The following is a 44,971-nucleotide window of genomic DNA, read 5'->3' on the forward strand; positions in this document are numbered from 1 at the left end:
AATTATGGACAGAATTATCGAAGCTGGACCAGCGCATCGACCCTTCATTCCGCTTACCGCGTGTGGGAAGCGGAAGCCTATCCCCGAGACCAGACAAGCCTGGGGGCGTTCGGGCGAGTGCTGACAAACATCCCCGTGGCAGCTCCCGACCTGAATGTGGAGAAGAAATCTGACCGAAACGGCGCACAGTATCGCATCCTGTGAGCCGGGCGACATAACGGGCGGTATGCCGTCTAAATCGACTACAGCCTGCCGAGACATTTTTCCGAAGGCGGAAAGGCGTCTTGGCAGGCTTGCTCTTCCCTCCAAAAGACACAATCGCAGCAGGGTTTTAAACCGCCCTAAGGAGGAGCAATGCTTGTCGGCTATGCCCGCGTGTCCACAACCCACCAATCACTCGACGTTCAGATCGAGCAGCTTGCAGCCCATGGTGTCGAGAAAATGTTTCAGGAACAAATCAGCGGTAAATCGGCATCGAACCGACCTCAGTTGAAAGCTGCGCTCGATTTTTGCCGCGAGGGCGATACGTTTCTTGTGACCCGGCTCGACCGATTTGCCCGGTCGGCTCAGGATTTGCATAATATCGTAGCCGCCCTGACAGTGAAGGGCGTTGGATTCCGGTGCCTTCAACAGGGCGGCCTCGACACGACGACCAGCCACGGGAAGCTGATGTTGGGCATATTGGCCGCTGTAGCCGAATTCGAACTCGACATCCGGCAGGAGCGCCAACGCGAAGGGATCGAGAAGGCCAAGGTACGCGGTGTATATCGTGGCGGCAAACAGCGGTTCGACCCGGCGGAGGCTCGGAAGCTGCGCGATGATGGCATGAAACCCCGTGCAATCGCGCGTGAACTGAAGTGCAGCCCGGCGACAGTTTATCGCTTGCTCGGCTGACCTATATCCCGCCAACTTGACCCGCCGCTCATCGCGGCTCGTGCCGCATTTTTGCCCTGAGCCGACCAACGGCTATTCGAACGGATTGAACTCACCCTTCTTGATCCGCTTTGCCCACCGCTCAAAAAAGGCATCCTGTACGAAGTTGATATTTTTCACGAGGCGCAAAAACAGAAGCGAACCCCCATACATGAGCAACATGCCGGTCCAGTTCCCCGGCGATTGGGAAATGAACGCAACTCCACTTGCGGTGCCGTGCTTAAAGAGTTCTCGCAGTTGCAGCCATTCAGGGGGGCTATTGTGAACAATCACGCCATCGTCAACGAATACGTCCGCATCGCTGCGGAGCGAGTTCAGCCATTCATACGCTTCCTCAACATCCGGCCGATCGCCAACCATGACGCCTTCAAGCTGACGGCCGACGAGAACCTTCACTAGGTGGCGAAGAGAGTCGAAATGATAGTCGTCCCGGCCATAGTCGCCGATTGCGAAGCCCGAGGCGGCAACTTCGGAAAGGCTGTTATTAGTGCCCACAGGAATGAAGGTAACATGCACGCTCCAACCGAAGTTCCGCTGGGGAAAGAGCGTTGTTTCCACGATTGTTTCGCGATGCCGGTCTTCATGTTGTGGAATCTTCCGGGTTTCGGAGCCATCATATTCGGCGGTAGTCTCAAGCCCTCCGATGATGCGGCTGTCGTTTACTGACCATTCCACGACCCCACTGGCTTCAAGGCGCTCGACGGCGGCTTTGATTGCTTTCTCCGAGGCGTCGGGGAACGCTGAGGTCAGCTCTTCGATAGCATCATAAGGACCGCCCCAAATCCATTGGTAGCCGCCCGAACCGCTTTCATACGGCAACTGATTTGCTGGATCTTCAAAGTTCTCGTAGAACCAAGCAACCATCTGTTCAGCATGGTCAAATTCCGAGGAGCGAGGATCGAGTTCCGGCGGTTCACTGACTGGTACAACGTGGGCAGCGCTCGGCATAACTTCCTCGTATTCCTATCGGGCGTTAGGCTTCCTATTACTGAATTATGGGGACAAGCCAACCGTTCGCTTTCTATACATTTTCGCCGAGAATGGCCGATTTGAGGACAATGAACAGCCGCTCGGACCGGTAGCTGGGCTTAGCAGTCGATCCGGCCGCAGCGACGAATGACATCGGCAAAGGCGTGCTTGCCCAAGTTAGATGCGCGGCGGTTTTCATCAGGCGTCAGATTGCTGTCCATTGCCATGTCCAACAGCGTCAGTGCCAGGCGAAAGACAGCCCGAACATTGGGCTGGGCGCGAGAACAGCGCAGATAATCATAATAACGCCGACTGTAGCCCATGTGCTCGACCGAAAAATGGGCGTGGGACTGGGTGATACCTGCTGCCCGGAAAAATGCATAAATGTCGTCCACTATCATGACCATAATCCTCAAAATACGATCCTACTCGTATTTATGGCTACACAGCAGCCTGATCCTTGATCGCGGCGCATGAATTATTTTCATTTATTTTCTAGTCGTTAAGGCCAATCTTCGGTCGCTCTCACGAACAACGACGTTACGGCTTGCCTTGTCCGAAACAAACAAGGAGATGCCCATGTCGATCCTCAAGTCCCTGAAGCTTACCGCTGCCAGCCCGGTCAACGTCGGCGCATCCGAGCATGGTTTTCGTGCGAAGCTGCTGCGATATTTGGAAGAGCAGAAGGCGTTGGCGGAAGCTGAGATTGCCGGAACGACCTTCACCGCGACAAAGAAGGTCACGCGCAAAAATGCTGAGGGCGAGAAAATCCGGGTCGATGCACCCCGTGCCGTCCGCAAGGGTTGGTTCACCGACGCCAGCGGCAAGCTGTTTTTTCAGCTTCGCTATGGCAGCAAGCCGCTGGAGTTTGCCAAGGGCATGAACGCGGTTGCGGTCGAAAGCCTGACGGAAATGCCTAGCATCATCGCGTCGATCATCGAAGCGATCAACGCGGGCGAACTCGATCCGCAACTGACGAGCGCCATTGCCGAACGCAAGGCAAATTTCAAGCCTAAGGCCAAGAAAGCGGGCGCGTGAACAACGATACTGAGAGGCGGGCGACCACAGCCCGCCTCAACGACCATTTCCGTTTTACCGGCGAAAACGGGTGGGTATTCCTCTCCGCTGGTGTTGCGGCACAACCTGTTCCGGTGAAGGACGCCATCGTTCATACCGTCCGGCATTTTGATGCCTTTACGCCGGACAATGATCCCCATGGCGAACATGATTTTGGCACGCTGACGGTCAACGAGCTCCGGATCATCTGGGAGATTACCTACTATAAACGCGATCTAGGCGATGCCGACAGCGATCCGGCTGATCCCGTCAGGACCAAGCGCGTAATGGCCATCATGCTATCGGAGGAATATTGATGCGGCGGTACAATGTCAGCGACATCACGGAACAGCATTATCGGACGCTGCGCTTGCTGCTCCACCTCAATCTGGCTGAAGCCCATATAGTGGTAAGAAGCCAGCGACCCTGGCCCACTCCTATTTCATTTTCATTCCGTCAGCGCGATATTAAAATTGCAGGAGATGCAATCAACTAGCGGCTGCATTTTGGCCATTGCCACTGCATGGAGTCGAGAATGATCCCGCCGTCGCCGAAAGACGAACAAAGATACATGCTGCCATGTTCGGCACAGAACATCCGCCAAAGACCCAGTGGCTGTTGACGTCCCTGCAGAAATGATTCATGGTTTGTTCACAGGTTGTCCCCAGAATATGGGGAGGTAGACGATGAAACGAAGAACACCCAATCTCGCGGCGAGCCTTCCGAAATGCAGGTGTTGCGGCAACTATTGGCGTCCGGCCCCCGGCGTGAACGCCAATACTGCCTATTGTAAGCGGTGCGCTAAGGCACGTCACGAGCAGGCCGCAACTGCGTTGGGCCTCAAACGCCTCGGCCCAACCGACTTCAAGGGAGGCTTCCTCCTCCCGAGACGATGGCGCTCAAGCTAGGCGCCGAAAAAGGTCCGTAGCCCGGCTAAGGCTTGCGCCTGCCCAATGACTCCGCTGGAACCGTCCAACGACCGAGAACGCCCGCCGCCGATCGGATCGCTCCACGCGCGCCATTGTTGCTTGCGCGTCGAGATGCGTTCCCACTCGACCTGTATCCGCCGTTGCCCCTTGGTCTGCTGCCATTTGACCAAGTCTGATGCGACTTCGACGGTCCACAGCGGATCAACCGGCAGAGCCGCTAGGCCCGAGAGGGTTTGATTGGTGTTCTGGAAACGCCCCGTCGTGTTGTCATTGAGTGTTCGACGGATGAATGTGCGCCACGGCTTCGGGATGTGTGGAAGCCACTTGAGAGTATCAACGAAGCCGCCGTGTTCAATGAGCGATTGCGGGTTGGGTGCTTCTTCGTACCAAATCTTGCCGTGCAGAAGCCGGAAGAGCGTCATACCAAGAGCCCATATATCACTTTTTGCGCTAGTTGGCCCATTATGCCAACACTCGTAGGCGATATGGTCGCAGTAGCCCGCTTGCGAGCCGTAACCGAGTAACAGGTCGTCCGTGACCAAACCGAAGTCGGCGAGCTTAGCCACACCCTGTCCGTCGAGGAGGATGTTCGCTGGCTTAATATCGCGATGGAGCATCCCTCTCGAATGGAGCACACCGAGGCCCTGTAGCACCTCGGTCGCCGCCTTCTTTACTGCCCGCAGCGTCATGGGGCCGGTGTCGAATTTCTTCTGGAGCGAGCCCCCCGCACAATATTCCATACAGATAATGACACTATCCCCGCTGTCACCCTCGACCACATGGTGGACTTGGACGACGTTGCGGTGTGTGGCTTTCGATAGGTTTTGAGCCTCATTCAACGATCCGCCCTTGTATAGTTGCCACCGGGCGTCATCGTGGTGGGCTTTGCGGTTCAGGACCTTGACTGCGACGTTGCCATGCGCCGGGTCCACGCCATGGAACACCTCGCCGAAGTGTCCATTGCCAATCTTCGCGCCGACTGTAAGACCGGAAACGTAGTCCGCCATCAGTCGTTCCTCGCGGCGATCAGGAGCATTGTGACTTCACGGCTTCCCTTGCGAAGCTTGCCACCGGTCGTGTGCTCATCCCAGAATGAATCGTCAGCCACATACTCATCAACCTTCCGCTCGCCATAGGTGCGGCTAACCACGCCCTTCTTCAATTGCGAGACCGACGAAGCGGACGCCGCAGCAGCGATCACCACCCCCCGGACCTCCGCACTTTCCAGCATGCCTAGCTTTGCCGCGCCCTTGCCAGCGACGGCACTCGCCTTTACGTAAACGGCCTCGATACCGTTCTCGCGGATGTAGTCAGCACATTGCTGGTGCAAGACGTTGTAGGCGGCAGCTCTGTCGCCCTTCTGCACCTTCCATGTATCGTCGGCGAGAACCACGATCGGGCCATCGTCATGAGGGACTTCAACGTCCACGTAAGTCACGCCTTCTTTGGAGGCGCTAAGCCCCAACCACCGCTTCGTCATTCATAACCCTCTGTTTGCCGTAACTGACTGATACAACGAGGATGACGAATGGTGAAGAGAGAAGAACAGAACGTGGCAATCTCAAATAGTCGCTACAACCCCGGCTGCTCCTTGGCGACTACGGTGTCGTAAAGCCCATAGTGTGTCAGCCCTTCATGGCTCTCTATTCCAGTATAGCGGAGGGAGGCATCCTCATAGCGGCGGAACGCGAAAACGGCTTCATTCATTCGTTCGGTGTTAAAAACCTTTAGGCGCACCAGAAGATGAAAGTCGGCTACTGTCAGGCCAGTGACCGCAAGGAACAATTCCGGTTCCAGCTTGGTGATGACATCCTGTAGCGTATTTTCGCGAAAATCCGTCAGGTACATGAACGCTGGAATGCGTGTGGCAAACTTAATCAGCTTTTCCTGTACGAGCTTGCGCTTCGATTTGTACTCCTTTTCTTCATCGGTTAGCTCTTTCTTTTCCTGCGAAGTAAGCTCGCTGCCTTTCGCCTTGTTCTTGAGGTCTTTGACCTTTTCGCTCTTGTTGATGATGGTTTCGATGATGTTAACACCAAGCGCGCGCCAGCCTTCTATGCGTTCCACGGCTGCCATCGCCTCGGGATTGTTGAGAACGCGGCGCAACGTGTCATTATCCACGTTGACGAGCATCGCGGATTCCCATTTTCGTGCCAGCAGCGTTGCCGAAGTTCCGGCCATTGCAATGTCAAGAATGCCGCCTGCGTCAATCTGCGTCATGTTGGCGCCGTCATAGGCCAGCACTGGCAGGAAGGAGACAAGCTCCCGCACCGCATTTTCTGGGTTGGCTTCGCCCGGCGAAAGGCCAACGCCATATGATGACAACTGTCGAAGCGCACGGGTCGGCGCGAAATCGAACACAAAGCAGATGGGTTTGAAGACTTCTTCTTCGTTGGGATCGTCGCCATGGGGATTCTTGATCGACCAAGGCGATTGCACCCGGAATGCTGCCTGAAAATAGGTTTCCGGCGAATTTAGGTTGCGTAGCATCAGGATCGACGACCATTGCGCCACCGTCACGCCGGTTGTCAGCTTACCGCACGACAGTGTGATGGTCTTGGTGCCGAAACCACTGCCGACAGCCTGTCGGACGGGCGGCAACGCGTCCAGTCCGATGCCTGCCGTGGCCCCCGCCGCCACGATCAGCCTGTAATCATGCCAGAAGACGTTATGTTTCTCTTCCAACAAATTTCTCATCGCATGACAGGCGGCGACGTTGGGCAGAAACCAGAAACTGTGCTGCAAATGGGGTAGCAATCTTGTGTCCGAATAGGGCCAAGGCGGCACGACGCCAGACTTAAGGCTATCGAGCGATCGCGGCGCATCGGGTGCATTACGAATGACATTCAGCCATTTCTGCACCTCATCCTTGTGCTTGAATTGCGCCAGCACGCCGGTCCCGCTAGCGGCGAAAAATTCGTTAAGATCAAACTCGTCGAACTCCCCGCCGCTGGCAATGTGAGTAATTTCCGGCGGCATCTGATAGGTTAGCAGCCGCATTTGCGGCAGCGCGCCATAGGGATTGCGCGCATCTGGATTTTGCTCAGCAAATTCGACCTTGGCGCGTTGTTCGTCGGTATAGGTCCAGTTGAAAATCTGTTCCTCGATGAACTCGCCGGTGGCCAGCGCCTTGAAGGGGGTGCCGGAGAGATAGAGATAGGCCCGCGTGGTGATGGGCAGGAACTCGGCCTCGCTTTCTGAAAGGACCCCCAAATCCTCGTTCACCTCCTCAAGGTCAGTGGCATATTCGAGACTGGTTTCCTTTTTGGCGACGGCCGCTTCCTCGCCCTCGAACAGCTCCTTTGCCGTCTCGCGCCAAGCGCCGAAATGGTATTCATCGAACACGACCAGGTCCCAGTTGATTGTGTGGAGCCATTCGTTCCGGGCCTTGATGTTGCCCGCCTTGTCGCGCCCCAACAAGTCTTGGAATGAGCCGAAATAGACCACGGGCTTATTGCCATCGATCTGGCTAGGGTCGCGCCCAGAGTTGCGGGAAAGATATTGCCAGGCGTCGAAATCGACATGGGATTCAAGGTCAGTCTGCCATGCATCCTCGACGGCAGGCTTGAAGGTCAGGACGAGAACTCGCTTCGCGCCCAGCTTCTTCGCAAGCTGGTAGGTGGTGAACGTCTTGCCGAAACGCATTTTCGCGTTCCAGAGGAAACGTGGAACGGCGGCGGCATTCTCCTTCCAGCGGGATTGATAATAGGTGTAGGTCTGTTCAACGGCCCGCGCTTGCTCTTCTCGTGGCGGGAAATCCTCGTGGTGCGTGCCCGTTAATTGTTGGCCAGTGCGCAGCTCGGACAGGACGGTTTTCACGTCCGCGACCGTGCATTGCATCCATTCGAGCTGCGGGTTGGCGAAGCCTTTGCGCTTCAAGGCATAGCGCACGGCATGATCCGTGATAATGCCCCCATCATCCCGTTCAGCGCTTTCGTCCAGCTCGATGGTGTAGTTGGTTATGGCGGCGGTTTTGAGCTGTTCAGCCACTCGCTGCTTCACGTCGCGTGTGGTCTGCCCGACTTTTAGAAGGCCGTCATGCGTATCGGCGGCGATGGCATAGGCGTAGATGCGCGGACGCGCTTTCGGTTTGGGGGTCAGGATTTCGTCAACAGTGGGCTTATTCATCGGTAGCTGCCGCGCCAAGATCCATGGGCCGCACAAACGTCTCAATGAATGCGATTTCCTCCTCAGTTATACCGTACTTCTTGTAGAGATCTTCATCGGTCCAAATTTTTGTCCAGTCTTGCGTTGGCACGAAAGTGTAGACCCTTCGCGTCGTGTCCTGAGAAGGCTTATGCAATAGAACAAGGAGACGAGTTAGGCGGCATGTGAGATATGATAGAGCACTCTCGGCCTCTAATTTTGTGTCGAAAGGGCCGATATACATATAGGTCCAAGAAGATATGCTTCCTGGTTCGCCTATAAATGGGGTACTTAGAATGCGATGCGGATAGGTATCTTTATTGCCGGTGCCGGGAGCAGCGCGGCCGATGAATATCTTCCACTTATCAAAAGTATCTTGCTCTTTTGTGATCTCTGCCCTCGCGACATACCCGACGCCGCCATTTCTGTAGACCTTCAGATCGTCGCTTGATCGCGCTTCTTTCCCTCTGAATGTGCTGCCGAGGCCATATGCACCAATCGAACTAACGAGATTCATGAACCGCTTTTCGTTGGGAAGTTCCAGAGATTTATCGCTGCCCGTTTCAGCGGCGACGACCTTCTTTAGGATCGATAATCCAGCGTTGAAGCGGATGAAGACATCTGCACCCTTTTCGAGCAAAGGGCGTGTCGCAGTTGAAGGAGGATGATCCTTGTAGTGTGTAGTTACACGACAGGGACCATGATAGTCACGATCCCATAAAAAGTAGCAAACGCCACCTTTGAGCCCAACGCCGGGGAACACATCTGATGCCGTTAGGTAATCCTCAATTGAAACCAATTGGTCATTGTTGAGCATTGCTTCCCGAAACTCATCTAACCCCATGCCTCCCGAAAACCATCGCGCAGGTATGATCATGCTAAGAAATCTGGGAGAAAGCTCTTTGGCCTGCTGAACAAATTGCTGGTAGATAGGGCGTGCCTGCACCCCATGCCCGTCCGTATTCAACTGGTAAGGTGGGTTTCCGATAATCACATCGAACTGCATGTCATCTCCGAACAACTCGCGGATGCGAGTTCGAATGTCATTGGTGTGGATGAAGGCGTAGGCGTGGTTTTCCAGCTGTTCGTCTCGATCAAAGGTGTTTTGCGGTACGCCGCAGAACTCGCACTTGCCATCTGAGGCATCGCCACGTTTCTTGAGCGTGTTGCCTGCCTCGTCCGTAACTTCGATCCATTTGCTGCCACCGACCCAGTTATGTTCGGTGCGCTCGAACCAGATGTTGCCGCCATCACTGGCAAAACTCTTCGCCACCGAATGTTCGCCGTTGGCGTGCTTCGAGCAATAGAGGCTTCGACGAGCCAGCAGGCTGGTCAACGTCGTTATACTGATGCCGAACACCTGCCGGGTCAGGATATGGTCGACCCGCGTTTGCAGGTCGGGAATTTCTGTCGCCAACCCGGCGATCAGCCGCGAGGTGATTTCCCGAAGAAACACCCCCGATTTGGTGCAAGGATCAAGGAACGTAACAGTGCGGTCGGCCCAAATATTCGCGCCGCCATTTCGGGAGGCCCAAGCCTCCGCCAGCGTGTCCAATACTCGGTTAGCAAACTCCGGCGGTGTGAACACCTCATCGTTCGAGAGGTTGGCGATGCAAGTCAGAACATCGGGATTGCGTCCCCGCAGCGTAAACCCCGCCTGTTTGTTCATACGGCTCCCCCCATTTCGCCGCTAGCAAATCTCGCCAAATCGCTAACCGTGATCGGTGGATAGACGCAAGTGGGTGTGAAAATTTCGTGCTTGCCGAGCCCCGCGAACAGCGAGCCTTCCGCACTGAAACTCGCCATGCCGGTCAGCACATCGAGCCTGAAGTCCCGGCGCTGAAACTTGCCCCTACCGAGATAGCCCCATTCCACTACGCTGATCGGTGCGCCTTCGGTGTCGCGCATCGTCATCGCATCGCCATGCACGAGATTAAGCGACAGCACATAGAAGGCAGCGAGATATAGCTCATCCGTTTCGCCCAGACCGAGATAGCCGGCAAAGACCTCGAGCATGTTCGCGCGGCACTCGGCAATGTTGTCAGGCAGCAGTTCGATCCCGTAGGCGCACATTACGGCCAGCAGGGCATAGTGCCGCTTTTCGAAATCGGACTTGCCAAATTTCAGCTCCACGGCAGCTAGCTTGCGTTGCAAGATCGGCACGAGGAAATTGCCGCTTCCGCAAGCAGGCTCCAGAAAGCGCGCGTCGATCCGTTCCGTCTCGCCCTTCACCAGATCAAGCATCTTTTCGACGAGCCATGGGGGAGTAAAAACCTCCCCGTGATCGGCGACACGTTTTTTCGATTTTATCAGGCTCATAGATGGTCCCAGCTTTACAGACCCTGCATCCGCCTGTCCACGCAAGCACCGTTAATTGGACACCGGTGCAAGGCATCATCGGCATGACGCGCCTGCCGGTGGTGATGGCAATATGTTCAGATTGAAGTTTAGGCGCTAAACTTCTTTGCCCGTGCAAGGGGCCACAAACTCCCGCCATTCTGGAGGCATACCTGCGAGCCCATGACGGCTTTCCCCAGCGCGTGGCCCCTTGCAGGGCAAATGTGAGCTATGCGATCCAGTCGGGGCGCAGCGCGTCCTTGAATTGTTCGACGCTGACCTGTCCGTAGAACTTGTCGATCATGTCAGGGCTGGTGCCCGTGTTGCGCGCCAGCACGAACACATCCACTCCGGCGCGTAGCTGCTGAGAAATATAGAAATGCCGGAAGCTGTAGGCATCACGCTTCTTGCCGCGATGATCCTCCTTCAATCCGGCAGCTTCCAGTAATGCGTTGAGGCTTTTGTTGATCGAGGTCAGCCGCCGACCATCCGGCGCAGCAAAAATCGGATCGCCGTCGGTCGGCTCATTATCGTCGTGATGAGATTTCCACATGCGCCAGAGCCGGTCGAACTCGGTCAGTCCATATTCCAGTGGAATGAACTCGCGGGATTTGCCTTTACCGCGCGCCCTGATCCGAATGTCGCGATCACCCAGACGCTTGGTCAAACCGTCGCGATAGCCCAGCAAGTCGCCCCAGTTCAGGTTCCGCAATTCGGTCGGCCGCATCCCGGTGCAACAAGCGATGGTGATGTAAGCATGGAGTATCGTCCGGTCGCGTCGGACCTCTTCATTAACCTGCTTGTCCTGCATTCGCTTTTGGGCAAGCCTTTGCAGCTTGGTCATCTCGCTGATCGAATAACTGGGCCTCGGTGATGGCGGCACGCGCGGCGTATCGACATCGGGTATCTGGCTCTGATTGATATAGCCCCATTTCGCGGCTTGCCGGAAAAGTTGCCGTAGCACGACTGCTTCCCCGCGTTGACTGCTCAGGCTGGGGACACGGCGCATATCGGTGGCGGGTCGCCTGATGCGCTTTCCAGCCCGGATATATTCGATATGCGTCTGATCCTTACCTGGGCCGGTCGTCCAGTATGATTTGCGCCATTCGAGATAGCGGTAGGCATCAGCGTCGGTGATCGCATCGATTGGCTTCTTATCGAAGAACGGCACGAAATAACGTTCGACCAACGGCCTGATCCGATCGCCGCGATCATGCCGGACCTCACCGCGCTCTGAGAGCCGGTCCATGTGATCGCAGAATTCCTCGGCCACCACCCGAAAGGACCGCTGTACAGCCCGCAGACCATTCTCTTTCCGGTACTGTGCCTCGTGCCAGAGCTTTGCGGCCTGACGCCGTGCATCGGCCTCGTCTGACGTGCCCAGCGATTTCCTGATCTGACCTTCACCCCGGATGCTGAACCGCACCCACCAGACTGCGCTGCCTGGCCGTTGAAATATTGCGTAAGGCTCTTTCCCGGCTACCCGGCCCATTTCCATGCGTAACATGCCCCAAAATAATAGCGCAGGCCGGTTTGCGGACTGCGCTGGCTGTGCTTGAAATGTGCTAGATCAGCCCCTCCCGACATAAGCCGCAGAAGGTTAACGTCTTGATATCTCTGAAGGCGTGGGAAACTGCGTGCTAGCACTGTGCTAGCTTAGCTCCAACCCAATCAAAGAGCGAGACTTCAGGTAAGTTACTGTTTTTACTAGGGAATAATGGTGCCCGGGGACGGAGTCGAACCGCCGACACTGCGATTTTCAGTCGCATGCTCTACCAACTGAGCTACCCGGGCACGGGCGCCGGGGAGAACCACCGGCGACGTTGAGAGGCGTGCCTATAGGCATCAATCCAGGGGGTTGTCCACCCCATCATCGTCGCTTTTTTTCATCTCGTCGGCGGCGGGGGTTCCGGGGACCCGATAGCCTTCGCCCAGCCATTGCAAAAGGTCACGATCGCGACATGGCTTTCCGCAGAAAGGCCGCGTGTCCGGATGTGAAGCTTGGCCGCAGATCGGGCAGGAGGATGATTTAGGCGACATGGCCGGCCGATATGGCAAGCGCGGGGTCCGCCTTCAAGCTGACGGCCCCGCCACGGCGGCGAGCGAGTTGCTCCAGCCAGTCGGTGGCTTTGTAAAGGCGGTCGATGATGGCGGGCGCGGCGGTGATCGTCACCGGTCCGCCATTGCCCTCTCGCTCGGCACGGCGGAGCAATGCGAGGGAGGCGGTTTCGATCGGATCAGCCCGCAGCAACTCCATGAGGTTCATCCGCTCCCGGCGTCGGATGATCTGGACGAACCCGAAGCCGTTCACCGCAGTGCGTTCGAAAGGAAGGGGCAGATATTTGTCGATCTGCGCTGAGGCGACAGCGCGCTCATCCTTGTTGTTCATGGTGGGCAAATCGATGCCGATCGATCCGGTCAGGCCCATGCGGCGGATCGCCTGTGCGGCGAGCTTCGCACCTTTTGGACCGAGCTTGGCGGGCGGCAGCGATCCGTCCACGTCGATCAGGATCATGGCAGGCGTAGGGAAGATGCGGAGCGCCGCTTCCTCGGTGCCGATCTCGCCGGACATCGCCTCTTCCATGAGCTCGCTCCAGCCATGGGCTTCCAAGCGATCCTCCTCATGCGCGGGGCACGGGATGACCGGAATGCCGGTTGCCCGCAGACGCTGCAGCAGGCTGGGGGCGGGATGCACCTTGGAGCCCGGCTGCGCGATGCGCGCCTTGGCGAGCTTGGAGCGGCCTTCCTCGGGAATGGCTTCGCGCAGAATTTCGAGGAGGACGGTCGCTCCCTCCGCAGTTTTTGGCGGGATGGGCTCGACCAGCACTTCCTCGCCCGAGATCAGGCGGGCGATGCCGCGCTTCTTGGGAATGATCGTCCGGACGAGCTTGCCCTGCATCACCGCGCCGGCGCGGGCGCCATCGCCCTCACGCTCGATCTCCGCTTCGACCAGACGGCCCTTTTCGATCAGCGCGGCGCGGGCCTCGCCAATCCCTTCTTCATAGAGCCATTCGGCCATCACTATATTCCTGCTGGTCGGGATTGCTGAGCCGGGACATGTGCCATTTCCCTCGCCATCCCTCTAGTCCAATGGATAGCCCGCAGCTTTCAGCAGCGCGCGGGTTTCGTAAAGGGGCAGACCCATGATCGCGCTATGGCTGCCATGTATCGCGCGGATCAGCCCGGCGGCACGACCCTGGATCGCATAGCCCCCTGCCTTGCCATGCCATTCTTCGCTGGCGATGTAGGCGTCGATTTCGGCCTGCTCCAGACGCTTGAACGTCACGATGTTGGCCGAGAGGCGATGCCTTGCCCTCCCCTCGCCATCGATGAGCGTGATGGCGCTCAGCACGCGGTGGCGGCGGCCCGAGAGGAACGAAAGACAGGCGCGCGCCTCATCCTCCGCCTCTGCCTTGGGCAAAATGCGGCGGCCCGCTGCGACCACCGTATCGCCCGAAAGCACGAGCGCGCCGGGATGGCGGGCAGCGACAAGCGCCGCCTTTTCAGCCGCCACGCGCGTAGCGTACGGGCCGGGAAGTTCGCCTTTCAACGGGGTTTCATCGACGTCGGCGGGGTCCACCATATCAGGACGCACGCCGATCTGACCCAGAAGTTCACACCGTCTAGGCGAAGCCGAAGCAAGGATGAGCCGCATCGAAAAAGCGGCTTATTTGAAGCGGTAAGTGATCCGACCCTTGGTCAGGTCGTAGGGGGTCAGTTCGACCAGCACTTCGTCGCCCACCAGCACACGGATGCGGTTTTTCCGCATCTTGCCAGCCGTGTGGCCAAGGATCTCGTGATCATTTTCAAGCCGGACGCGAAACATGGCGTTGGGGAGAAGCTCCACAACCTGTCCGCGCATTTCAAGCAGTTCTTCTTTTGCCATAATATCCTGGGGAAACCGAAAATCGCGCCGCCATAACGACAAAATGCGGAAAATGGAAGTCAGGCTGACGCGCCGAACGCATCACCCGCTGCGGAGAGGGCCGCAAAGATGTGATCCAGCTGATCCACATCAGTGCAATAGGGCGGCATCAGATAGATGCTGTTGCCCAATGGACGCAGCAAAATGCCCCGATCAAGGAAGAAGGTGCGCAGGCGTGGGGCAAGGTCGGACAGATAGCCTGCATCCTGCGCGATCAGGTCGATCGCGACGATCGTGCCAAGCTGCCGGGCGTTCGTGAAGGCAGGATGAAGCGCCAGCCTTCCGAGTCGCTGCGACATATTCTTTTCGAGCGCAGCAATGCGGCCGAGCACATCCTCCTCCCGCCAGATGGCGAGGTTGGCGGCCGCGGCGGCGCAGGAGATGGCGTTGGCCGTATAGCTGGACGAATGGTAGAAGAGCCGCGCCCGATCCTGCGACTTGTGCGCGTCAAAAATGCGCGCCGTGGCGAGCGTCGCCGCGAGCGGAACGGAGCCACCAGTGATTCCCTTTGCGACGGCCATGATGTCGGGCACGACGCCCGCCTGTTCGCAAGCAAAGATTGTTCCAGTGCGGCCCCATCCGGTCATCACTTCGTCAGCGATGAAAAGGACATCGTGCCGTGCGCAGATTTCCGCCATCTGCCGCAATATCTCCGGCGAGTAGATCAGCATCCCGCCCGCGCCCAACACCAGCGGTTCGACGATGAACGCCGCCGGATGCTCCTTGCAGGCGGCCTCCAGCGCGTCGAGCGTCTGCTGCTCGGCCCCTGGTGCCGGAAACGCTATGGTGCCGACATCGAACAGCAAAGGCGTCCATGCCGCATTATACACGCCGCGCTCGCCGACCGACATCGTGCCGATCGTGTCGCCATGATAGCCATGTTCGAGGACGAGGATGCGATGCCGGGGCGCGGACAGTCCGTCCAGCGCGCGATTGTGCCAGTAGCCGAGCGCCATCTTCAACGCGACCTCAACGGAGGTCGACCCGCTGTCGGAAAAGAAGACATGGGCGAGCGGATCGCGCCCTTCCGCGCGCGGCGCCAGTTCGATCAGGCCGCGTGCTACCTCTTCAGCGGGTTCATGCGTGTAACTGGCAAAGATGAGCTGGTCGAGCTGCCCGGCCTGCTGCGCAATCGCCTGAGCGATGCGGGGATGACAGTGGCCGTGCGTCGTCACCCACCAACTGGAAATGGCGTCGATCAACGTGCCTCCATCTACCAGATGTAATGACGCGCCGTCGGCACGCACGACATGCGGGATGGTTTCGTTGAGGCCGTGCTGGGTGAAGGGGTGCCATATAGGGGAGGTCATGGCGAGACGCTTAGAATAGCCAAAGCGTCAGGCCAAGCTCCCTCCCCCGAAACATGCCGTTACCGATTACTTGGCTGGATTAGCCGGAGTAGCGGGCGAAGCTGGCGTAGCGGGGCTGGCCGGAGCAGCCGGTGCTGCTGGAGCGGCCGCCTGGATACGCTGCTGCAATGCCGGGTCGGCAGCTGCGGCCTGGCCGATTTCATTGAACTTTTCAGGCGCAATGCCCGATGCCTGCAGCGCGGCGAGCATCTTGGGCTGCTTTTCCGCGTCGGCAATGCTGGTGTCGGACTGAATCTTGGTCACTTCGACCGCTGCTGCAGCAAACAGCTTGATGTCGGCATCGCTATATTTGCCTGCTGCAGCCGAAGGTGCTGCCGGAGTGGCTGGGGTCGCGGGCGTCGCCGGAGCGGCCGCGCCCTGAGCCAGAACGGGTGCCGCTGCCAACAGAGCCACCGATGCCATAGCCGTCTTCAAAACCAGTGATGAACGAAAACCCGTCAACATGCTTCTCCTTGCAATTTGATGGCTTAAAGCTGTGGAAGAGCGCACAAGGTTTAAAGAGTGTTCCGGCGAAACGTGAGATTTGAGGGGTGACGGCCTGGGGCCGTTCAACTCATCCCCCGCATCGTCACGGCTCGCCGTAGCCGGAACGTTAGCCGTCCTCATTTTTACCAGATTCTCACGCGCTCCTGTGGAGCAAGATAGAGCTTGCTGCCGGGCGCAGGCTTGAAGGCGGCGTACCATTGATCGAAGTTCCGCACCGTGTCCGCCCGATATTGCGAGGGCGAATGCGGGTCGGTGACGAGCCGCTGGCGCAAGTTCGGTTCGCGATAATTGCGCCGCCATACCTGTGCCCAACCCAGGAAGAAGCGTTGATCCCCGGTGGTGCCATCGATCACCGGCGCAGGCTTGCCGCCGAGCGAGGCATGATAGGCGTCGAGCGCCACAGCGACGCCTGCGAGATCACCGATATTCTCACCCAGCGTGAAATCGCCCTTCACATGCGCTCCGGGAAAGGGTTCATAGGCGTCATATTGCTTCACCAGCTTGCCCGTCAGCTGTTTGAAGGCCGCGACATCGGCATCGCTCCACCACTGGTTGAGCTTGCCGCTTTCATCATATTTGGCGCCTTGGTCGTCGAAATGATGGCTGAGTTCATGGCCGATCACCGCGCCGATGCCGCCATAATTCACTGCCGGATCGGCATGAGGATCGAAGAAGGGCGGCTGGAGGATCGCGGCCGGGAAGACGATCTCAACCATGGAGAAGTCCGCATAAGCGTTGATCTCCATTGGCGTCATCTGCCATTCCCAACGGTAAATAGGCTTCCCTAGCTTGCCCATCTGATAATCGAATTCATATTGGTTCGACCGCAGCGCATTGCCGAACAGATCGCCCGCCGCCATGTCGAGCCCACCATAATCCCGCCATTTGTCGGGGTAGCCGATCTTTGGCGTGAAGGCCGCCAGCTTCTTGTGCGCCCTAGCCTTCGCGCCATCGCTCATCCAGCTGAGGCCGTCGATGCGGCGGCCCATGGCGGCGATCACATTTTTGACGAGTTGATCCATCGCCGCCTTGGTTTCCGGCGGAAAATAGCGGGCGACATAGATTTTGCCGACTTCCTCGCCCATCGCATCCTTGACGAAGCCGACCGCGCGCTTCCACCGTTCTTCGCGCTGAGGCGTGCCCGACAAGGTGGTGCCGTAGAAAGCGAAGTCCGCGTCGGCAATGCGATCGGGCAGATAAGTGGCATAGCTATGGAGGCTACGCAGCAGAAGGGCGTCCTTGAGCACTTCGACCGGGGTTCGCGCGATCAGTGCTGCTTCGCCGGTGATCGCCGTGGGCTGCGCGACGATCAGCGCCTCTGGTTTCAGTCCGTTGGCGGCGAAATAGGCGGCGAAGTCGAAACCGGGCGCGGCCTCCTGCAATTCGGCAAGGGTCATCCGGTTATAGGTCTTGTCCGCGTCCCTGCTGTCGACCTGGGTCCAGTGCAGCTTGGCGACTTCCGTTTCGAACGACATCAGGGCGGCAGCGCGGGCCTTTGCGTTGCTCGCGCCCGCCAGCGTCAGCATCTGTTCCAGATGCGCGGCATAGGCGGTCCGGATGGCCGCCATCTTCTGGTCGGGCTGGAGATAAAAGTCACGGTTGGGTAGACCCAGACCCGACTGGCGCAGGTTCAGGATATAAGTGTCAGGTGCCTTGTCATCCTGCCCCACATAGAAGGTGAAGGGCCCTGCTATGCCGGCCCGGGCAGCCTCCGCCGCCAAGCGGGCGTAACCCGCTTTGTCTTTTACCGCCTCGATCTTCGCGAGCCAGGGCTTGATAGGCGTCAGCCCCTTCGCTTCCACGGTGGGCGCGTCGAGATAACTGGCATAGGCGATGCCGATGCTGCTGGCGGGGTCTTTCCTCGCCTCCTCCAATATGCCCCGGGTGCGCTCTCGCGACAGGTCATCAAGCACGTTGAACGCGCCATAATTGGATTTGTCTGCGGGGATCGGCGTGGCCTTGGCCCAGCCGCCATTGGCGTGAAGGTAGAAATCATCGCCCGGCTTGACGGTCGGGTCCATGCCCTTGCTGTCGAAGCCGTAGCTGCCATAGGTCGGCTTGGCCGGTGGCGCCTGATCCGCCTGCGCGGCGTTGGCGGCGAGCAGCAGAGCGCCAACAGCGGCGCTCATCAGAAGATTTTTCATCGAAGCATCCCTTGCTTGATCCGATCATGGCAATTGACCCGGCGCAGCGTGACAAGTCCATGTCAATTATCGAAAATCACGCAAAAGCGGCTGCCGCCCGGTTCAGGGCAGGCGGATATTCTCGGCAAAAGCAGCCTTCAGGCTGATAGCATCCAGCGGGTCCAGGCGGGGGAGACGGCCGAGGCTGGGCACCTTGGCAAGCTGCGGGATGATCCGCTCATTCTCCTCATGTGGATCGCCGATGAAAGCAATGCCTGCCAGCGGCACGCCCCGGCTGCGCAGCGCCTCGATGCTGAGCAGGCTGTGATTGATGGTGCCAAGCGCGGTGCGCGCGCAAAGAATCACCGGCAGCTGCCAATATGCAAAGAGATCGGCCATCAGCAGCGTTTCGCTGACCGGCACTAGCACGCCGCCTGCACCTTCCACAACCAGCGGCCCGTCCACTTGTGGCAGGGTGAGCTTGTCGAGACACACCTCCACCCCGTCGATACGCGCCGCCAGATGAGGCGAAGCAGGCGTCCTGAGGCGGTAGGCCTCGGGAAGGATATGGGTCTTGGGAATGCCGCCAAGCCGGGCGACCGTTTCCTTGTCGCCTTCTGGATCGACGCCGGCCTGAACCGGCTTCCAATAATATGCGCCAAGTGCGCCCGCCAAGCCTGCGGCGAAGACCGTCTTGCCGATATCCGTGTCCGTTCCGGTGACCAGGAAGCGCGTCATCCCAAGACCCTCTGCAATTCTTCCCCAAGCGCCGCCACATCGGCTCGGCCGACATTCAATGTCAGGGAAATGCGCAGGCGGCTGGTGCCCGGCGGGACGGTAGGTGGCCGAATGCCGCGCACGTCGAAGCCTGCCTCCTGAAGCGCGGCGGCGGCGGCCATGGCGCGCCGGTCCTCGCCGAGCAGGATCGGCACGATCTGGCTACGCGGCGCAGGCAGGCCCAAGGGTGCGCAGATCACTTCGGCGGCATCGACGCACAGCGTCTTCAGCCGCGCGCGCAGGTCGTCCGCCTGCTCGATCCGATCGAGTGCGGCCGAAGCCGCCACCGCCATCAGAGGCGAGGGCGCGGTGGAGAAAATGAAGGCTCGTGCGCGGTTGATCAAATAGTCAATGATGATCTGCGGCCCGCAAATCAGTGCGCCTTCCACGCCCATGGCTTTGCCGCAGGTATGGAGCGTCACGACATTGTGCAGCCCGTCGAACCCGGCGGACAAGCCCCGGCCGCTCGGGCCGGACACGCCCGTGCCATGCGCTTCGTCGAGGATCAGCATCGCATCATGCTGCGCCGCCAGTTTGGCAAGATCAGCGAGCGGAGCCGTATCGCCGTCCATCGAATAAAGCGTTTCGACCGCGATCCAGATGCGGCCCTTGCCGCCTTCCCCCCGCCAGGCGGTGATCAGGTCGGCAAAACTCTGCACATCATTATGCCGGGCAAAGACAGTGGCGGCCTTGGACAGGCGAATGCCGTCATGAACGCTGGCATGGATCAGTTCATCCGCAACGATCAGGTCGCCACGCTGTGGCAATGTTGAAAACAGCGCGCTATTGGCTGCGAAGCCATTGGCGAGGAACAAGGCTGCCTGCGTGCGGAAGAAGGCCGCAGCCTTCGCCTCCAGCCCCTCATGCTCGGGCGCGTTGCCGCGCAGCAGGCGGGAGCCACCCGATCCCACGGGCACGCCCCGCGCCACAGCATCCGCCACCGCCTGGCCGATCATCGGATCGGACGCCAAGCCCAAATAGTCGTTGGAGGCGAAATCGCGCCCGGCGCGCGGCACCAGGCGGCGCAGGCGGCCGCGACTTTCAAGAGCCGCCAGTTGCGAGCGGAAGGGTTCGCTTGTCATGGCGGGCCCTATAGGCCCGCGACAGGCACAGGGGCAAGCTGGAGGGCCTCGCGTTCATCCGTCGAGCAAGGGAGGCACCCTCCTCCCCCGCCTAAGTTCGAATAATCAGAAGGAGAAGCTCAGCGCGAAGGACGCCACATTGTCATTGGCATCTTCCGCATTGGGCCGGAAGCCATGCTGATGCAGATAGCCGATTTCCGCATTCACATTCTTCGCGATTGGGGTGGTGATAGCGATCAGGTTGCGCATCCGCTCCTCCCCCTCGACCCGCTGGAAATTGGTGGTGTTGAGGTCGATGAAGCTTTCATGGCTCAGCACCAGGGCGGTCTTGCCGCCTTCCTTGAAAGGCAGCACATATTTGACATAGGGGCGGAAGCGCCACGCGGTGCCATCGACACCTTCGCGCCAGCGCTCTTCCAGGCGAAGGCGCGCGCTCAACTGGCCAGGACCGATCTTCACGATATTGTCGAACGTCACCTGCTGGCGGCCGCGATGCTCCATCACGGCGAATTCGCCGGCATTGTAGTTGGGATCGTGGGTGTAGCCCGCCCAGACCGTCACATTCTTCGTCACCTTGTAGCCGAGGAGCGAATTCATCTCGACCTCGTAAAGGCCGTCGCGGTCTTCGCTGAACCGGGTGATGACTTCCTGAGAGAAGCGCCATTTGTCGCTCAGCTTCACCGTGGCGCTGACGCCCGTCCAAAGCTGATCATCCTCAGTCGCATGTGCCAGAGATGGCACAGCCAAGGCCAGCGAGGCCGTCAACAGCTTCAAAGTCGGTCGCATCATGATCTCCCATCGCCTTGTGGCGCGGGGGCCGACTATGAGCTTTATGTGACCATGTCATTTCCATTTTATGTAGTTTTTGTGACAATTGTTTCTGAAGTTATCATGCGCCATGGCCGATCCAGATCGCACTAAAATGGCCCCGTCCGTCGCCGGACAGGGCCATCTTCGTCCTCGAAAATTTTTGCCGTCAGACACCGTGTGCGAGAGCGGCGAGCAGCAGCAAGGCAACGATGTTCGTGATCTTTATCATCGGATTGACGGCGGGTCCGGCGGTGTCCTTATAAGGGTCACCCACCGTATCGCCGGTCACCGCCGCCTTGTGCGCGTCCGATCCCTTGCCACCATGGTTGCCGTCCTCGATATATTTTTTGGCATTGTCCCAGGCGCCCCCGCCTGAGGTCATCGAGAGCGCGACGAACAGGCCCGACACGATGACGCCAAGCAGCAAAGCGCCAAGCGCCGCAAAGCCGTTCGGCGTCCCGGCTACGGCGGAAATGGCGAAATAGACGATGATCGGCGCCAGCACCGGCAGCAGGCTGGGTATGATCATCTCCTTGATCGCCGCGCGGGTGACGAGATCGACCGTGCGGGCATAATCAGGGCGCGAGGTGCCTTCCATGATGCCGCTGTTGATGGCGAACTGATCGCGAACGTCCTTCACAACGTCGCCCGCGGCGCGGCCGACAGCCGTCATGCCCATCGCGCCGAACAGATAGGGCAGCAATGCGCCCAGCAGCAGACCGACAATGACGTAAGGATTGGACAGGCTGAAATCGACCGGCTCAGTCAGGCCGAGGGCCGAGTTGTAGAATTTGAGGTCCTCCGTGTAGGCGCCGAACAGCACAAGCGCTGCGAGCCCAGCCGAGCCGATGGCATAGCCCTTCGTCACTGCCTTGGTGGTGTTGCCCACGGCATCAAGCGCGTCGGTCTTGACCCGCACGCTGTCGTCGAGATGCGACATCTCCGCGATGCCGCCCGCATTGTCCGTCACAGGGCCATAGGCGTCCAGCGCCACGACCATGCCCGCGAGCGCCAGCATCGCGGTCGCTGCAAAGGCGATGCCGATCAGCCCCGCCAGCTGATGCGCGACGATGATCCCCGCGACGATCACAAGCGTCGGAAGCGCGGTCGCTTCCAGGCTGACGGCCAGGCCCTGGATCACGTTGGTGCCGTGGCCGGTTTCGGACGCACGGGCGATGCTGCGCACCGGGCGATAATTGGTGCCGGTATAATATTCGGTAATCCAGACGATGAGGCCAGTGACAGCAAGCCCGACCATCATCGCCCAGAACAAGGCCATGCCGGTATAGCCGCCTGCGCCATCCAGGTCAGTGCCGAAGCGTGCATTCAAGTCCCCCAGCGTGAAGCTGGTTGCAAAATAGAGCGCAGGGATCGAGAGGATCGCGGTGGTCCAGAACCCCTTGTAAAGCGCGCCCATGATGGACTGGCTGGAACCGAGACGCACCATATAGGTGCCGATGATCGAGGTGATGATGCACACGCCGCCAACGATCAGCGGCAGGGACATCAGCCGTTGCAGAAAGGCGTTGTCGACACCGCTCACCAGCAGGGCGGTGAGGACCATGGTCGCGCCGACCGTCACGACATAGGTTTCGAACAAATCGGCCGCCATGCCCGCGCAGTCACCGACATTGTCGCCGACATTGTCCGCAATCACGGCGGGGTTGCGTGGGTCATCTTCCGGAATGCCCGCTTCCACCTTGCCTACAAGGTCAGCGCCGACGTCTGCCGCCTTGGTGAAGATGCCGCCGCCCAGCCGTGCGAAGATCGAGATGAGGCTGGCGCCGAATGCAAGCGCTACCAGAGAGTCGATCACCAGCCGGTCATCGGGAGCATGGCCCGCTGGCCCCGTCAGATACCAGAAGAAGACGCTGATCGCGAGCAGCGCCAGCCCTGCCACCAGCATGCCGGTGATGGCGCCCGCGCGGAAAGCCACCGTAAGCCCGCTCTGCAATGTCGTGCGTGCCGCTTCGGCGGTACGGACATTGGCGCGTACGGAAATGTTCATGCCGATGAAGCCTGCCGCCCCTGACAGGATCGCGCCGATCAGAAATCCGATGGCGGAGGTCCCGCCCAGGAAGAAGAAGACCAGGGCCGCCACCACGACTCCGACCATGCCGATCGTCATATATTGGCGGCTGAGATAGGCCTTCGCCCCCTCCTGAATCGCGCCCGCTATGGATTGCATGGTTTCATTGCCGGCAGACGCTGCCAGCACCTGACGACTGGTGAACAAGCCGTAGAGCACGGCCAGCAGGCCGCACCCTATGGCGATATAGACAATCTGCATGGATGTTCCTCTCCCCCTTGTTTTCCTGTCATCGGCCGCTCCGCAGGGAAAAACGGGCGGACGAAAGGCATGAAGGCGGGCGGCCGGAATTCGCACTTCCGGCATCAGGCACCGCATCAATCAGCGTCAAGGTCACGGACATGATGGCGTCCAACCGGGCTGAGAAAAGGATGGCGCGAAGCTACAGGCAGGATGAGCGGCGTCAAGCCGTTACGAAACGCACCTGAATCAAGCTGTTGCGCGCTCGGCTTTCAACCATGTTCCCAGCCGAGCCGGTCCGGCAGCGGCACTGACGTCCCGTCGATCATCAGCGTGAGGCCTGACCCGGGAGAGAAGCTGCCCACAGGAATGGCCCTCACCGGCGGCTTGGCGGAGGACGGCATGGCGAACAGCAGTTCATAATCATCGCCTGCGCGCGCGGCGGCGATCTGAGCGGCCGTGCCGCCGCCGCTCACCAGTTCCAGCGCGGGGGACAGCGGCACATGGTCGATGGTGACGGCGAGCCCGCTGGCCTGCGCCATGCGCATAGCGTCAATCAGGAGCCCGTCCGACACGTCCATCATCGCATGCACCTGGCCCGCGAGTAGCGCGCCTTCCGCAAGACGGGGCCTGGGACGCCGATAGGCCTCGACCAGCGGCCCTGACGCGGCCGGGTTCGATCGGAGCAAGTCCAGACCCGCTCCTGCGTCGCCCACTGGCCCGGTGAGATAAAGGCGATCACCCGCCTGCGCGCCGCTCCTGGCAGGGACAGGCCCGCTTGCCTCCCCAACCGCAGTCAGGCTGTAGCTGCGCGCGCTACCCTGCGGCATCTTTACCGTGTCTCCACCCAGAAGTGGCATGGCATGACGGCCGAGTGCCTCCCCCAATCCTTCGAGAAAGGCGGCGTCCCAGGCGTCATCGCCTGACAGCGCATAGTTTAGCAAACAGCCGACCGGCCGTGCGCCTTTGGCAGCGAGGTCGGACAGATTGACCGCCGCCAGCTTCCAGCCGATGTCGGCGGGAGGATCGCTGGCAAGATGATGCACCCCCTCCACCATCGTGTCGCTGGTGAGGATCAGCCGCGAGCCGCCCACGTCCAGAACGGCCGCATCGTCCTGCAGTCCGCGCGCGGCGGGATCATTGGCCAGCAGGCGGAGGAGGGTCAGGAAGCGGAATTCAGGGGACATGAAAATGACCTCCGTTCGCCCTTGGCCCTAACAGAAGTGGTTCGTTACTTCCGCACATCCTTTGCGACGCCATCCAGCAGGCCGTTCACGAAACCCGCCTCGCGCTTGTCGTAAAAGGCGTGAGCCACGTCGACATATTCGCTGATCACGGTTCCGGTCGGCACATCGCGGCGCGCGATGAGCTCATAGGCGCCCGCACGCAGGATCTGCCGCATGGGCCTGTCCAGACGCTCGAGGCTCCAGCCCTTCGAAAGGCGGGCGGTGATCAGTCCGTCAATTTCGCCGCGCCGCTTGTCAACGCCAGTCACGATATCGTCGAAGAAGATTTCCTCCGCTTCGGCATAGGTCACATCCTCGATCGTCGCGCCGAGCCGGTGCTGATGGAATTCATGCAGCAGGACGCTAAGCGGCGTGCTTTCCATTTCCAGCTGGTACAGCGCCTGCACCGCGGCAAGGCGGGCGGCGGAGCGGGATTTGGAGCGTTCGTTCATAAAGGTCTTCTATTCCGATCAATTGGAGCCTGTCGAGAACCCTGCGCATCCGGTTCTCGACAGGCTCGAACCGAACGAAAATGATCAGCTCAGCCGCACCGCCACCGAGGCGGCGTGCGCTGGCAGCCCTTCCGCCTCCGCCAGCGCAACCGCCGCCGGGCCGATCGCATCGATCGCGGCCTGATCAAGGCTGAGGAAGCTGGTGCGTTTCATGAAGTCGAGCACCGACAGCCCCGAGGAGAAACGCGCGCGCCGCCCGGTGGGCAGGACGTGGTTCGGTCCCGCGACATAATCGCCCACCGCTTCAGGGGTCAGGCGGCCCAGAAACACCGATCCGGCATGACGAACCTGCGCAAACAGGATTTCGGGATCATCCACAGCCAGTTGCAGATGCTCAGCCGCCAGGCGGTTGACGAGCGGCATGGCCTCTTCAAGATCGCGCACAAGGATGATCGCGCCATTTGCAGCCCAACTAGTCGTGGCGACCGCCTGCGTCGACAAGAGCGGCAAGCGCCTTTCCACCGCCGCTGCAACCGCGTCGGCGAAAACCGCATCGTCCGTGAACAGAATCGACTGGCTGGTCGGATCATGCTCCGACTGGCTCAGCAGATCGGCGGCGATCCAGTCCGGATCATTTTTCCCATCGGCGACGACAACGATCTCGGATGGGCCAGCGACCATGTCGATGCCGACGACGCCATATAATTGCCGCTTGGCTTCAGCGACCCAGGCATTGCCGGGCCCGGTGACGACATCCACAGGCTTGATCCGATCCGTGCCATAGGCAAGCGCCGCCACCGCCTGAGCGCCGCCGACGCGCCAGATTTCCTCGATACCGACGATGCTGGCAGCGGCGAGGACGAGCGGGTTGATCACGCCATTGGGCGTCGGCGTCACCATGGCGATGCGCGACACGCCAGCCACCTTGGCGGGAATGACGTTCATCAGCAGCGAGCTGGGATACGCCGCCCGGCCGCCCGGTACATAAAGCCCGGCCGCATCGACCGGCCGCCAGCGTGCGCCCAGCCGCACGCCAGCGCTGTCGGTGCCATCGCTGTCCTGCGGCTTCTGCTTTTCATGATAGGCGGTGATACGTGCCGCCGCGAGTTCGAGGGCTTCGCGTAATTCGGACGAGATGCCGTCCAGCGCCGCGCGGCACTCGGCGGGGGTGACCGCCCAGCCGCTTGCTTCCAGATCGTGCCGGTCGAACCGGCTGGTATAATCGGCGAGCGCTGCATCGCCCTCCGCACGGACGCGCTTCAGAATCGCCGCGACATCGCGGGACACATCTTCATCCGCCTCGCGCCGGGCATCGACCAGCGCCGTGAAGGCGGCGGCGAAGTCGGCGTCACGGCTGTCGAGCCTAAGCGGCATCCCTGCCTCCTACGGCCTTGCGGAAGCCTTCCACCAACGGCGCCAGTTCGGCCGAACGCATCTTGTAGGCGGCGCGATTGACGACCAGCCGCGCCGAGACCTGCATGATGACATGGGTTTCGACCAACCCGTTCGCCTTGAGTGTCGCGCCCGACGACACGAGATCGACGATCCGCCGCGACAGGCCGAGCGAGGGCGCGAGTTCCATCGCTCCGTTCAGCTTCACGCACTCCGCCTGAATTCCGCGCGCCTCATAGTAGCGGCGGGTCAGATAGGGATATTTGGTGGCGACCCGCACATGGCTCATCGCGGCCTCATCCTCCCCAGCAAGATCGACCGGTTCGGCGACTGAGAGGCGGCAATGACCGATGTCGAGGTCGACCGGCGCATAAAGCTCGGAATAGTCGAACTCATCCACCACGTCGGACCCTACTATCCCGATCTGCGCCGCCCCATGGGCGACGAAGGTCGCCACGTCGAAGGCGCGCACGCGGATGATCGAAATGTCAGGGCGATTGGTAGCGAAGCGCAGCGCCCGGCTCTTCTTGTCATGAAACTCCGCCTCCGGCTCTATGCCGACGCGCGCGAGCATCGGCAGCGCCTCATCGAGGATGCGGCCTTTGGGGATGGCAAGGGTGAGCGGACGAGTCATGACCGGCGGGCCTTAGCGGCGCGCGCCATAAAGGACAATATTCATGCAGCGTGCGCCAGCGCCGCTTCGGTGGCCTCGATCCAGCCGCCCCCCAGCACCCGGTCGCCCGCATAGAGCACCGCCGCCTGCCCCGGCGCGACGCCATATTCGGGCGCGTCGAAAGCCAGGCGATCACCCTCCAGCCGGGCCGCTACGGGCTTGGCCATGGAGCGCACCTTGGCCGTCAGGGGGCCAGTGAAGGTGCCGCCAAGCCAGTTGATGTCGCTCAGCCGCGCCGCAGACACCGCCAGCGCGGCCTTGGGTCCGACGATTACCCGCCGCCCGTCAGCATCGAGGCGGACGACATAAAGCGGCTCGGCCTGTCCACCAATCTCCAGCCCCTTGCGCTGGCCAACGGTGTAGTGGATCAGCCCCTTATGCGTGCCGAGGACGCGCCCATCGACATGGACGATGTCGCCGCCCTCGTCGGCATCGGGGCGCAGCTTGCGCACCACCCCTGCATAATCGCCATCGGGCACGAAGCAGATGTCCTGGCTGTCGGGCTTCAGCGCCACGGAGAGGCCGAGTTCCGCCGCTATTTCGCGGACCTGCGGCTTGGGTAGGCCACCCAGCGGAAAGCGCAGATAATCGAGCTGGGCCTGCGTCGTGGCGAAAAGGAAATAGCTCTGGTCGCGCGCCGGGTCCGCAGCCCGGTGCAGTTCAGCACCCTGCGCGCCTTCGACACGGCGAACATAATGGCCGGTCGCCAGACAGTCCGCGCCCAAGTCTCGCGCGATCTGAAACAGGTCGGTGAACTTCACCCCCATATTGCATTTGACGCAGGGGATAGGCGTCCGTCCCGACATATATTCATCGGCGAAGTCCGCGATCACCGAATCGCGAAAGCGGCTCTCATAATCAAAGACATAATGGGCAATACCGATCCGATCGGCGACAGCGCGCGCGTCGCGTATGTCCTGCCCGGCGCAGCAACTGCCGGTGCGGCCGACCGCCGCGCCATGATCATAAAGCTGGAGCGTCACGCCAATAGTTTCCGCGCCCGTGCGTGCAGCAAGAGCGGCAACGACACTGGAATCCACGCCGCCTGACATGGCAACGACGATTCGCCGCTTCGCGAGCGGTTCGGGCAACTGAAATTCGGGCTGCATAGGCGGCCATATAATCGCCCGCTGCGATGCATTCCAGCCGGATTCGGCCCTTTCGCCTCCAAAGCATCGTTTCGGTTGCGCGAGTTTACCGGACTTTATCCTTTCTCCCCTACTTATCCTTCCCATGGATTTCGGTTTCCTTCGGGCAGGCGGGCTTAAACCCGCCAATGCCAGACCTGTCAGCCGGCCGCACGCGCCGGTCTGGCCGCTGCTGCGCGCCGCTTCCGCGGCGGAGCAGGCGGCCAGCCCGACCGCTCAGGCGGTTGCCGGGGTCCTGCGGGGGCAGGATGAACCAGGAGACTGGATCCAGGATTTGGCCGAAGTGTTCGCGCCACGTCCAAGCGGCATGATCGAAGCCGCGCGCCCGACGGGAAGCTTCAACCCGTTGATCGCACAGCATTTAAGAGTGGGACAAGGATGATGAAGGGGGCGTTTACCGTGGCGCTTTAGCTGATCTTCAGGGCTGACGCGCATACCGGTTGCCGCTGCTGAATTCGGCAATGCCAGTGCCGCTTTTTGAGGGTGAGAATGATAGAAAATCAAAAAATCCGACCTGCTCAGGTCGTCGGGCCGCTCGGGGAACCCTTGACTCTGGAGAGCCTGCCGCCTGCCAACACGACGCGCTGGGTCGTCCGCCGCAAGGCTGAGGTCGTCGCAGCCGTCAATGGAGGCCTGCTTACGGTCGATGAAGCCTGCGCGCGTTACTCGCTGACGCTGGAGGAATTTGCAGGATGGCAGCGCGCCGTGGACCGTTCAGGCATGCACGGCCTGCGCGTGACGCGGATTCAATATTACAAGTCGCTCTACGAACGGCAGCAGAAATACTGACGATCCGCCAGTCCGGCACATGCTGGACGCGCTTCGGGCAAGAGCCGCCGAATGCAGATTCGGCGGCTCTTTCTGTTGGTGGGCCATTCGATTCACCAGCCATTGTCAACCCAGAAACATTTCTCAGGGAACGCGAAGCCGAGTTCGCCGTTGAATAGATCAGCCAACCCGCTGGGGGCGCTGGTCCAAGGAGAGTGTGAAATGGGTATCATTTTGTGGCTTGTTGTCGGTGGTATCATTGGCTGGCTTGCCAGCATGGTCATGCGCACCGATGCGCAACAGGGCATTTTGCTGAACATCGTCGTCGGCATCGTCGGCGCGTTCATCGGCGGCCTGATCTTTAGCGGCGGTTCGATCAATGATGGCCTGACGCTCTATAGCTTCCTCGTTTCCCTGGTAGGCGCCATCGTGCTGCTTGCCATCGTTAACCTGGTCCGTCGCGGATCGGTGCGTTAAAAACCACCCAAAGCATCGCTGGCGGGTATGAAGGGCTGCGTTTCGGCGCAGCCCTTTTCGTCATGCGGTCAACCGCGCCGCGCGAACCACCGGTAAATTGCCAGAACCGCGATGGACCCGAGAACCGCAGCAAGGAAGCTCGCCTGCTGCCCGGGTTCATAGATGCCGAGCAGACGCCCGACATAAGCGGCGAACAGCGCACCCGCTATCCCCAGCAATATAGTCACGACGCATCCACTTGGATCGCGGCCAGGCATCACCAGACGGGCGATCGCTCCAGCGAGCAGGCCCACGATGATCCACCCCAGTAATTCCATCCTAGCCTCCTCCGGCCACATCCCCCATAGCGCCACAGGTACGCCGATTTGGCAAGCGCGCGGGCCAGGGCCGCCGTTGCCCCGTTGGTGCGCACAGTGTATTTAGGGTTGAGCAGGGTGCTGTATTTATATAACACAGCACCTGCCGGCCCGCCGTCCGTTGATGGAACCAGGATGAACTACGAAACTCAGGTTGCCGGCGACGCTCCGGCGCGCATCTTTGGCGAAGAACCGCGCTCTTCCAAGCGGCGGGCGCTGACGATTGGCGCTGTGATCGCCATCATCCTGATTGCTGCCGCCGCCTGGATCAGCATGCATGGCAAGGGCGAGGATGCGGCCGCCACGGTGGAAGAGGCGCCGGTCGTCACCGTGCTGGTTCCCGGGCAGTCCATCGTCCCCCGCACCGTTAGCGGCACCGGATCGCTTGCCGCTCGGGTCGACATGCCGGTCGGCGTGGTGGGCGAAGGCGGACAGGTCACGCGCGTGCTGGTGCAACCGGGCGACTGGGTGCGCGCCGGACAGGTGCTGGCAGTGATCGAACGATCGGTCCAGACCGAGCAGATTCGTTCGCTCGCCGCACAGCTGGAGGTCAATCGGGCCGATGCGAAGCTGGCGCAGGCGCAGCTCGACCGGGCCCAGGCTCTTGTGAAGCGCGGTTTCATCAGCCGGGCCGACATCGATCAGCGTACCGCCACGCGCGACGCCGCCAACGCTCGGGTCAATGTCGCCGTAGCGCAGCTTGCCGAACAACGCGCCCGCACCGGGCGGCTCGATATTCGCGCGCCTGCCGCGGGCCTCGTCCTGACGCGAGAGGTGGAGCCGGGACAGATTGTGGGTTCGGGCAGCGGCGTGCTGTTCCGCATGGCCAAGGGTGGCGAGATGGAGCTTCTGACCCAGCTGAGCGAAGGCGATCTTGCGACGCTGCGGCCGGGCAACAGCGCAACGGTCACGCCTGTCGGCAGTCAGACCGAATTTTCAGGCCGCGTCTGGCAGGTATCGCCGGTCGTCGATCCGCAGACGCGGCAGGGCATTGCCCGCATCGCCATTCCCTACAACAAGGAAATCAGGCCAGGCGGCTTTGCTGCCGCCAGGATCGTGAGCGGCACCGCCACGGCACCGCTGCTGCCGGAATCCGCCATTCAGACGGATGCCAAGGGGCACTTCGTCTACGTCGTCAACGGAAGGAATGAGGCTGAACGGCGCGGCGTCGAGGTCGGGCAGGTCTCTCCCAAGGGTGTTCCGGTGACGCGCGGCCTCAATGGCGGCGAACGCATTGTCGCATCCGCAGGCGCATTCCTGCGGCCGGGGCAGAAGGTGCGGCCACAAGTTCAAAAGGCCGGGTAAGCCCGCGCAGGCGAGGAAGCCGTCATGAGTTTTCGCAATATCTCTGCCTGGGCCATCCGCAACCCGGTGTCCCCGCTCGTGCTGTTCGTTGCCCTGCTGCTGGCCGGCATGGTCAGCTTCGGCCGCATGGACGTCAACCAGCAGCCGGATGTCACCTTTCCCGTTGCTCAAGTGATGGTTTTACAGCCGGGCGCCGCACCGCCTGAACTGGAAACCCAGGTAACCCAGCGCGTCGAAGCGGCGGTGCGTGGCATCAGCGGCGTGGACGAGATCACCTCGACAGTCTCTGAAGGTCAGTCGACGACGATCGTCCAGTTCCAGATCGGAACTCCGATCGACCGGGGCGTCAATGACGTCAAGAATGCGGTCGACCAAATCCGCAGCGACCTGCCCGAAGGCATATTGGAACCGCAGGTGACGCGCCTGGATGCCGATCGCCCGATCGCCTATTTCAGCGCCGAAGCCACCGACATGACCCTCGAACAATTGTCATGGTATGTCGACAATACCGTCGCCAAGCGGCTGCTCGCGGTGCCGGGCATGGCAGCAGTCCGGCGCGGTGGCGGCGTCACCCGCGAGATACGCGTCATTCTCGACCCGGCAAAGTTGCAGTCCCATGGGGTCACCGCCGCGCAGGTCAATCAACAGTTGCAGCAGGTCAACCTGAACGCTGCGGGCGGACGCACCGAAATCGCCGGAGCCGAACAGGCGATCCGCGTGCTCGGCAACGCACAGGATGCCTATGCGCTTGGCCAGACCCAGATAGCCATCCCAGGGGGCCGCACCGTAAAGCTGTCCGATCTAGCCGATGTTCGCGACATGTTTGCCGAACAGCGATCGCTTTCGCTGATGAACGGCATGCAGGTGACGAGCTTCAGCCTGGAAAAGGCGAAGGGATCATCCGACGTCACCGTATTCGACGATGCGATGAAGGTGATGGAGCAGCTGAAGAAGGAAAATCCGAAGGTCCGTTACAGGGAGCTGTTCAACAGCGTCGATTACACCAAGAGCCAGTACCACGCGGCGATGCAGTCGATGATCGAAGGCGCGGTGCTTGCCGTCGTCGTGGTGTTCCTGTTCCTCCGCGACTGGCGCGCGACGATCATCGCCGCGCTGGCCATTCCGCTGTCGGCCATTCCGACCTTCTGGTTCATGGATATGATGGGCTTCACGCTCAACGTCACCTCGCTCCTGGCCTTGAGTCTGGTTGCGGGCGTGCTGGTCGACGATGCCATCGTGGAAATCGAGAATATCGTCCGCCATATGCGCATGGGAAAGACGGCCTACCAGGCTTCGATCGACGCGGCTGACGAAATTGGGCTGGCCGTGCTGGCTACGACCATGGCGATTGTTGCCGTGTTCCTGCCGGTCGGATTGATGCCGGGCATTTCAGGTCAGTTCTTCATCCAGTTCGGCATGACCGTGGTAGTGGCGGTGCTGCTCAGCCTGGCCGTCGCTCGCCTGATCACGCCGATGATCGCCGCCTATTTCCTGAAGGCGCATGGGCAGGAAAGCCATGGCGAAGGCTGGCTGATGGACGTCTATATGCGGGTGCTCCACTGGTCGCTGGATGAAAGCCGGGCCAATGCGCATCGCACGCGGGGCGCAAGGCCGCGCTTTGCCGCATGGCTGCGCGATCACCGGATCTGGACGGTGGGTATAGGGGGGCTCGCGTTCCTGGCGACGCTGCTTGCCTTCGGCACCCTGCCTATGGCGTTCCAGCCGTCGATGAACACCGATTACAGTCAGGTGAAGATCGAAACCGTCCCGGGCAGCACGCTTGCGCAGACTACTCAGGTTGCGCGCCGCGTGGCCGACATGCTGACGGCGGACAAGCAATTTGTCGACGCGGCTTTCGCGGACATCCAACCGACCAGCGCAAACATCTATCTGACGCTCAAGAAGGACCGGCCTGCGTCCTCCGTGGAATGGGAACGCAGCATGGCACCCAAATTCCAGCAAATCGCAGATGCCCGCGTGAACTTCCAGTCGCAGGCAGGTGGCGGCATGGGCCGCGACGTTACCATCATGCTGGGCAGCGACAATGCCGAACTGCTTGACCAAACTGCAAACAAGCTGGTCGGCGAGATGCTGAGCGTGAAGGAAATCAGGGCGCCTCGCGTCCAGGGCGACATGAACAGGCCCGAGATCATCATCAAGCCGCGCTTCGACCTGGCCGCCAGCCTTGGCGTCACGACGGCCGCGCTCAGCCAGACGATCCGGGTGGCGACGATCGGCGACATCGATCAGAATACCGCGAAATTCTCGTTGTCGGACCGGCAGATCCCGATCCGCGTCGCGGTGGAAGAGAATAGCCGAAGCGATATCACGACCATCGAGAACATGCCCGTGCCGACGGTCAACGGCGGTTCGGTTCCGCTGAAAGTCGTTGCCGACGTCGAATTCGGCGCTGGGCCGACGCAAATCCGCCGATATAATCAGATACGCCGGATCGTCGTCGATGCCGACTTTGCCCCAGGCATCGTCAGCAGTCAGGCGATGAAGAAGATCAACGCCCTGCCCACGATGAAGGAGATCAACGAAGGCCGCATCACCGGCATTCAGAAGATCAATACCGGGGAGTCGAAATGGCAGGCGGAAATGCTGAAAAACTTCGCCGTCGCGGTGATTTCCGGCATCCTGCTGGTGCTCGCGGTGCTGACGCTGCTGTACAAGCGGTTGATGCCGCCCTTCGTCAATCTCGGCTCGCTGCTGCTGGCCCCGCTCGGCGGAGCCTTGGCATTGCATCTTACCGGCAATCCGATTTCGATGCCGGTCATGATCGGCGTCTTGATGCTGTTGGGCATCGTCGCGAAAAACTCGATCCTGGTGATCGACTTCGCACTCGAGGAAATCCAGAAGGGCGTTCCTCGTTTCGACGCGATCATCGATGCCGGGCACAAGCGCGCGCAGCCGATCGTCATGACCACGGTCGCAATGGTGGCGGGCATGGTGCCGACCGCGGTTTCGCTTGGCGGGGACAGCGCGTGGCGCGCGCCGATGGGTATTACGGTGATCGGCGGGCTGCTTCTGTCCACGCTCCTCACGCTCGTCATCGTGCCTGCGACATTCAGTTTGGCGCTGCAACTGGAAGGATGGGCGGGACCGCGCCTTGGCCGACGCCTGCTTACTTATAAGGCGGGAGACGACGCAAAGCATGAAGGAACTGCACAACCGGCGGAGTGAAGCCAATTGGCTGATCAGCGTGAAAGACGCGTGCGGCTGAACGAAACGGCGGCGTAACCGTTGGACGGACGATGAAGCAGCTTCCCGTGTCCCTGCCCGCCGCGCATGCCCCTGCCCGGACCCCGCGCGACATGCGGCTGGTGGCGACGGGCATGCTGATCGTGATGGCGCTGCTGTTCCTCGCCGCGCGATCCACGGTCCACCTGCACCCCGCGATCGGCTTCGTTCAGGCTTTTGCGGAGGCCGCCATGGTGGGCGGTCTGGCGGACTGGTTCGCAGTGACGGCGCTGTTCCGGCATCCGCTGGGACTGCCGATCCCGCATACGGCGATCATTCCGCGCAACAAGGACCGGATTGGCGACACGCTTGCGCTGTTCCTGAGAGACAATTTCCTGACTCCCGCCGTGGTCGCGCGCCGGATGCAGCGGCTGGATGTCGCAGCGGCCGCCGGGCGCTTCCTCGCCAGCCCCGCAGGCGGGGACGGCCGCTTGCGCGAAGGCGCATCGCGGCTGGTGGCGGACATGCTGGAGGCGCTTGATCAGGAGCGGCTTGGCGGCATGGTCAAGGGCGCCATCGCCCAACGGCTGCGCGGCATGAACGTCGCGCCGCTGATCGGGCAGGCGATCGAGGCGGCGATGCGCGACGGCCGCCATGCGCCGGTGATGGACGGCATCATCCATTGGGCCGATCGCACATTGGAGGCCAATGACCATCTTATCCGCCAGATGGTGCACGACCGGGCGGGCAAGATATTGCGATGGACAGGATTGGACGAAAACCTGTCCAACGCGATCATCGACGGGCTGCGGCGGCTGCTGGCGGAAATGGCCGCTGACCCGCAACATAGCCTGCGCCTCAAGGCCGAAGAAAGCATGGCAAAGCTGGCAAGCGACCTGCAATTCGACCCGGCGATGCAGGAGCGCGTAGCGCGCATCCGAGACGAGATCGTGGACAATCCGGCGATGCAGCGTTGGATAGACGGCCTGTGGGAGCAAGCCCGTTCCGGATTGTTGCGCGCGGTGCGTGACCCCGGCAAGGCGATGGCCGGGCGGCTCGGCGAAGCATTGCAGCAACTGGGAACGACATTGCAGGAGGATTCGCGCCTGCGCCTGCTGATCAACCGCTTTGTGCGCCGGGCTGCGGTCGGCGCGACCGCCGCCTATGGCGATTCCATCGTGACGCTGGTCAGCGAGACGGTGCGCGGCTGGGATGCGGGCACGGTGACGAGCCGACTGGAGAGCGCCGTCGGGCGCGACCTGCAATATATCCGCATCAATGGGACGTTGGTCGGTGGACTCGTCGGCCTGGCCATTCACACGGTCGACACGCTGTTTTGAAATTTTGCGGCGCGCGGCCTTGAAAGCCTGAATTTGGCTCCCTAACTGGCGTCAACGAGCATTTCAGTTGCAAATAGCAACTTTGATAAGGGGATTTTCATGATCAGCCTCTTCGATCCCGTTCAACTAGGCGCCGTCAAGGCACGCAATCGGATATTGATGGCGCCGCTGACCCGCGCCCGCGCGACCCGCGACCATGTGCCAACGCCGATCATGGCCGATTATTATCGCCAGCGCGCCACGGCGGGCCTGATCATCAGCGAAGGCATCGGCGTGTCTCAGCAAGGCCTAGGTTGGCCATTCGCGGCGGGCATCTGGTCGGCCGAGCAGGTGGAGGCCTGGAAGCCGATCACCCAGGCCGTGCATGATGCGGGCGGCCGCATCTTTGCGCAGCTCTGGCACATGGGCCGCCTGGTCCATTCCAGCGTCAGCGGGCAGCCGCCCGTATCGTCCAGCCCGATCACCGCGCCCGGCCACGCCCATAGCTATGACGGCAACAAGCCCTATGAGCAGCCGCGCGCGCTGGAAGCGGACGAAATCCCAGGCCTGATCGCTAGCTATGTCACCGCTGCGCGCAACGCGCGTGAAGCCGGGTTCGATGGCGCCCAGATCCACGCCGCGAACGGCTATCTGATAGACGAATTCCTGCGCGACGGCGTCAACCAGCGGCAGGACGAGTATGGCGGCAGCCCGGAGAAGCGCGTCCGGCTGCTGCGCGAAATCACCCAGGCCGTCGCGGATGCTATCGGTGCTGACAGGACGGCGGTGCGCATTTCCATCAACGGCGCGTCGCAAGGCACGGACGATAGCGATCCCGCCAGCCTTGCCATCGCCATCGCCAAGGCGCTGGACCCAATCGGGATCGCCTTCCTAGAGATGCGCGAACTGCGTCCGGAGGGCACACGGGGAGCGAGCGACGTTCCGCGCCAGTCCCCCCTGATCCGCCGTCATTTCAACGGGCCGCTCGTCCTGAACAGCGATTATGACGCGGCCCGGGCGCAGGAGGATCTGGACAGCGGCCTTGCCCAAGCGATCAGCTTCGGACGCCCGTTCATCGCCAATCCGGACCTGCCGGATCGCCTGTCGCTAGGCGCTCCGCTCAATCCCTTGAGCACCGACACGCTCTACACGCAGGGCCGCGAGGGCTATGTCGATTATCCGGTTCTCGCCAAGGCAGGCTGAACCCTTGATGGAAAAAGGGCCGCTCCGATCAAGGGCGGCCCTTTTTCTTGTGAGCAGCGGCGCAGGGATCAGGCGCCGAATTTCTCGCGCAACGCCAGCATGGCAATGGCGGCCTTTGCAGCTTCGCCGCCCTTGTCCTTTTCATCCGGCTTGGCGCGGGTGAGCGCCTGCGCCTCGTTCTCGACAGTCAGGATGCCGTTGCCAATGGCGATGCCATCCATGCTGAGCGCCATGAGGCCCCGCGCGCTTTCGTTCGACACCACTTCGAAATGATAGGTTTCGCCGCGGATCACCACGCCGATCGCCACGAAGCCGTCATAACGGCCGGACTCCGCCGCCAGCGCGACCGCGCCGGGGATTTCCAGCGCGCCCGGCACCGTCACTACGTCATATTTATGCCCTTCCGCCTCCAACGCGGCCACCGCGCCTTCGATCAGCAGATCATTGAGATGGTCGTAGAAGCGGGCTTCAACGATCAGGAATTTCGCCACGGCCGTTATCCTTCCTATAGCTCGATGGGCCGGTGCCCAACCACGGCAAGGTCATAGCCGTCAAGCGCGATGAGGCTGTGGCTGCTATTGGTGAGCAGCACCATGTCGTGGACGCCAAGCTCCGCAAGGATTTGCGCGCCCACGCCATAATCGCGCAGTTCATCCATGCCGCTGCCCGGCTGGCCCGCATGATGGCGCAGGATACGGGTAACAAAGTCCGACGGCGAATTGCTGGTCAGGACCACAATGATGCCCGCCCCTTCCTGGGAGATGATCTCCATCGATTTGCCCAAGATGCCACAGCGGGGACCGCTCGCTCCATAAACATCGTCGAGCAGGGATAATTGATGCACCCGGACCAGCGTGGGCTCATCAGGCGAAACATGCCCCTTCTGCAGCACGAGTTGGTCCGTCTGGGTCGCCTTGTTGTAGAAGCTGATCGCCTTCCAGTCGCCGCCCCACTTGCTGTTGAAGACGGTTTCGGCCCGCCGCTCGACCATATGGTCATGACGGCGGCGATAGGCGATGAGATCGCGGATCGTGCCGATCTTCATCTTGTGCTTCTGGGCGAAGGGGATGAGATCATCGAGGCGCGCCATGGTGCCGTCGTCCTTCATCACTTCGCAGATCACGCCCGACGGGTTGAGTCCGGCGAGACGCGCCACGTCGACAGCAGCCTCGGTATGGCCGGTGCGTACCAGAACGCCGCCATCCTTGGCGACGAGAGGGAAGACATGGCCGGGCGTCACGATATCCTCACGGCCCTTCGAACCGTCGATCGCGACCGAGATGGTGCGCGCGCGGTCGGCAGCGCTGATCCCGGTGGTGACGCCTTCCCGCGCTTCGATCGACACCGTGAAGGCGGTTTCATGCCGCGTGCCGTTGTTGCGGCTCATGAGGTCGATGCCGAGATGATCGACCCGATCCTTGGTCAAGGCCAGGCAGATGAGGCCACGGCCATGGGTCGCCATGAAGTTGATTGCGTCCGGCGTCGCCATTTGCGCTGGGATCACCAGATCGCCTTCATTTTCCCGGTCTTCATCATCGACCAGGATGAACATGCGGCCGTTGCGGGCTTCGTTGATGATCTCTTCCGGCGAGGCGAGGGCGGTGCCGCCTTCACGCCGGGCCAGATAGGTTTCCAGCTTGCCAAGCGTTTCGGCGGTGGGGTTCCAGTCGGTTTCGCCCAGTCTGCGGAGAGAATTGGCATGAAGGCCCGCAGCGCGTGCCAGCCCCGAACGGGACATGCCCCCTTCATTCACCAGGGTGCGGACGGTATCGATAAGAGCGGAAGACATGAGCGACTCCTTGACCAACAGGGTCTTGGAGTCTGGTTATCACATCAAGATGTGATTTTATCAAGCTGCAATCACATTGCTTGGCGCAGGCTCTGCATCCGATCGAGGTAGCGGGCGAGCACGTCGATCTCCAGATTGAACGATCGCCCTTCGACCAGAGCGTCCAACGTCGTCGCAGCGGCGGTGTGCGGAATGATGTTGAGGCCGAAGTGGACGGAACCGTCCGGCTGATCTTCGACGCTGTTGACGGTCAGCGAAATGCCATCGACGGTGATCGATCCCTTGGCCGCGAGAGCGGAAGCGAGTGCGGGAGGCGCGGCGATCACCAGCCGGGTCGAATCCCCTTCAGGGGCGGCCGATACCAATGTGCCGACGCCATCGACATGGCCAGTCACGATATGGCCGCCGAGCTCGTCACCCACCTTGAGCGCGCGTTCCAGATTCAGCTTTCCGCCCTGCCGCCAGAGACCGGGCGCGGTGCGATCCACCGTTTCGGCGGACAGATCGACGGCGAACCAGTCAGGCCCCTTCTCGACCACGGTCAGGCAAGCGCCGGAGCAGGCGATCGAGGCGCCGATGGCAACGCTGTCCATGTCATAAGCGCTGCCGATGACAAGGCGAAGGTCTCCCCGCTGCTCGGCGGAGCGGATGGTGCCGATGTCGGTGATGATGCCGGTGAACATGGGTGCGTGATCCTGCTGGTTCGGTGACGCTCCTAAGCGCCGCGCCGCCTTTCGTAAACCTCCAGCCGGTCATCGCCCAGTTGCCGTGCGTCGGTCAGGGCCCAGCGATGATGCGCCTGGGCGAGGTCCGACAGGCCGATGTCGCCGATGCCAGCAAGGCCCCCGCCGATGATAATCGGTGCGCGGTAAAGGAGCAGACGGTCGACCAAGTCGGCCCACAGGAACGCCGCTGCGGTTGAAGCGCCACCCTCCACCATCAGATGATCGACATGATTGAGCGCGGCGATCTCTTCGGGCTGCGCGACGGCTTCCCAACCTTCGGGCGCATCGCCGCGCGTCAGCAGCAGGCGGCGGGGAGAGCGATCCTCCAGCCCCGGCAGGCGCACATCGAGGCGCGGGGCGTCGGCGCGCAGCGTGCCGCCGCCGACAAGGATGGCGTCATGGCGCGCCCGCTCCAGATGCGCATGCGCGCGCGCGGCCCCTCCTGTGATCCAGCGGCTGGCCCCGTCCGTGAGCGCGATGCAGCCGTCGAGCGACAGGCCAAGCTTCAAGGTGACGGCGGGGCGGCCCAGCGTCTGGCGCAGGACGAAACCACGCATGGCCGCAGCAGCCTCCTTCGCCATCACGCCCATTTCTACCTGAATGCCGCGCGCGCGCAGATGCCCTGCGCCTTGCCCGTCGGTACGCGGGTCGGGGTCGCGAAGCGCGATCGCCACGCGGGCCACGCCTGCTCGTGCCATCAGGTCGGCACAGCGCGGCCCACGGGCGGACAGGTGAAAACAGGGTTCCAGCGTCACATAGGCCGTGGCACCGCGCGCCTGATCCTGCGCCTCTTCCAGCGCCTGCGCTTCGGCATGGGGGCGACCGCCCTTCTGGGTCCAGCCACGGCCGACGACGGCTCCATCGCGAACGATCAGGCAGCCGACATTGGGATTGGGGGTGGACAGGCCCCGGCCACGTTCCGACAGGGCAATGGCCGCTGCCATGAAACGGCGGTCGTCGGCGGGGTCGGCCATCGGGAAACTCAATTCTGGCTGGTCTTGGGCGCGGCCTTTTCCGCCGCTTCCGCCTTGGCCAGCCGCGAATCGAGCTGCGCGTTGATCTGCTTCAAAGCTTCCTTGCGCCTGGCGCTGTTGCGGGCTTCCTCGGTGCGCCAGTCGATGCCGAATGCGTCGGCCCATCCTTGCATCTGCTTCTGCCGTTTTTGCAGCGCCGCTTCGCTTTTCGCGAGGTCGATCTTCTGCTGCAGGATGATGGCGGCGTCCGACCGGCTCGCGTCCCAGCTCTGCACATAGATGATCTTGTTGCGGGTCGGCATGGTGTTGGTGTTGGCGTCGACCATGAACACCCAGATGATGACCCAGGTGATCGCCATCGACAGCCCGAGCAGCGGCCATTTATGCGGCCGATTCTCGCGGAAATAGCTCCACAGGTCGCCAAGCGCGCTTTTGGGAGAGACCGGACGGGGGAAGATCGCCATCGCCGCTATATAGGATAGGGCGGCGCCGGATGCAAAGCCGCGCCTTGCATCCGGCGCCGTCAGGCTCACCTGTCGGTCAGCTTGAAATGGACGGTGAGAACCTTTGTTCCTGGCACCGGCACGCCATCGCGAGTCGCGGGGCGAAAGCGCCACTTGCGCATCGCATGCCGCTGGGTGGCGATCCAGAAGGCCTCATCCGTCGCCGACAGCCGCTCGATGCCCGTCACCCTGCCGTCCGCGCCAATGCTGACGCGGACAGTGACCGAGCCTTCCACGCTTTGCCGGATCATCGAACCGGGATAATCGGGCTGGAAGGCCGCCATGGCGCGCGGGTCGATGCCGACTTCTGTGACAACGGGTTCACGTACCGGCTCGATGGGCGGATCGATGACACTGCCGCCCGCACCGGTGCCAGCGGTTGTTCCGCCTGTGGGCACTAACGGCCCCTCACCGCTATTGGGCAGCTTCACCAGATCATCGGGATTGGAGGGGATCGGGTCTATGGTCGGTTGGGCGCGAAGCTTGGTCTCGGCGGGCTGCGGCTGGGCTTCGGGCGGCGGCGGAGGATCGAGGGGGATCTGATTGCCGATCAGGATCTGCGGCACATAAGGCGCGATCACCTCCTTGGGCATCAGGATGAAAGCGCCGACCACCAGCGCATGGACCGCGATGGTCGCCCCGATCGCGGCGGGCGATCCCCCGCCACCGCTGTAGCCACGCTGGTGGCCATTTGCCGCATGCATTGCCGATACTGCCATTGCATCCTCCATCCTCAACTTGCGCGGCTTGAGCCGCCGCTGCAACATAATGTTACATCATATCTAGTGATATGTTGCAACATTATGTTCATGCCGTGGAGGGAACTTGTGCGCTGGCATGCGGCACCTTACCATAGGAGCCATGAAGACGTTATCCGAAGACCCGACCCTGGACGAAGTGCGGGCGTATCTCGCGCCGATCATCCCGCGCCATGCCGCCTTCGACGGCTGGCGGGCGGAAGCCGTCACCATGGCCGCTTCGGAAGGACGCGTGGATGCCGAGATCGCGCAGCTCGCCTTTCCCGGCGGAGCGATGGACATGATCGACGCCTGGTTCGCGAGCATCGACGCAGGCATGCTGGAAGCGCTCCCGCCGGAAAAGCTGGTCACCATGTCGATCCGCCAGCGTATCGTCTCGTTGATAACGGCGCGGCTGACACTGCTCGCCCGCGACAGGGAGGCGTTGCGCCGCGCGCTCGCCATCATGGCGCTGCCGCAGAACAGCGTTCGGGCGGCGCGGCTGGGCTGGCGGGCGGCCGATGTCATGTGGCGCGCCGCTGGCGATCACGCCACTGACCTCAATCATTATAGCAAGCGCCTGACGCTGGCGGGCGTCTATGCCGCGACGCTGCTGGTGTTCGTCGATGACGAGAGCGACGATTGGGCGGACAGCCGCGCCTTCCTCGATCGCCGCATCGAAGGCGTGATGCGCTTCGAACGGGCGAAGGCCAAGTGGAAGGGCATCGGCGGCGGGGAAAGGCTGAGCCTTGCCCGCTTCATCGGCAGGCTCCGTTATCCCGCCATCTGACCCCAACGAGGAGGCCGCGATTCCGGCTGGCCTTTTCCTATCTATATTGATAGTCACTCGCAGGTGACTTCAGCGAGCTCTTCTTCCTTGCGCCTGACCGAACTGCCGTTGCGCCAGCCCGCCTATGTGGACCTGATCGACTGGGACGCGCTGACCGCGTCGGACGGCCAGCGCCTGCGCGAATTCGGCCTGTGCGAAGGCGCGAGCGTCGAAGCGCTGCACCATGGCGGCCTGCTTGGCCGAGGTCCGATCGCCTGCAAGGTCGGACGCATGACCATTGCCATGCGGCGCAATCACGCCGCCGCGATCATAGTCCGCACGGGCCCGGCGGACGCCGCATGAGCAGCCTGCCGCTGGTTGCGCTGGTCGGCAACCCCAATGCCGGCAAGAGCGCCCTGTTCAACGCCTTGACGGGCGCGCGGCAGAAACTGGGCAATTATCCGGGCGTGACCGTAGAGCGCAAGGCAGGCAGGCTGTCGCTGTCCGATGGCCGCCCGCTCGAACTGGTCGACCTGCCCGGCACCTACAGCCTCAACCCCACCAGCCCCGATGAGCAGGTGACCCGCGACGTCGTGCTTGGCAAACAGCATGGCGAACGCCTGCCGGATGCGCTGGTTGTGGTCGTGGATGCCTCCAATCTCGACAATCACCTGCGCTTCGCCCTTGAACTGATCGCGCTTGGCCTGCCGACCGTGGTAGCGCTCAATATGGTCGACCTCGCCACCCGCGATGGGCTGGAGTTGGATGCGAATATCCTCTCGCGCGAACTGGGCGTGCCGGTGATCTCGACCGTCGCGGTGCGCAAGCGTGGCCTCGACCATCTGCGGACTGAACTGGACGCGCTGTTCGATGGCAGCGTCAAGGCGCGGCCCTCCGCCGCGCCGCTTGGCTTCGACGCGTTGCGGAGCGAGGCCCGCAGGATCGCCCGCGCGGCGGTGGTGCGCGAAACACCTTCCCGCCGGTTGACGGCTGCGGTCGATCGGGTCGCTCTGCATCCCGTCGCCGGGCTGCTGCTGCTGCTGGCGCTGCTCTTCATCATGTTCCAGGCGGTCTATGCCTGGTCGGAAGCGCCCATCGCCATGATCGAAGGGCTGGCGGAAGCGGCCAGCTCGGCAGCAAGCGACGCGCTGCCGGACGGGCTGCTACGGTCCTTCCTGGTGGATGGCGTCATCAACGGCGTCGGGTCGGTCGTCGTCTTCCTGCCGCAGATCCTGATCCTCTTCTTCTTCATCCTGATGCTGGAAGCGACCGGCTATATGGTTCGCGCCGCATTCCTGATGGATGGCCTGATGGCGCGCGTCGGCCTGTCGGGCCGCGCTTTCATCCCACTGCTTTCATCCTTCGCCTGCGCCGTGCCCGGGATCATGGCGACGCGCACCATTTCCGATCCCAAGGATCGGCTGACGACCATATTGATCGCGCCGCTCATGACCTGCTCGGCCCGGCTGCCGGTCTATGCGGTCATTATCGGCGCTTTCATTCCGGCGCGGAATGTAGGCCTGGGCATCGGCCTTCAGGGCCTCGTCCTCTTCTGCCTGTATATTGCCGGAATTATCGGTGCGATGCTGGTGGCGCTGGTGCTGCGCCTCACGGTAACCAAGGGCGCAAGCGGCGGATTCCTGATGGAAATGCCGAAATATCAATGGCCGCGCCCCCAGGACATCGTGCTGGGGCTGTGGCAGCGCGCGATCATCTTCCTCAAACGCGCGGGCACGATCATCTTCGCGTCCACAGTGATCCTCTGGTTGCTGCTGAGCTTTCCCAAGGCGCCGGAAGACAGCGCCGTCAGCCAGGTGAATTATTCGGTCGCCGGGCGGATCGCCAACGGGCTCAACGTCGTGCTGGAGCCGATCGGCTTCAACCGCGACATTTCCCTGGCGCTGATCCCGGCGATGGCGGCGCGCGAAGTGGCGGTATCCGCGCTCGCCACGGTCTATTCGCTCGATGCCGATGAGGATGAGGCAAAGCTGGAACGCAGCCTGGGCGACCGGCTGAAGGACAATTGGCCGCTGCCCACTGCGCTTGCGTTCCTCGCCTGGTTCGTCTTCGCGCCGCAGTGCATTTCGACCATCGCCGTTACGAAGCGCGAAACCAATGGCTGGAGATGGCCGCTCTTCATGATCGGCTATCTTTTCGCGCTTGCCTATGCCGCTGCGGGCCTGACCTACTGGACCGCGACGGCAGCGGGGCTATAAGAACCTCCAAAGTATCGGAGGAAATATGGCGGGTTCGGTCAACAAGGTCATTCTGGTCGGCAATCTGGGCGCTGACCCGGAGGTGAAGAGCTTCCAGAATGGCGGCAAGGTGTGCAACCTTCGCATCGCCACGTCCGAAAGCTGGAAGGACCGCATGTCGGGCGAGCGCAAGGAGCGCACCGAATGGCATAGCGTCTCGATCTTTTCCGAAGGACTGGCGGGCGTCGCCGAGCGCTTCCTGCGCAAGGGTTCGAAGGTCTATGTCGAGGGTCAACTGCGCACGCGCAAGTGGCAGGACCAGTCGGGCAATGACCGCTACACCACCGAAGTCGTGCTTCAGGGTCCGGGCGCGGTGCTGACCATGCTGGACGGCGCGCCGGGCGGTGGCCAAGGCGGCGGGCGCTCGCAGGGCGGCGGCAGTGACTGGGGCGCCAGCTCCGGCGGCTTTGGCGGCGACTATGATGATTTCGGCGGTGGCAGCAGCAGCGGCGGCTTTGGCGGCGGCAGCGGCGGCCGCTCATCGGGCGGCGGGCGCGGCGGCGCG

Annotated in this window: 46 protein-coding genes and 1 tRNA gene; 15 read left to right on the forward strand and 32 right to left on the reverse strand. The window is 61.5% G+C overall.

What is annotated here, in order from left to right:
- Positions 1-204: hypothetical protein (locus NCHOL11_RS18400; protein ID WP_217991069.1), on the forward strand; the 204-nt coding region annotated here is incomplete at its 5' end.
- A 150-nt stretch (positions 205-354) separates the two neighbouring features.
- A complete protein-coding gene (locus tag NCHOL11_RS12095) occupies positions 355-894 on the forward strand; it encodes a recombinase family protein (RefSeq protein ID WP_097092518.1) in 540 nt (179 codons plus the stop codon).
- A 72-nt stretch (positions 895-966) separates the two neighbouring features.
- On the opposite strand, the gene NCHOL11_RS17950 is transcribed toward NCHOL11_RS12095, so the two are convergent.
- Positions 967-1,881: a hypothetical protein gene (locus tag NCHOL11_RS17950; protein WP_141397857.1), complete on the reverse strand. Its 915-nt coding sequence runs from the start codon at positions 1,879-1,881 to the stop codon at positions 967-969.
- Between the two features lie 140 nt (positions 1,882-2,021).
- Entirely contained in the window at positions 2,022-2,303 is a 282-nt protein-coding gene (locus NCHOL11_RS12105) for a DUF6626 family protein (RefSeq protein ID WP_141397858.1), read from the reverse strand.
- A 178-nt stretch (positions 2,304-2,481) separates the two neighbouring features.
- On the opposite strand from NCHOL11_RS12105, the gene NCHOL11_RS12110 reads away from it, so the two are divergent.
- Both NCHOL11_RS12110 and NCHOL11_RS12115 read left to right on the forward strand, forming a co-directional pair.
- Entirely contained in the window at positions 2,482-2,940 is a 459-nt protein-coding gene (locus NCHOL11_RS12110) for a hypothetical protein (RefSeq protein ID WP_097092925.1), read from the forward strand.
- On the forward strand, positions 2,937-3,275 hold the full coding sequence (locus tag NCHOL11_RS12115; RefSeq protein WP_097092520.1) for a DUF3768 domain-containing protein: 339 nt from the start codon (positions 2,937-2,939) through the stop codon (positions 3,273-3,275). Before NCHOL11_RS12110 ends, NCHOL11_RS12115 begins: the two co-directional genes overlap by 4 nt.
- Before the next feature lie 587 nt (positions 3,276-3,862).
- Here NCHOL11_RS12115 and NCHOL11_RS12120 read toward each other — a convergent pair.
- The 23 genes from NCHOL11_RS12120 to mnmA all read right to left on the reverse strand — a co-directional run bounded on the left by NCHOL11_RS12120 (position 3,863) and on the right by mnmA (position 28,064).
- Positions 3,863-4,894, reverse strand: coding sequence for a serine/threonine-protein kinase (locus NCHOL11_RS12120; protein WP_097092521.1), 1,032 nt, complete (start codon positions 4,892-4,894; stop codon positions 3,863-3,865).
- On the reverse strand, positions 4,894-5,367 hold the full coding sequence (locus tag NCHOL11_RS12125) for a hypothetical protein (protein WP_097092522.1): 474 nt from the start codon (positions 5,365-5,367) through the stop codon (positions 4,894-4,896). The genes NCHOL11_RS12120 and NCHOL11_RS12125 overlap by 1 nt, the downstream gene beginning before the upstream one ends.
- Positions 5,368-5,459: 92 nt before the next feature.
- The gene (locus tag NCHOL11_RS12130; RefSeq protein ID WP_255254782.1) at positions 5,460-8,033 is read right to left on the reverse strand and encodes a GIY-YIG nuclease family protein; all 2,574 of its coding nucleotides are present in this window, start codon (positions 8,031-8,033) and stop codon (positions 5,460-5,462) included.
- Entirely contained in the window at positions 8,008-9,702 is a 1,695-nt protein-coding gene (locus tag NCHOL11_RS12135) for an Eco57I restriction-modification methylase domain-containing protein (RefSeq protein ID WP_097092524.1), read from the reverse strand. Before NCHOL11_RS12135 ends, NCHOL11_RS12130 begins: the two co-directional genes overlap by 26 nt.
- On the reverse strand, positions 9,699-10,352 hold the full coding sequence (locus NCHOL11_RS12140) for an N-6 DNA methylase (RefSeq protein WP_097092525.1): 654 nt from the start codon (positions 10,350-10,352) through the stop codon (positions 9,699-9,701). The genes NCHOL11_RS12135 and NCHOL11_RS12140 overlap by 4 nt, the downstream gene beginning before the upstream one ends.
- Before the next feature lie 247 nt (positions 10,353-10,599).
- Positions 10,600-11,868 carry a tyrosine-type recombinase/integrase gene (locus tag NCHOL11_RS12145; RefSeq protein ID WP_255254783.1) on the reverse strand — a complete coding sequence of 423 codons (1,269 nt, stop codon included), beginning with the start codon at positions 11,866-11,868 and terminating at the stop codon, positions 10,600-10,602.
- 220 nt (positions 11,869-12,088) lie between these two features.
- Positions 12,089-12,164, reverse strand: a tRNA-Phe gene (locus NCHOL11_RS12150).
- Positions 12,165-12,215: 51 nt separating this feature from the next.
- Positions 12,216-12,410 carry a DNA gyrase inhibitor YacG gene (locus tag NCHOL11_RS12155; RefSeq protein ID WP_097092527.1) on the reverse strand — a complete coding sequence of 65 codons (195 nt, stop codon included), beginning with the start codon at positions 12,408-12,410 and terminating at the stop codon, positions 12,216-12,218.
- Entirely contained in the window at positions 12,400-13,389 is a 990-nt protein-coding gene (locus NCHOL11_RS12160) for a ribonuclease (protein ID WP_097092528.1), read from the reverse strand. Before NCHOL11_RS12160 ends, NCHOL11_RS12155 begins: the two co-directional genes overlap by 11 nt.
- Positions 13,390-13,452: 63 nt before the next feature.
- Positions 13,453-14,025: a Maf family protein gene (locus NCHOL11_RS12165; protein WP_097092529.1), complete on the reverse strand. Its 573-nt coding sequence runs from the start codon at positions 14,023-14,025 to the stop codon at positions 13,453-13,455.
- A gap of 12 nt (positions 14,026-14,037) precedes the next feature.
- Entirely contained in the window at positions 14,038-14,256 is a 219-nt protein-coding gene (gene infA / locus NCHOL11_RS12170; RefSeq protein WP_003049127.1) for a translation initiation factor IF-1, read from the reverse strand.
- Positions 14,257-14,315: 59 nt separating this feature from the next.
- Positions 14,316-15,605 carry an adenosylmethionine--8-amino-7-oxononanoate transaminase gene (locus NCHOL11_RS12175; protein WP_097092530.1) on the reverse strand — a complete coding sequence of 430 codons (1,290 nt, stop codon included), beginning with the start codon at positions 15,603-15,605 and terminating at the stop codon, positions 14,316-14,318.
- Between the two features lie 66 nt (positions 15,606-15,671).
- Positions 15,672-16,067, reverse strand: a complete 396-nt coding sequence (locus tag NCHOL11_RS12180) for a DUF4168 domain-containing protein (protein ID WP_441339478.1) — start codon at positions 16,065-16,067, stop codon at positions 15,672-15,674.
- Positions 16,068-16,273: 206 nt separating this feature from the next.
- Positions 16,274-18,295: a M13 family metallopeptidase gene (locus tag NCHOL11_RS12185; protein WP_097092531.1), complete on the reverse strand. Its 2,022-nt coding sequence runs from the start codon at positions 18,293-18,295 to the stop codon at positions 16,274-16,276.
- Between the two features lie 102 nt (positions 18,296-18,397).
- A complete protein-coding gene (gene bioD, locus NCHOL11_RS12190) occupies positions 18,398-19,012 on the reverse strand; it encodes a dethiobiotin synthase (protein ID WP_097092532.1) in 615 nt (204 codons plus the stop codon).
- Positions 19,009-20,133, reverse strand: coding sequence for an 8-amino-7-oxononanoate synthase (locus tag NCHOL11_RS12195; RefSeq protein ID WP_097092533.1), 1,125 nt, complete (start codon positions 20,131-20,133; stop codon positions 19,009-19,011). The genes bioD and NCHOL11_RS12195 overlap by 4 nt, the downstream gene beginning before the upstream one ends.
- A gap of 105 nt (positions 20,134-20,238) precedes the next feature.
- Positions 20,239-20,919, reverse strand: a complete 681-nt coding sequence (locus NCHOL11_RS12200) for a DUF2490 domain-containing protein (RefSeq protein ID WP_097092534.1) — start codon at positions 20,917-20,919, stop codon at positions 20,239-20,241.
- A gap of 190 nt (positions 20,920-21,109) precedes the next feature.
- Positions 21,110-23,233 carry a sodium-translocating pyrophosphatase gene (locus NCHOL11_RS12205; RefSeq protein ID WP_097092535.1) on the reverse strand — a complete coding sequence of 708 codons (2,124 nt, stop codon included), beginning with the start codon at positions 23,231-23,233 and terminating at the stop codon, positions 21,110-21,112.
- Positions 23,234-23,484: 251 nt separating this feature from the next.
- Positions 23,485-24,399, reverse strand: a complete 915-nt coding sequence (gene thiL / locus NCHOL11_RS12210; protein ID WP_097092536.1) for a thiamine-phosphate kinase — start codon at positions 24,397-24,399, stop codon at positions 23,485-23,487.
- Positions 24,400-24,443: 44 nt separating this feature from the next.
- Positions 24,444-24,890, reverse strand: a complete 447-nt coding sequence (nusB, locus tag NCHOL11_RS12215; RefSeq protein WP_097092537.1) for a transcription antitermination factor NusB — start codon at positions 24,888-24,890, stop codon at positions 24,444-24,446.
- An 84-nt stretch (positions 24,891-24,974) separates the two neighbouring features.
- Positions 24,975-26,264: a histidinol dehydrogenase gene (hisD, locus tag NCHOL11_RS12220; protein ID WP_097092538.1), complete on the reverse strand. Its 1,290-nt coding sequence runs from the start codon at positions 26,262-26,264 to the stop codon at positions 24,975-24,977.
- Positions 26,254-26,916: an ATP phosphoribosyltransferase gene (gene hisG, locus NCHOL11_RS12225; RefSeq protein WP_097092539.1), complete on the reverse strand. Its 663-nt coding sequence runs from the start codon at positions 26,914-26,916 to the stop codon at positions 26,254-26,256. Before hisG ends, hisD begins: the two co-directional genes overlap by 11 nt.
- A gap of 41 nt (positions 26,917-26,957) precedes the next feature.
- A complete protein-coding gene (gene mnmA, locus NCHOL11_RS12230) occupies positions 26,958-28,064 on the reverse strand; it encodes a tRNA 2-thiouridine(34) synthase MnmA (protein ID WP_097092540.1) in 1,107 nt (368 codons plus the stop codon).
- 124 nt (positions 28,065-28,188) lie between these two features.
- Here mnmA and NCHOL11_RS12235 point away from each other — a divergent pair, with 124 nt between their 5' ends.
- The 3 genes from NCHOL11_RS12235 (at position 28,189) to NCHOL11_RS12245 (ending at position 29,348) form a co-directional block, all read left to right on the forward strand.
- Entirely contained in the window at positions 28,189-28,485 is a 297-nt protein-coding gene (locus tag NCHOL11_RS12235) for a hypothetical protein (RefSeq protein ID WP_097092541.1), read from the forward strand.
- Between the two features lie 107 nt (positions 28,486-28,592).
- Positions 28,593-28,892, forward strand: coding sequence for a CtrA inhibitor SciP (gene sciP, locus NCHOL11_RS12240; RefSeq protein ID WP_097092542.1), 300 nt, complete (start codon positions 28,593-28,595; stop codon positions 28,890-28,892).
- A 201-nt stretch (positions 28,893-29,093) separates the two neighbouring features.
- Positions 29,094-29,348: a GlsB/YeaQ/YmgE family stress response membrane protein gene (locus tag NCHOL11_RS12245; protein ID WP_022682486.1), complete on the forward strand. Its 255-nt coding sequence runs from the start codon at positions 29,094-29,096 to the stop codon at positions 29,346-29,348.
- Positions 29,349-29,416: 68 nt separating this feature from the next.
- On the opposite strand, the gene NCHOL11_RS12250 is transcribed toward NCHOL11_RS12245, so the two are convergent.
- Positions 29,417-29,665, reverse strand: coding sequence for a GlsB/YeaQ/YmgE family stress response membrane protein (locus tag NCHOL11_RS12250; protein ID WP_097092543.1), 249 nt, complete (start codon positions 29,663-29,665; stop codon positions 29,417-29,419).
- Between the two features lie 174 nt (positions 29,666-29,839).
- On the opposite strand from NCHOL11_RS12250, the gene NCHOL11_RS12255 reads away from it, so the two are divergent.
- The 4 genes from NCHOL11_RS12255 to NCHOL11_RS12270 all read left to right on the forward strand — a co-directional run bounded on the left by NCHOL11_RS12255 (position 29,840) and on the right by NCHOL11_RS12270 (position 36,714).
- On the forward strand, positions 29,840-31,009 hold the full coding sequence (locus tag NCHOL11_RS12255) for an efflux RND transporter periplasmic adaptor subunit (protein ID WP_097092544.1): 1,170 nt from the start codon (positions 29,840-29,842) through the stop codon (positions 31,007-31,009).
- 24 nt (positions 31,010-31,033) lie between these two features.
- Positions 31,034-34,195, forward strand: a complete 3,162-nt coding sequence (locus NCHOL11_RS12260; protein WP_097092545.1) for an efflux RND transporter permease subunit — start codon at positions 31,034-31,036, stop codon at positions 34,193-34,195.
- Positions 34,196-34,266: 71 nt separating this feature from the next.
- On the forward strand, positions 34,267-35,532 hold the full coding sequence (locus NCHOL11_RS12265; protein ID WP_255254784.1) for a DUF445 domain-containing protein: 1,266 nt from the start codon (positions 34,267-34,269) through the stop codon (positions 35,530-35,532).
- Between the two features lie 99 nt (positions 35,533-35,631).
- Complete coding sequence (locus NCHOL11_RS12270) at positions 35,632-36,714, forward strand: alkene reductase (RefSeq protein ID WP_097092546.1); 1,083 nt, start codon at positions 35,632-35,634, stop codon at positions 36,712-36,714.
- 68 nt (positions 36,715-36,782) lie between these two features.
- Here the strand turns inward: NCHOL11_RS12270 and ribH are convergent, their stop codons facing one another.
- The 6 genes from ribH to NCHOL11_RS12300 all read right to left on the reverse strand — a co-directional run bounded on the left by ribH (position 36,783) and on the right by NCHOL11_RS12300 (position 41,424).
- Positions 36,783-37,205, reverse strand: a complete 423-nt coding sequence (ribH, locus tag NCHOL11_RS12275; RefSeq protein WP_097092547.1) for a 6,7-dimethyl-8-ribityllumazine synthase — start codon at positions 37,203-37,205, stop codon at positions 36,783-36,785.
- Between the two features lie 14 nt (positions 37,206-37,219).
- Positions 37,220-38,503, reverse strand: a complete 1,284-nt coding sequence (gene ribB / locus NCHOL11_RS12280) for a 3,4-dihydroxy-2-butanone-4-phosphate synthase (protein WP_097092928.1) — start codon at positions 38,501-38,503, stop codon at positions 37,220-37,222.
- A gap of 71 nt (positions 38,504-38,574) precedes the next feature.
- Complete coding sequence (locus NCHOL11_RS12285) at positions 38,575-39,186, reverse strand: riboflavin synthase (protein WP_097092548.1); 612 nt, start codon at positions 39,184-39,186, stop codon at positions 38,575-38,577.
- Between the two features lie 32 nt (positions 39,187-39,218).
- A complete protein-coding gene (gene ribD / locus NCHOL11_RS12290) occupies positions 39,219-40,202 on the reverse strand; it encodes a bifunctional diaminohydroxyphosphoribosylaminopyrimidine deaminase/5-amino-6-(5-phosphoribosylamino)uracil reductase RibD (protein ID WP_255254785.1) in 984 nt (327 codons plus the stop codon).
- Positions 40,203-40,210: 8 nt separating this feature from the next.
- Positions 40,211-40,666, reverse strand: a complete 456-nt coding sequence (locus tag NCHOL11_RS12295; protein WP_380800049.1) for a hypothetical protein — start codon at positions 40,664-40,666, stop codon at positions 40,211-40,213.
- Positions 40,667-40,731: 65 nt separating this feature from the next.
- Complete coding sequence (locus tag NCHOL11_RS12300) at positions 40,732-41,424, reverse strand: energy transducer TonB (protein ID WP_097092931.1); 693 nt, start codon at positions 41,422-41,424, stop codon at positions 40,732-40,734.
- 142 nt (positions 41,425-41,566) lie between these two features.
- On the opposite strand from NCHOL11_RS12300, the gene NCHOL11_RS12305 reads away from it, so the two are divergent.
- From NCHOL11_RS12305 to ssb, 4 genes are all read left to right on the forward strand, one after another.
- Entirely contained in the window at positions 41,567-42,232 is a 666-nt protein-coding gene (locus NCHOL11_RS12305) for a COQ9 family protein (RefSeq protein ID WP_097092549.1), read from the forward strand.
- An 87-nt stretch (positions 42,233-42,319) separates the two neighbouring features.
- Positions 42,320-42,574 (forward strand): FeoA family protein, encoded by a 255-nt coding sequence (locus tag NCHOL11_RS12310; RefSeq protein ID WP_097092550.1) that lies wholly within the window; start codon positions 42,320-42,322, stop codon positions 42,572-42,574.
- Positions 42,571-44,427, forward strand: coding sequence for a ferrous iron transporter B (gene feoB, locus NCHOL11_RS12315; RefSeq protein WP_097092551.1), 1,857 nt, complete (start codon positions 42,571-42,573; stop codon positions 44,425-44,427). Before NCHOL11_RS12310 ends, feoB begins: the two co-directional genes overlap by 4 nt.
- A gap of 25 nt (positions 44,428-44,452) precedes the next feature.
- Positions 44,453-44,971 (forward strand): single-stranded DNA-binding protein (gene ssb, locus NCHOL11_RS12320; RefSeq protein ID WP_097092552.1); only part of this gene is annotated, 519 nt, incomplete at its 3' end.

The sequence above is a fragment of the Novosphingobium sp. Chol11 genome (genome assembly GCF_900218065.1).
Classification (GTDB): domain Bacteria; phylum Pseudomonadota; class Alphaproteobacteria; order Sphingomonadales; family Sphingomonadaceae; genus Sphingobium; species Sphingobium agri.

Coding starts and splice junctions, on each gene's coding strand:
- NCHOL11_RS12095 (WP_097092518.1), top strand. CDS start 355: ATGCTTGTCGGCTATGCCCGCGTGTCCACAACCCACCAATCACTCGAC.
- NCHOL11_RS12255 (WP_097092544.1), top strand. CDS start 29,840: ATGAACTACGAAACTCAGGTTGCCGGCGACGCTCCGGCGCGCATCTTT.
- NCHOL11_RS12140 (WP_097092525.1), bottom strand. CDS start 10,352: ATGAGCCTGATAAAATCGAAAAAACGTGTCGCCGATCACGGGGAGGTT.
- NCHOL11_RS12285 (WP_097092548.1), bottom strand. CDS start 39,186: ATGTTCACCGGCATCATCACCGACATCGGCACCATCCGCTCCGCCGAG.
- NCHOL11_RS12125 (WP_097092522.1), bottom strand. CDS start 5,367: ATGACGAAGCGGTGGTTGGGGCTTAGCGCCTCCAAAGAAGGCGTGACT.
- NCHOL11_RS12205 (WP_097092535.1), bottom strand. CDS start 23,233: ATGCAGATTGTCTATATCGCCATAGGGTGCGGCCTGCTGGCCGTGCTC.
- thiL (WP_097092536.1), bottom strand. CDS start 24,399: ATGTCCCCTGAATTCCGCTTCCTGACCCTCCTCCGCCTGCTGGCCAAT.
- NCHOL11_RS12270 (WP_097092546.1), top strand. CDS start 35,632: ATGATCAGCCTCTTCGATCCCGTTCAACTAGGCGCCGTCAAGGCACGC.
- bioD (WP_097092532.1), bottom strand. CDS start 19,012: ATGACGCGCTTCCTGGTCACCGGAACGGACACGGATATCGGCAAGACG.
- NCHOL11_RS17950 (WP_141397857.1), bottom strand. CDS start 1,881: ATGCCGAGCGCTGCCCACGTTGTACCAGTCAGTGAACCGCCGGAACTC.
- infA (WP_003049127.1), bottom strand. CDS start 14,256: ATGGCAAAAGAAGAACTGCTTGAAATGCGCGGACAGGTTGTGGAGCTT.
- NCHOL11_RS12245 (WP_022682486.1), top strand. CDS start 29,094: ATGGGTATCATTTTGTGGCTTGTTGTCGGTGGTATCATTGGCTGGCTT.
- NCHOL11_RS12295 (WP_380800049.1), bottom strand. CDS start 40,666: ATGGCGATCTTCCCCCGTCCGGTCTCTCCCAAAAGCGCGCTTGGCGAC.
- NCHOL11_RS12260 (WP_097092545.1), top strand. CDS start 31,034: ATGAGTTTTCGCAATATCTCTGCCTGGGCCATCCGCAACCCGGTGTCC.
- NCHOL11_RS12110 (WP_097092925.1), top strand. CDS start 2,482: ATGTCGATCCTCAAGTCCCTGAAGCTTACCGCTGCCAGCCCGGTCAAC.
- nusB (WP_097092537.1), bottom strand. CDS start 24,890: ATGAACGAACGCTCCAAATCCCGCTCCGCCGCCCGCCTTGCCGCGGTG.
- NCHOL11_RS12175 (WP_097092530.1), bottom strand. CDS start 15,605: ATGACCTCCCCTATATGGCACCCCTTCACCCAGCACGGCCTCAACGAA.
- NCHOL11_RS12160 (WP_097092528.1), bottom strand. CDS start 13,389: ATGGCCGAATGGCTCTATGAAGAAGGGATTGGCGAGGCCCGCGCCGCG.
- NCHOL11_RS12200 (WP_097092534.1), bottom strand. CDS start 20,919: ATGCGACCGACTTTGAAGCTGTTGACGGCCTCGCTGGCCTTGGCTGTG.
- mnmA (WP_097092540.1), bottom strand. CDS start 28,064: ATGCAGCCCGAATTTCAGTTGCCCGAACCGCTCGCGAAGCGGCGAATC.
- NCHOL11_RS12165 (WP_097092529.1), bottom strand. CDS start 14,025: ATGCGGCTCATCCTTGCTTCGGCTTCGCCTAGACGGTGTGAACTTCTG.
- NCHOL11_RS12145 (WP_255254783.1), bottom strand. CDS start 11,868: ATGGAAATGGGCCGGGTAGCCGGGAAAGAGCCTTACGCAATATTTCAA.
- NCHOL11_RS12180 (WP_441339478.1), bottom strand. CDS start 16,067: ATGGCATCGGTGGCTCTGTTGGCAGCGGCACCCGTTCTGGCTCAGGGC.
- NCHOL11_RS12120 (WP_097092521.1), bottom strand. CDS start 4,894: ATGGCGGACTACGTTTCCGGTCTTACAGTCGGCGCGAAGATTGGCAAT.
- hisD (WP_097092538.1), bottom strand. CDS start 26,264: ATGCCGCTTAGGCTCGACAGCCGTGACGCCGACTTCGCCGCCGCCTTC.
- NCHOL11_RS12250 (WP_097092543.1), bottom strand. CDS start 29,665: ATGGAATTACTGGGGTGGATCATCGTGGGCCTGCTCGCTGGAGCGATC.
- NCHOL11_RS12300 (WP_097092931.1), bottom strand. CDS start 41,424: ATGGCAGTATCGGCAATGCATGCGGCAAATGGCCACCAGCGTGGCTAC.
- NCHOL11_RS12235 (WP_097092541.1), top strand. CDS start 28,189: ATGGATTTCGGTTTCCTTCGGGCAGGCGGGCTTAAACCCGCCAATGCC.
- NCHOL11_RS12305 (WP_097092549.1), top strand. CDS start 41,567: ATGAAGACGTTATCCGAAGACCCGACCCTGGACGAAGTGCGGGCGTAT.
- ribB (WP_097092928.1), bottom strand. CDS start 38,503: ATGTCTTCCGCTCTTATCGATACCGTCCGCACCCTGGTGAATGAAGGG.
- NCHOL11_RS12265 (WP_255254784.1), top strand. CDS start 34,267: ATGAAGCAGCTTCCCGTGTCCCTGCCCGCCGCGCATGCCCCTGCCCGG.
- NCHOL11_RS12195 (WP_097092533.1), bottom strand. CDS start 20,133: ATGACAAGCGAACCCTTCCGCTCGCAACTGGCGGCTCTTGAAAGTCGC.
- NCHOL11_RS12135 (WP_097092524.1), bottom strand. CDS start 9,702: ATGAACAAACAGGCGGGGTTTACGCTGCGGGGACGCAATCCCGATGTT.
- sciP (WP_097092542.1), top strand. CDS start 28,593: ATGATAGAAAATCAAAAAATCCGACCTGCTCAGGTCGTCGGGCCGCTC.
- NCHOL11_RS12105 (WP_141397858.1), bottom strand. CDS start 2,303: ATGATAGTGGACGACATTTATGCATTTTTCCGGGCAGCAGGTATCACC.
- NCHOL11_RS12155 (WP_097092527.1), bottom strand. CDS start 12,410: ATGTCGCCTAAATCATCCTCCTGCCCGATCTGCGGCCAAGCTTCACAT.
- feoB (WP_097092551.1), top strand. CDS start 42,571: ATGAGCAGCCTGCCGCTGGTTGCGCTGGTCGGCAACCCCAATGCCGGC.
- NCHOL11_RS12185 (WP_097092531.1), bottom strand. CDS start 18,295: ATGAAAAATCTTCTGATGAGCGCCGCTGTTGGCGCTCTGCTGCTCGCC.
- hisG (WP_097092539.1), bottom strand. CDS start 26,916: ATGACTCGTCCGCTCACCCTTGCCATCCCCAAAGGCCGCATCCTCGAT.
- ribD (WP_255254785.1), bottom strand. CDS start 40,202: ATGGCCGACCCCGCCGACGACCGCCGTTTCATGGCAGCGGCCATTGCC.